The following is a 57,671-nucleotide window of genomic DNA, read 5'->3' as shown; positions in this document are numbered from 1 at the left end:
AGGCCAAGAAACAGGGCGGTAAGCGATGAAGGCGAACCATGCTTTTCAAACCGTAAAGCGGATCAAAATGCGTACCGTCGTTGTCGGAGGGCTTATTACCCTCCTTTTTCTTATTCTGCTGAGCCGGTTGTTCTGGGTCCAGGTCGTGAAAGCGGACTTCTGGCTGGACGAGGCGAAAAAGATCTGGACGGCCCAGGACACGATTCCGGCCGAGCGGGGCACGATCAGCGACCGCAACGGCACGCTGCTGGCGATGAACATCCCGGCCTATTCCGTCGTCGTCGATCCGAAGATGCTGGACAAGGTCGGACTGGCCGCGGAAGCGTCTCAAGGGCTGGCCAAGGTGCTCGGCAAGCCGGAGGCGGAGGTGCTGCAGCAAGCGACCTACCGCAATGACAAGGGCGAGCTCGTGCAGTACCGCATGCTCCGTCCGCAGGGCTATCAGATCGACAAGGCGAAGGCCGACGAGGTGCTGGCGCTGCGCAAGGCGCTCGCCGAGAGCTACAAGAAGCGCACGGGCAAGACGCTGCGCGAGGGCTCGGTCGGCATCGTGCTCGAGGAAAGCTCGAAGCGCTACTACCCGAACAATTTTCTCGCGGCGCATGTGCTCGGCTATATGAACAAGGAAGGCCAGCCGGTCACCGGCCTCGAGGCGGGCTTCAACGACCTGCTCAAGGGCCAGGACGGCAAGATCGTCTACGAGAAGGACGGCAACCGCGTCCAGGTGGCGAGCGGCAGGGCCGAGGTGCAGCCGGCGGTGAACGGCGGCAAGCTGAAGCTGACGCTCGATGCCGAGATCCAGAACTTCCTGCAGGACGCGATCCAGAAAGTGTACGACGAGTACAAGCCGGAGAGCGTCACGGCGATCGCCGCCGATCCGAACACGATGGAGATCCTCGGCATGGGCAGCCTGCCTTCCTACGATCCGAACGACTACTCCAAGTACAAGGTCGGCAATTTCTACAACCATGCGGTCAGCTCGCTGTACGAGCCGGGCTCGACGTTCAAGATCGTGACGCTGGCGAGCGCGGTGCAGGAAGGCGTGTTCAACCCGAACGCCACCTATAAGTCCGGCTCGATCAAAGTGCCGGGCAACACGGTGCGCGACATCCGCCGCGGCGGATGGGGCGAGATCAGCTATCTGGAAGGGCTCAAGCGCTCCTCCAACGTCGCCTTCGTCAAGCTCGGCTACGAGATGCTCGGCAAGGAGAAGCTCGTCGACTACATCGAGAACTTCGGCTTCGGCAAGCGCACCGGCGTCGAGCTCGGCAACGAGTCCAGGGGCGTGCTCAACATCATCTATCCGTCCGACGTCGCCCGCGCGACATTCGGCCAGGGACCGGTGGCGGTGACGCCGATCCAGCAGGTCACGGCCGTCGCGGCCGTCGCCAACGGCGGCAAGCTGATGAAGCCGCATATCGTCAAGTCGGTCGAGGATCCCAAGACCGGCAAGGTGACGGAGACGAAGCCGGAGGTCGTGCGGCAGGTCATTAGCGCCGAGACGTCGCGCAAGGTCGGCGAGTACCTCGAGCAGGTCGTCTCCGACAAGGAGATCGGCAGCGGCAAAAACGCGGCGATCGCCGGCTACCGCATCGCCGGCAAGACCGGCACCGCGCAAAAGGTCGTCGGCAAAGGCTACTCGTCGGATAAATACGTCGTCTCCTTCATCGGCTACGCGCCGGTCGAAAATCCGCGCATCGTCGTCTACGTGCTCGTCGACTCGCCGAACAACCCGATGGTCGGCGGCGGCACCGTCGCGGCGCCGGTGTTCAAGGAAATCGTCGGCAACAGCCTGCGCTACATGGGCGTCAAGCCGTCGGTCGAGACGACGGCCTCCTCCGGGCAGGCGGCGCTGACCGTGCCCGACCTGAAAGGGCTCGGAGCGGCCGAGGCGCAGGCGGAGCTGAAGAAGCGCGGCCTCGAGTCGAAGCTGGTCGGCAAAGGTGCGAAGGTGCTGCAGCAGATGCCGCCGGCCGGAGCGGTGCTGGCGGAAAAGCAGCGCGTCTACCTGCTCACCGAGAAGGAGAGCGAGCTGGCGCTGCCGTCGCTCGCCGGACTGTCGCTGCGGGACGCGCTGCAGCTCTGCTCCTCGGCCGGCAAGCGCTGCGTCACCGAGGGCGAAGGCTATGTCGTCGCTCAGAGCGATGCGCGCCTGAACGGCGAGCCGGTCGTCAAGCTGACGCTGAAGCCTCCGGGCGAGGCGGCGGCCGAGTCCGCCGACGGAAGCGCCGCAGACGCGGCAGCGGACGGCGAGAAGAAGCCGAAGGAAGGCTCTGCGGATACGGAAACAGCCGGCAGCGGGCCGGACCGGTCGCCAGGAGGCTGAGCGGCCGCGGCTCTGCGGCTCGCGAGGTCGGGCCGGGGCCTGGCCTCCGGGCTTGTTCTACAACCTCTCTTCATCGAATAGGGTAACGTGTACGGACAGACTCTGGCTGTCCTCCCAAGTTCGAACGGAGAGGGGAACGAGCGGATGAAGGTGTCCCACGTCACCTTGCGCCGGCGCCTGTTCCTGGCGCTGGTCATCGTCATCATCGGATTCGGCGCGCTCATCGCGCGCCTTGCCTATGTCCAGCTGGCGCGCGGAGGCGAGCTGTCGGCCAAGGCGGAGGACAACTGGCGCCGCGAGGTCGACTTCGCGCCGCGCCGCGGCGATATCCTCGACCGCAGCGGCGAGCAGCTCGCCTACAACGTCAGCTCGCCTACGATCGTGGCCATCCCGGTCCAGATCAAGGACAAGGAGGGCACCGCCCGCAAGCTGGCCCCCGTGCTCGGCATCGACGAGCAGAAGCTGCTCGGCTTGCTCAAGAAGCGGGCGAGCAGCGTGTTCATCAAGCCCGAGGGACGCAAGATCACGCTGGAGAAGGCGATGGAGGTGCGCAAGCTGGAGCTGCCGGGCATCGTCGTGGCGGAGGACAACAAGCGCTACTATCCGTTCGGCGAGCTGGCCGCCAGCGTGCTCGGCATCACCGGCATCGACGGCGGCCTGACCGGCGTCGAGAAGAAATACGATTCCTACCTCAAGGGAGTAAAGGGAAGCGTCTCCTACCTGTCGGACGCGAGCGGCCATCTCATGCCCGGCTCGACCGACAAGCTCGACGAGCCCCAGGACGGGCTGAACCTGCAGCTGACGATCGACCGGCAGATCCAAAGCATCATGGAGCGCGAGCTTGACCAGGCGATGGCCAAGTACAAGCCGAACAGCGCGATTGCGATCGCCATGGATCCGAACAACGGCGAGGTGCTCGGCATGGCCAGCCGTCCGACGTTCGAGCCGGGCAACTACAACGCCTATCCGGCGGAGGTGTACAACCGCATCCTGCCGATCTGGATGACGTACGAGCCGGGCTCGACGTTCAAGATCATCACCTTGTCGGCGGCGCTGGAGGAAGGCAAGGTCAACCTGAAGAACGAGCATTTCTACGACCCCGGAGCGGTCGAGATCGGCGGCGCGAGGCTGCGCTGCTGGAAAAAGGGCGGCCACGGCAGCCAGACGTTCCTCGAGGTCGTGCAGAACTCCTGCAACCCCGGCTTCGTCGCGCTCGGAAACCGGCTTGGCAAAGAGACGCTATTCAAGTATATTAAGGACTTCGGCTTCGGGAAGAAGACCGGCATCGACATCGGCGGCGAGGAGAACGGCATCCTGTTCAAGCCCAGTCAGGTCGGACCGGTGGAGCTGGCGACGACCGCGTTCGGGCAGGGCGTATCGGTGACGCCGATCCAGCAGATCGCGGCGGTGTCCGCGGCGGTCAACGGCGGCACGCTCTACAAGCCTCATCTGGCCAAGGCGTGGATCAAGCCCGAGACGGGCGAGGTGGTCGAGCGGATCGAGCCGGAGGCGGTGCGCAAGGTCATTTCCGAAAAGACCAGCGCGCAAGTGCGCGAGGCGCTCGAGAGCGTCGTCGCGCTCGGCACCGGCGGCAACGCCTTCCTCGACGGCTACCGCGTCGGCGGCAAGACGGGCACCGCGCAGAAGGTCATCAATGGCCGTTATTCGGCCAACGAGCACATCGTCTCGTTCATCGGCATCGCGCCGGCCGACAATCCGCGCATCGTCGTCTACGTCGCCGTCGACAATCCGCAGGGCATCCAGTTCGGCGGCGTCGTCGCCGCGCCGATCGTCAAGGGCATTCTCGAGGACTCGCTGCAGTACATGGGCGTGCCCAAGAGCGCCGATCAGATCGGCAAGAAGTACAAATACGGCGAGACGGCGACGGTCACCGTCCCGAATCTCGTCGGCAAGACCGTTTCGGACATCTACGAGGATATGAACATGAACTTCAATCTCGTCTCCGCCGGCAGCGGCAGCACCGTCATCCGGCAGGCGCCGGAGGCCGGGGCCCGCGTGGACAAAGGCTCGACGATCCGCATCTATCTCGGCAGCGACGCGGATCTGCCGCAGCCGGCCGGGGACGGGCATAGCCATTGACGCATGACAGAGAGGAGAGAGAACGATGCGCTTGGAGCAACTGGCATCGCAGCTTAAGACCGCCCGCCTCGCAGGAGACGGAGCGACGGAGATCACAGGGGTGGAAAGGGACTCCCGGGCCGTAAAGCCCGGGGATCTGTTCCTCTGCCTGCCCGGACATACGGTGGACGGGCATGACTTCGCGCCGCAAGCGGTGTCGGCCGGAGCGGCGGCGCTCGTCGTCGAGCGCCCGCTGCCGCTGGCCGTGCCGCAGCTGATCGTGCGCAGCAGCCGCCACGCGATGGCGGTGCTGGCGGACGCTTTTTACGGCCATCCGAGCCGGGACCTGCGCGTCATCGGCGTGACCGGCACGAACGGCAAGACGACGACGACGTACCTGATCGAGCGCATCCTCGCCGACGCCGGCCGCGCGCCGGGCGTCATCGGCACGATCGAGATGCGCTACGGCGGACGCTCGTTCCCGATGAGCGGAACGACGCCGGAGGCGCTCGACCTGCACCGGGACCTCGCCGCGATGCGCGAGGCCGGCACGACGCATGTGGCGATGGAGGTTTCCTCCCATGCGCTGGAGCAGGGCCGCGTCAAGGGCGTCGAGTACCGCACGGCGGTGTTCACCAACCTGACGCAGGACCATCTGGACTATCATGGCACGATGGACGTGTACCGCGAGGCGAAAGGGCTGCTGTTCGCCCGCCTCGGCAACGGCTACGGCGACGGCGAGACGCGTTATGCCGTGCTCAATGCCGACGATCCGGCGGCGGAGCGGTTCCGCCAGCTGACCGCGGCGGAGGTCGTCACCTACGGCGTCGACGCCGAGGCGGACGTGCGCGCTTCGAACATCCGCATCGACGCAGGCGGCACCTCCTTCCATGTGAGCAGCTTCGCCGGCGAGGCCGATATCACGCTGCGGATGGTCGGCAAGTTCAACGTCTACAACGCGCTGGCGGCGCTGTGCGCCGGGCTGCTCGAGGGCGTCACGCTGGAGCAGGCCAAGGCAAGCCTCGAAGGCGTGCCGGGCGTGCCGGGCCGGGTCGAATCCGTCGACGCGGGCCAGGACTTCGCCGTCATCGTCGACTACGCCCATACGCCGGACGGACTGGAGAACGTGCTGCGGGCGGTCAAGGAATTCGCCGCGAAGCGGATCATCACCGTGTTCGGCTGCGGCGGCGACCGCGACCGCACGAAGCGGCCGATCATGGGCGAGATCGCCTCGCGCTACTCGGACTATACGATCGTCACCTCCGACAATCCGCGCACCGAGAATCCGGAGACGATCCTGCTCGACATCGAGGTCGGACTGCAGAAGGCGGATGTTCCCCAGGACCGCTACGAGCTGCTCGTCGACCGCCGCGAGGCCATTGAAAAAGCGGTTGAAATGGCAAGCCCGGGGGATGTAGTATTGATTGCGGGGAAGGGCCATGAGACCTATCAGATCATCGGAAAAACGTCGCATGACTTCGATGATCGGCTGGCCGCCCAAGACGCGATAAGGGGAATACGCAATTGATCAGACGCAAGCTCAGCACGATCGCTGAAATGAGCTCGGGCCGCCTGGGGCCCGGTTACATAGACGTTCCGGAGGGCGCGGAGCCCTCCAGCCTGGAGCTGCCCGCGGGCGGCTGGATCGACCTGCTCGTCCAGGGCGTGACGACGGATTCCCGCCACATCGGCGAGGGCCAGCTGTTCGTGCCGCTGACGGGCGATTCGTTCGACGGCCACGATTACGTGGAGGCGGCGTTCCGCCAAGGAGCGGCCGCCGCGCTGTGGAGCCTCGACCGCGAGCTGCCGGCGTCGCTGGCCGGCAAGCCGCTCGTGCTCGTCGAGGATCCGCTGGAGGCGCTGCAAAACCTCGCCGCCGCCTACCGCGCCGAGCTGCGCACGCTCATCGTCGGCATCACCGGCAGCAACGGCAAGACGACGACGAAGGACATGACGGCGGCCGCGCTCGGCTCCGTCATGCGCGTGCACAAGACCGCCGGCAACCTCAACAACCACATCGGGCTGCCGCTGACCGTGCTGGAGCTGCCGGAGGACGCGGAGGCGGCCGTGCTCGAGATGGGCATGAGCGGCCTGCGCGAGATCGCGCTGCTCACGAATATCGCCCGTCCGGACATCGCCATCATCACGAACATCGGCGACGCCCATCTGCTCCAGCTCGGCTCGCGCGAGATGATCGCCCGCGCCAAGCTGGAGATCGTCGAGGGGCTGCGTCCGGGCGGACTGCTGCTCGTCAGCGCCGACGAGCCGCTCATCGCCGCCGAGCTGGGGCGGACGACGCTGCCGCGCGGCGCGCAGGTGCGCACGTTCGGCGCCTCGCCGCGCAGCGACTGGCGAGCGGCCGGCATCGAGGTCGGCGCGCAGTCCTGCGCCTTCACGGTCAAGGCCGGTCCGGCCGCCGGCTTCCGGCTGGCCGCGGCGCCCGGTCCGCGCCCCGCTGCGGACGAGACCGCTGCGCCTGCGGAAGAGGCTTGCGAAAGCTGCTTCCCGCAGGTGCGCATCGAAATCCCCGTGCCGGGCGTGCATAACGTGCACAACGCGCTGGCGGCGATCGCCGCGGCGACCGCCGTCGGCGTGCCGGCGGAGGCCGTCGCCTCCGGGCTGCGCGCGATGCAGCTGACCGGCATGCGCATCCAGCCGGTCGCGGCGGCATGCGGCGCGATGATTCTCAACGACGCCTACAATGCCAATCCGACCGCGGTGCGCGCCGCCGTCGACCTCGTCGCCGGCCTGACCGGCTATCGCCGCAAGTGGATCGTGCTGTCGGACATGCGCGAGCTCGGCGAGACGGAGCAGGAGCTGCATCGCGAGACCGGCGCCTACATTACGCCGGACAAGGCGGACGCCGTCCTGACGTGGGGAGAGCTGTCGGCCTACACGTCGGCCGGGGCCGCGGAGGCTTTCGGCGAGCGGGCCGCGGAGGCGGTGCGCCATTTCGACTCCCAGGAGTCTCTCATTCTAGCGATACGCGAGGAGCTCGATCCGCGGGATCTGGTGCTGGTCAAGGGCTCCCGCACGATGCATATGGAAAGGGTCGTCGAAGCGCTTCAGCGCTGAGGCGGCAGGGTGGAAGGCATGGACATGCTCGCGATACTCATGACAATCGGCGTCTCGTTCCTGCTCGCGGTCATTCTCGGACCGCTGTGCATCCCGCTGCTCCGGCGGCTCAAATTCGGGCAGCAGGTGCGCACGGACGGACCGCAGAGCCATCTCAAAAAATCCGGCACTCCGACGATGGGCGGCATCATCATCCTGCTGGCGGTCACTGTCGCGTTCCTCCGCTTCTCGGAGAAGACGACGGAGTTCTGGGTGCTGCTCGTCGGCGCGCTCGGCTTCGGGCTCGTCGGCTTCCTCGACGACTACATCAAGATCGCCCTCAAGCGCTCGCTCGGCCTGACGGCCAAGCAGAAGCTGTTCGGGCAGCTGCTGTTCAGCCTCATCGTCTGCGTCTTGCTCTACCAGATGGGACACAGCACGGTGGTGTCCGTCCCGGGCACGAGCTTCAGCCTGGACTTCGGCTGGTTCTACTATCCGTTCGTCATCATCATCTTTTTCGGCACGACCAACGCGGTCAACTTCACCGACGGCGTGGACGGCCTGCTGTCCGGCACGAGCGCGATCGCCGCGGGGGCGTTCACGATCATCGCCATGCAGGCGACCGAGCATGAGAGCGCGGTGTTCACGGCGGCGCTTGTCGGCGCGGTGCTCGGCTTCCTGATCTTCAACGCGCACCCGGCCAAGGTGTTCATGGGGGATTCCGGCTCGCTCGGCATCGGCGGCGGACTGGCCGCGGCGGCGATCCTCACCAAGACGGAAATTCTGCTCGTCCTGATCGGCGGCGTGTTCGTCGTCGAGATGATCTCCGTCATCCTGCAGGTCGGCTCGTTCAAGCTGCGCGGCAAGCGCATCTTCAAGATGAGTCCGATCCACCACCATTTCGAGCTGTCCGGCTGGTCGGAATGGAAGGTCGTCACGGTGTTCTGGGCGGTCGGCCTCGCGCTGGCGACCGCCGGCCTCGCGCTGTACCGGATCGGCGGAGGCTGATCGGCATATTCCACGCAAACGGCAGCCGTCCGAAGGGACGGCAAGCCGTTTTGCTGCATAAGGAGAGGATTTGGATGGATCATCCATCTGCATACCGCGATCGCAAGGTCGTCGTGCTTGGCCTGGCGCGCAGCGGCGTCGCCGTCGCCAAGCTGTTCCACCGGCTCGGAGCGGACGTCGTCGTGAACGACCGCAAGCCGCGGGAGGACAGTCCGGAGGCGGGAGAGCTCGAGGCGCTCGGCATCCCGGTCGTCTGCGGCAGCCATCCCCAGGAATTGGTTGGTTCAACAACGGCGCTGCTGGTGAAGAATCCGGGGATTCCGTATAGCGCGCCTCCGGTGGCGGCGGCGCTGGAGCTCGGCGTCGAGGTCGTCACCGAGGTCGAGGTCGCCGGGCATCTGTCGGCGGCGCCGATCATCGGCATCACCGGCTCCAACGGCAAGACGACGACGACGACCTGGATCGGCGAGATGCTGAAGGCGGCAGGGCGCAAGCCGGTCGTCGCCGGCAATATCGGCCGCCCGCTCTGCGAGGCGGCGCAGGAGGTATCCGCGGACGACGTGCTCGTCGCCGAGCTGAGCAGCTTCCAGCTCAAGGGCACGACCTCGTTCCGCCCGCGCGTCGCGCTGCTGCTCAATCTGGCCGAGACGCATCTGGACTACCACGGCTCGATGGACGACTACGCCGCCTCCAAGGCGAAGCTGTTCGCCCATCAGACGGAGGAGGACGTCGCGGTGCTGAACGCCGACGATCCGTTCTGCGCCGAGCTCGCTCCGCGCCTGCGCGCGCGGCTGCTGCCGTTCTCGCTGAAGCAGCGGCTGGAGCGGGGCGTCTGCGTCGAGCCGCCGTTCCCGGCTGACGGTCAGGCGGACGAGGCCGCGGCCGAGCCGCAGCGCATGATCGTCTACCGCGACGGCAGCGGGAGAGAGCTGCCGCTGCTGCCGGCAGCGGAAGTCATCCTCCCGGGCCGCCACAACCTGGCCAACGCGCTGGCCGCTGCGGCCGCCTGCATCGCCATCGGCGCCGAGCCGCAGGCGCTGGCGGAGCCGCTGCGCCGCTTCGGCGGCGTCGAGCACCGGCTGGAATTCGTGCGCGAGGCGGACGGCGTCCGCTATTACAACGACTCCAAGGCGACGAACCCGACGGCGACGACGACGGCGGTCGGGTCGCTCGACCGGCCGATCGTGCTGATCGCCGGCGGGCTCGACCGCGGCTCCGACTACATGGAGCTGCTGCCGCTGTTCCGCTCGCGGCTCAAGGGGCTCGTCGTGCTCGGCCAGACGAGAGGCAAGCTGGCCCGCGTCGCGGAGCTGGCGGGTATGCCGGACTCGCGCGTGGCCGATGCTGGGGAGGATGCCGAATCCTCGATCGCCCAGGCGGTGCGGCTCGCCGCCTCGCTGGCGGAGCCGGGCGACGCCGTGCTGCTGTCGCCGGCCTGCGCGAGCTGGGATATGTTCCCTTCGTACGAGGTGCGCGGGGACATGTTTAAGGATTCGGCGCATACCTTGTAAGTAGGGGGCTCGTCCCTACTTTCCCATGCCAGAGGTGTTGCGTCATGCCCAAAGCCCGGTCCGCTCCGGACGCATGGCTGATCGGTTCCATCGCCCTTATCCTCGCCATCGGTCTGATCATGGTCTACAGCGCGAGCGCGGTGCGGGCGTTCCAGGACTTCGGCGACAAGTTCTACTATGTGAAGCGCCAGTCGCTGTTCGCCGCGCTCGGCATCGGCGCGATGGTGTTCACGGCCAATACGGACTACCATGTATGGAAGAAATACGCCAAGCCGCTGCTGCTGGTCTGCTTCGCGCTGCTCGTGCTCGTGCTCGTGCCCGGCATCGGCGCGGTGCGCGGCGGCGCGCGCAGCTGGCTCGGCATCAGCTCGTTCGGCATCCAGCCGTCCGAGTTCATGAAGCTCGGCATGATCCTGTTCCTCGCCAAGATGCTCTCGGACAACCAGCAGCGGGTGACGCTGTTCGCCCGCGGGCTGCTGCCGCCGCTCGGCCTGATGGCCGCGGCGTTCGGCCTCATCATGCTGCAGCCCGACCTCGGGACGGGCTCCGTCATGATGGGCGCCTCGCTGCTCGTGCTGTTCGTCGCCGGAGCGAGGATGAAGCATCTCGGAGGCTTGGCCGCCGTCGGGGCGATCGGCCTCGTCGGCCTCATCCTGGCGGCTCCGTACCGGCTCGCGCGGATCACCTCGTTCATGGACCCGTGGTCCGATCCGCTCGGCGCGGGCTACCAGATCATCCAGTCGCTGTACGCGATCGCGCCCGGCGGACTGGTCGGGCTCGGCCTCGGCATGAGCCGGCAAAAGTACAGCTACCTGCCGGAGCCGCAGACCGACTTCATCTTTTCGATTCTGGCCGAGGAGCTCGGCTTCATCGGCGGCGCGCTGCTGATCCTGCTGTTCCTCATCCTGATCTGGAGAGGGATGCGCGCGGCGATCTACGCGCCGGACACGTTCGGCAGCCTGCTCGGCGCGGGCATCACCGGCATCGTCGCCGTCCAGGTGCTGATCAACATCGGCGTCGTCATCGGGCTCATGCCCGTGACGGGCATCACGCTCCCGCTCGTCAGCTACGGCGGCTCGTCGTTGACGCTGCTGCTCACCGCGCTCGGCATCCTGCTGAGCCTGTCCCGCTATTCAAGATAAGGCGGGCCGGGAATTCCCGGCCGCTGCGGGCGCGGCTGCGTGGCCTGGCGGCTTTCGGGCGGACTCCAATTCGAACACCGCGATCCGCTTCGGCCGAAGCGGATCGATGCGATAGGCAAGGCGGCGCGGCTGCGCCGCATGAATCAGGCCGCGCTCGAGCCCCGGCATGCCGAGGCTCGAGCGCGGCCTCATCGCCGGCGGGCTGCCAAGGCCCGCAGGCAAGCAGCAAGGGATTCGCGGCGCCGGGCGGCTGTCACCACGGCGTCCGGCTGGGCATAGGATACTGCATAATCGTGTCCGTCAGCTTGAGGGCGGCCGGTTACCTTTTCCGCAAGGGAGAGTGGCATTCGTCGGAGCCGGAAAGCGGCTCCGGGCTGCAGCTTGAGGATGGCTTGCCGCGAGCCCCGACACATGAGGAGGAACGACCATGGAGGCATGGATGGCAGAGCTGGAGGATGCCGCGATCGGCGGCATCCAGAAGCATGTGCCGCTTGCCAGGCATACCACCTGGAAAATCGGAGGCCCGGCGGACGTCCTGCTGTCTCCGGCCGGCAAGCCGGAGATGATCCGGGCGATGGCGATCCTGAACCGCCGCGGCGTGCCGTGGACGATCATCGGCAAAGGCTCCAACATGCTGGTGAGCGACAAAGGCATCCGGGGCGTCGTCATCAAGGCGGGAGAAGCGCTGGACTACGCGGAATTCGACGGCACGCTCGTGCGCGCCGGCGCCGCGTATTCGATCATCAAGCTGACAGTGATGGCCGGCAAGCAGGGACTGACCGGACTGGAGTTCGCCGGGGGAATTCCGGGCACGGTCGGAGGCGCCGTCTATATGAATGCGGGTGCCCACGGGTCTGACATGTCGCATATATTCAACTCCGCCGAAATCGTGCTGGAGACAGGGGAATTGGCCGTATGGGGGCCGGAGGAGATGGCGTTCCGCTATCGCCACTCGCGCCTGCAGGATCCGGGCAGCCGGGGCGTCGTGCTGGAAGCGACGCTGCAGCTCGCGCATGGCGACCGCAAGGAGATCGCCGCGGCGCTGGCGACGCACAAGGAGCGCCGCCGGCGCACCCAGCCGCTGCAGCAGCCTAGCTGCGGCAGCGTGTTCCGCAACCCGCCGGGCCATCATGCCGCCAAGCTGATCGAGGAGAGCGGCCTCAAGGGCTTCTCGATCGGCGGCGCGCAAGTATCGCCCATGCACGCCAATTTCATTGTCAACACCGGGCAGGCGACGGCAGAAGACGTCCTCACCCTGATCGCCCATATCCGCAGCACGGTCAAGAACCGCACGGGAATTGAACTGATGCCCGAAGTATTGGTGGTGGGTGAGCGGTAACTTGGAGGTGTAGGTTTGGACAAATTGGTGATTGAAGGCGGGCAACCTCTCTCAGGAACCATTGCTATCCAAGGGGCGAAAAACGCGGCCCTGCCGATTTTGGCAGCCAGCGTGCTCGCCTGCGGCACAGTGACGATCGAATCCGTGCCGCAGCTGCTCGATATCGAAGTCATGCTGCAAATTCTGCGCGAGCTCGGCTGCCGCGCCGAGCATGAGGGAGAAACGGTCACGCTGAATACGGCGACCGCCTATCATGTCCATATTCCGGAGAAGCTGATGAGCCAGATGCGCTCCTCGATCTTCCTGATGGGGCCGCTGCTTGCCCGTTTCGGCGAGGTGCATATCTACCAGCCGGGCGGCTGCGCCATCGGCGAGCGCAAATTCGATCTCCATCTGGAAGGGCTTCGCGCGCTCGGCGCCGAATTTGAAGAGAATGGAGACCGGATCTCCTGCCGGGCCGACAAGCTGATCGGAGCGGACATCCATCTGAGCTTCCCGAGCGTAGGCGCGACGGAGAACATCATGATGGCGGCCGCGCTGGCCGAAGGCCGCACGACGATCGTCGGCGCGGCGCGCGAGCCGGAGATCCAGGACCTGCAGAGCTTCCTGAACGCGATGGGAGCCCGCATCATGGGCGCCGGAACGGACACGATCACGATCGACGGCGTCGAGTCGCTGAGCCCGTGCTCCTACCGCGTCATCCCGGACCGCATCGTCGCGGGCACGCTGCTCGTGGCCGCCGCGGCGACGAAGGGCAAGGTGACGCTGACGAACACGCGTCCGGCGCATCTGTCCTCGCTCGTGCATGTGCTGCGGCGCGCCGGCACGAACGTCGCCATCGACGGCGACGTCATGACCGTCAGCGCCTCGTCTCGTCCGAAGGCGGTGGAGCGCATCGTCACGTCGCCTTATCCCGCTTTTCCGACGGACCTGCAGTCGCCGGTCATGGTGCTGCTCGCGCTGGCCGACGGCGTCAGCATCATGAAGGAGACGATCTTCGAAGGCCGCTTCAAGCATGTCGGCGAGCTGAGCCGGATGGGGGCGGATATCCGCGTCGATCTCGGAGCGGCGATCATCCGGGGCGTGCCGCGCCTGTACGGGGCGACGGTGGAGGCGACGGACCTGCGGGCCGGAGCCGCGCTCGTCATCGCGGGGCTCGCCGCCCAAGGACGGACGATCGTCGAGCAGGTGCATCATATCGACCGCGGCTACGACAGCATCGAATCGATGCTGAGCCGTCTCGGAGCCCGCATCGCGCGCAGCGCGCCGGTGCCGGACAACGGGGCGGTGCCGGGCTGAACCGGCCGCGGCCGGAAGCACCGGCAGGCGATTCATCGACGGTCCATCCGCCGCTTTTGCGGGGATGGGCCGGCTTTACAGCTTGAGGAGGGACAAGCGTGGCCGAACTCATACCGCTTCTGAAGGAGCCGCCGCCGAAAAAACGGGGCAGCCGCAAGCTGATCCTGATCCTGGTGCTTCTTTTCCTTATTCTATTGTCCATTCTTTTCTTTAATTCCGCGATCAGCAAGGTTTCCGCCGTCACCGTCTCGGGCGAGCAGTTCACGCCGGAGGCCGTCATCAAGGAGGCGGCGAGCGTGCGCCCCGGGGATGCATTTTTCGGCACGGTGGCCGGCACGGTGGAGAAGCGCGTCGACGCGCTCGGCTCGATCAAGCGGACGACGGTCGAGAAGAAGTTTCCCGGCGAGGTGCGGATCATCGTGGAGGAGTACCCGCCCGTCGCGTTCGAGATGGACGACGCGGGCAAGCTGAGCGCCATTCTCGCCAGCGGCAAGATTCTGGAGGCCGACGCCGGCAGCGCCGTCGTGGACAAGCCCGTGCTGTCCGGCTGGCGCAAGGACGATCCCGTCAAGAAGAAGCTGTGCGAGGCGCTCGCCGACATCCGCGCCGAGGACCTGGACCATCTGTCGGAGATCAGTCCGAGCCCGACCGAGTCTTATCCGGACCGCATCCGCATCTATACCCGCTCCGGCTTCGAGATCGTCACCGCCGTCTCGCTGCTGAAGGACAAGCTGCCGACGATCAACTCGGTCGTCGAGGAGCGCTCGCCGGGGCGCGCGACGCTGCTGCTCGCCGATACGTACATGCCGTTCGGATCGGCCGAGGAGAGCGCGGACGAAGGGAGCGCGGGCGGCTCCCGCTGACGCTCGCCGAGCAAGCCCGCCCTTTTATTTCGCTTCAAAGAATGGTAGAATTTAAGATAGGCTTTTTTTCAAGTTGGAGAAGGCGCCTTTCATGCAAAATGCCAGCGCTGGGATGAATTTCCTCGTGAAAAAAATGTAGAAAAAAGAGGGAAAATATCAGAAGCGTGGAATATGTACGACAGATATATTCACGACAGGCGATAGAAACTAGCGACCCGGAACGGAGGTGCCGCGCAATTGAGCAGCAACGACATCATCGTCAGTTTGGACATCGGTACATCCAAGGTTCGAGTTATTATTGGCGAAGTGGCCAACGGAGCCATTAATATAATTGGAGTTGGATCCGCCGACTCGGAAGGCATCCGCAAAGGAGCGATCGTCGACATCGACCAGACGGTCAAGTCGATCCGCAGCGCGGTCGAGCATGCCGAGCGCATGGTCGATATCGAGATTTCCGAGATCTACGTAGGCGTGCAGGGCAACCATATCGCCCTCCAGAGCAACCACGGCGTCGTCGCGGTGTCGAACGAGGACCGCGAGATCGGCGACGAGGACATCGAGCGCGTGCTGCAGGCGGCCAAGGTCGTCGCGCTGCCGCCGGAGCGCGAGATCATCAATCTCGTGCCCAAGCAGTTTCTCGTCGACGGGCTAGAAGGCATCTCCGACCCTCGCGGGATGATCGGCGTCCGCCTCGAGGTGGAAGCGACGATCGTGACCGGCGCCAAGACGGCCATACATAATTTGATCCGCTGCGTCGAGAAGGCCGGCCTCCACATCTCGGGCATCATCCTCATGTCCCTCGCCTCCGGCATGATGTCGCTGAGCAAGGACGAGAAGACGATGGGCACCGTGCTGGTGGACATCGGAGCGGGCTCGACGACGCTCGCGATCTTCGAGCAGGGCGGGCTCGTCGCGACGTCGACGCTGCCGGTCGGCGGCGAGTTCGTCACGAACGACATCTCGTACGGCCTGCGGACGCAGACCGACCAGGCGGAGAAGATCAAGCTCAAGTACGGCTGCGCGTCCGTGACCGACTCCGCGGAGGATCAGCGCTTCAAGATCACGCGCCTCGGCTCCAACGTCGAGAAGGAGTTCTCCCAGGTGGATCTCGCCAACATCGTCGAGCCGCGGATGGCGGAGATCTTCTATCTGATCCGGCAGGAAGTGCGCCGCCTCGGATACGGCGCCAAGGTCCAAGGTTATGTGTTGACGGGCGGATCCGTTAACATGCCGGGCACCCTCACGGTCGCCCAGCAGGAGCTGGAGTCCACGGTGCGCATCGCCGTGCCGGACTTCATCGGCGTGCGGGATCCGGCATTCGGCAGCGGTGTCGGCATGATCCAGTACGTCAGCAAGCACATGACGATTCGCAACTCGGGAGCGGTCAAGAAGCAGGCAAGCCGCAAGACGGGAACCGCCGCCCCCGCTAAACCCGGCATGATTGAACGAATCAAGAATATGTTCAGTGAATTCATCTGATCGGGGGAAATAGAATGTTGGAATTCGATATTGACCTGGAACAACTGGCTCAGATCAAAGTCATCGGTGTCGGAGGCGGCGGCAGCAACGCGGTCAACCGGATGATCGACAACGGCGTCAAGGGAGTGGAGTTCATCACCGTGAACACCGACGCCCAGGCGCTCCATCTGGCGAAGTCGGAGCATAAGCTGCAGATCGGCGAGAAGCTGACGCGCGGCCTCGGCGCCGGCGCCAATCCGGAGGTCGGCAAAAAAGCCGCCGAGGAGTCCCGCGACCTCGTCGCCGGCACGCTCAAGGGCTCCGACATGGTGTTCGTCACGGCGGGCATGGGCGGCGGCACCGGCACGGGCGCGGCTCCCGTCATCGCCGAGATCGCCCGCGAATGCGGCGCGCTGACCGTCGGCGTCGTGACGCGTCCGTTCACGTTCGAAGGACGCAAGCGCTCCAACCAGGCCGAGCTCGGCATCGAGGCGCTCAAGGAAAAGGTCGACACGCTGATCATCATCCCGAACGACCGCCTGCTCGAGATCGTCGACAAAAAGACGCCGATGCTCGAGGCGTTCCGCGAGGCCGACAACGTGCTGCGGCAGGCGGTGCAGGGCATCTCCGACCTGATCGCGGAGCCGGCGCTCATCAACCTTGACTTCGCCGACGTGAAGACGATCATGACCGAGCGCGGCTCCGCGCTGATGGGCATCGGCATCGCGACCGGCGAGAACCGCGCCGCCGAAGCGGCGCGCAAGGCGATCCAGAGCCCGCTGCTCGAGACGTCGATCGACGGCGCTCGCGGCGTCATCATGAACATCACCGGCGGCAACAACCTGTCGCTGTACGAGGTCAACGAAGCGGCCGAGATCGTCATCGAGGCATCCGATCCCGAGGTGAACATGATCTTCGGCGCGAGCATCAACGAGGACCTCAAGGACGAGATCAAGGTGACGGTCATCGCCACCGGCTTCGAGCACAAGGCGGCGAGTCCCGCTCCGGTACGCCGTCCCGTCAGCCATGCTCCGGCTCCGGAGGCTGCCGAGCCTCGTCAGACGTCTGCCTCGCCGAAGCCGTTCAACAACGCTTCCAGCGACCAGCTGGAAATTCCGGCCTTCCTGCGCAACCGCCCTCGCGGCGACCGCTAGGGCCATTCGAACCAGGCCGAACAGCCGCCCCTTCCAACCGGAAGGGGCGGTTTTTTGTCGTCGCGGCATCCGCCCGATCCGACAAAACTAGAGCGGCCGAAGCGGCAGGATTAGACAGACATCGAGAGGGGGGCTGGACTATACTGGGTTCATTCGTTCTCCGGGTTCAAGCTACGCCGCGGACCAAGGAAGGTGAGCTTCGCTGGCCGTTTACGTCGACGTCCTTTTTTTGAGAGAGCTGCTCGTAGACGGCTCGATGCTGCTGCTGACCGCCTGGATCCGGGGAGTGAAGGCGAGGCCGGTCCGCGTGCTGACTGCGGCGTCGATCGGCGCGGCCTATGTCGTGCTGATGCTGTTTCCGCCGCTGTCCTTCCTCTATACGATCGCGATCAAGGCCGGCATCTCGCTTGCGATGCTTTACGTCGCCTTCGGGTTCCGCGATACGCGGAGCTTTCTGCGCTTCATCGGCGCGTTCTACGCCGTCAACTTCGTCGCGGCCGGCGCCGTGCTCGGCGCCCACTACATGCTGATGTCCGGATCGGACGAGGTGTGGCGGACGATGCGCTTCCTGCAGGACGGCATGGCGGTCGAGCTGCAGACGAGCCTATGGTTCGTCGTCAGCGTCGCGGCGATCGGCCTGTATCTCATGCGCTCGGTCGTCGCCGGCAGGCGGCAGAAGGAGCTGGTGCTTTCCCATCTGGCCGAGGTGACCGTCCGCATCGGGGAGTCGGAGCATCGCTGCACCGGCCTCGTCGATACGGGCAACCAGCTCTACGATCCGTTGTCGAGAACGCCGGTCATGGTCATGGAGGCGTCGCTCTGGGAGGACGAGATCCCGCCCGGATGGATGAAGGGCATCCGGGACGGCCAGGTCGACCGGCTGGTGGCCGAGCTCGGCGAGGAAGAATTCAAATGGCAGGACCGGATCCGGCTCGTTCCTTATCGCGGCATCAACAAGGGCACCCAGTTCATGCTCGCGCTCAAGCCCGACGGCGTCGTCATCGAACGGGAAGGCAGCCGGAGCGAGTCGAGCAAGGTGCTGATCGGGCTGGACGGAGGCAGGCTGGTCGCGGACGGCTCGTACCGCGCCATCATACATCCCTCCCTGGTCGAGAGCCAGGCGGGCTGAACGACGATCCCAGAATCGAAGGAGATGGAGACCCCATGATGGTGAAGCTGCGCTTGAACCTGCATCTGTACTATTACCGGCTGCTGTTCCTGCTCGGGCTGAAAAGCCAGGAGATCTACTACATCGGAGGCAGCGAGGCGCTGCCTCCCCCGCTCACCCGGGAAGAGGAGGAGTATTTGCTGGAGCGGCTGCCGTCCGGCGACAGCGCGATCCGGGCGATGCTCATCGAGCGCAATCTGCGGCTCGTCGTCTACATCGCGCGCAAATTCGAGAACACCGGCATCCACATCGAGGATCTCGTGTCGATCGGAGCGATCGGACTGATCAAGGCGGTCAATACGTTCGATCCCGAGAAGAAGATCAAGCTCGCGACGTACGCCTCCCGCTGCATCGAGAACGAGATCCTCATGTTCCTGCGGCGCAACAGCAAGACGCGGACGGAAGTCAGCTTCGACGAGCCGCTCAACATCGACTGGGACGGCAACGAGCTGCTGCTGTCGGACGTGCTCGGCACGGAGAACGACACGATCTACCGCAACATCGAGGAGCAGGTCGACCGCAAGCTGCTGCACAAGGCGCTTGACAAGCTCACCGAGCGCGAGCGCATCATCATGGAGCTGCGCTTCGGCCTTGCCGACGGGGAAGAGAAGACGCAGAAGGACGTCGCCGACCAGCTCGGCATCTCGCAGTCGTACATCTCGCGGCTGGAGAAGCGGATCATCAAGCGGCTGCGCAAGGAGTTCAACAAGATGGTCTGAGCCCGGCCCGGCGCCAAGCGGCTCGGGGCGGAGGGCAAACGGAATGAGGACGGCCGGCATCGCTGCAGATGCCGGTTTTTTCGCGGCTTTTTCGGAAAAAACAACTTTAATGAAAAAAAGCTTTGATTTTGAGAACGAGTCTCACTACAATGTTTGTATAGGTTTTCCTTTCATAATTCAACGCAGAAATGAGTGAAGAAATGCTCCGCCGATTCTTCTCGTACTATCGTCCGTACAAAGGACTGTTCATCCTCGACTTCACCTGCGCCGTCATCGCCGGCCTGCTGGAGCTGGCGTTCCCGATCGCCGTCGGCCGCTTCACGGACGACCTGCTGCCTACCGGCAACTGGAGCCTCATCGTCTGGGCGTCGGTCGGCCTGCTGGCCGTCTATGGCGTCACGGCGCTGCTGAACTACATCGTCACCTACTGGGGCCATATGCTCGGCATCAACATCGAGACCGACATGCGGCGCAACCTGTTCGGCCATGTGCAGAAGCTCAGCTTCCGCTTTTTCGACAACAACAAGACCGGGCATCTGATCGGCCGCATGACCAACGACCTCAACGACATCGGCGAGCTCGCGCATCACGGTCCGGAGGATGCGTTCATCGCCGTCATGACGCTCGTCGGGGCGTTCGGCCTGATGGCGTACCTCAACCTGGAGCTGGCGATCATCAGCTTCATCATCGTGCCGGTGCTCGCCTGGATGATCATCTACTTCGGCAAGCGAATGGGGCAGACGTACGGCCGGATGTTCGGCAACGTCGGCAACTTCAACGCCCGCATCGAGGACAACGTCGGCGGCATCCGCGTCGTGCAGTCGTTCGCCAACGAGGAGCATGAGAACAAGCTGTTCGCGGTCGAGAACGCGAACTACCGCCAGACCAAGCTGATCGCCTACAAGACGCTGTCCGCCAGCATGACGCTCAACTACGTGATGATGCGCCTCATCACGGTGCTGATCCTGCTGTTCGGAGCCTGGTTCTATATCGATGGCCGCATCGAGATGGGCGAGTTCCTGGCGTTCCTGCTGCTCTCCAACGTGTTCTTCCGTCCGATCGAGAAGATCAACGCCATCATCGAGAGCTATCCCAAGGGCATCGCCGGCTTCGGCCGCTACTGCGAGATCATGGACACCGATCCGGACATCAAGGACAAGCCGGACGCCGCCGTCCTCGAGCGGGCGAAGGGCGCGATCGAGTTCAAGAACGTAAGCTTCAGCTACGAGCCGGGCCGCCCGATCCTGAAGGGCATCGACCTGACGATCCGGCCGGGCGAGACGGTCGCCTTCGTCGGTCCCTCCGGAGCCGGCAAGACGACGATCTGCAGCCTGCTGCCGCGCTTCTACGAGGTCGACGGCGGCTCGATCACCGTCGACGGCCATGACATCCGCGACGTGACGGTGGAGTCGCTGCGTCGCAACATCGGCATCGTGCAGCAGGACGTGTTCCTGTTCTCGGGCACGATCCGCGAGAACATCGCCTACGGCGACCTGGGCGCGACCGACGAGCAGGTATGGGACGCCGCGCGCCGGGCGTCGCTCGACGAGCTGATCCGCTCGCTGCCGGACGGCATGGACACGGTCATCGGCGAGCGCGGCGTCAAGCTGTCCGGCGGGCAGAAGCAGCGGATGAGCATCGCCCGCATGTTCCTCAAAAACCCGCCGATCCTCATCCTCGACGAGGCGACCTCCGCGCTCGACACCGAGACGGAGGCGGCGATCCAGGCGGCGCTGGCGGAGCTGTCCGTCGGCCGCACGACGCTGGTCATCGCGCATCGCCTCAGCACGGTGCGGAGCGCCGACCGCATCCTCGTCGTCAACAGCAGCGGCATCGCCGAGGAAGGCCGGCATCAGGAACTGGTCGCGGCCGGAGGCATCTACAGCCGCCTGCATGTCGCCCAGATGAGCCAGGCGTAAGACGAATCTCGGCAAGTTCGAAACGCCGCCTTCCCATCGTGGAGGGCGGCTATTTTTTTGCAAGCCATTGACAGTCAGGTGTATGATGCGCATAATACACATAGATCGTGTATGAACCAAGTAGTACACACACTTAGAAGCGAGGTGTGAGATGGGCATCGACGAATGGCCGGAGCTGGCCATGAACAGCCGCGATCCGGTCTACCTGCAGGTCGTCCGGCACTTCAAGGAGCTGATCGCGACCGGCTGGCTGGAGGCGGGACAGCATGTGCCTTCCCGCAGGGAGCTCGCGGCGCGGATGAAGATCAACCCCAATACGGCCCAGAAGGCGTACAAGGAAATGGAGGAACAGCAATTGATCGTCACGGAAGGCAATTCTCCCAGCCGGATCACGAGCGACGCGGCCACGCTGAGAAGCATCCGCTCCGAGCTGCTCGGCGAGGCGGTTCAGGCATTCGTCGAATCGGTGCGCCGTCTGGACGCTCCGGTCGAGGAGCTGGTCGAGCTCGTGCGCGAGAAATACGGGCGGGGCGAAGCAGCGGCTGAGCCGAGCGAGGGAGGGCCGCTGCCATGATCGAGGTCAGCGACATCCGCAAGAAATACCGGCGCAAGCAAGTGCTCGGCGGCGTCTCGTTCCAGGCGCAGAAGGGGCAGATCACCAGCCTGATCGGACTGAACGGCGCCGGCAAGTCGACGGTGCTGAAGGCGATCATGGGGCTGACGCCGATCGACGGCGGGAGCATCCGCATCGGCGGCCAGGCGATCTCGCCCGCGGCATACAATACGATCGCCTTCATCCCCGACCGGCTGACGATGCCGGGCTCGATGCGGCTGCGCGACGGCCTGCAGTTCATGGCCGACTTCTATCCGCGCTGGAATCCGGCGCGAGCCGAGGATCTGATGAGCTTTTTCCGCCTGGAGCGGGGAGAGAAGATCGGCCGCCTGTCCAAGGGCACGGCGATGAAGTTCAACCTCGTGCTCGGCATGGCGCAGGACGTCGACTACGTGCTCATGGACGAGCCCTTCTCCGGCATCGACCTGTTCAGCCGCGAGCTGATCGCCGAGGTGTTCACGAGCCAGCTCGTCGAGGACCGGGGCGTGCTCATCACGACGCATGAGATCGGCGACATCGAGCATCTGATCGACCATGCGGTGCTGCTGGATCAAGGCCGCGTCGTCCGCGACTTCGACTGCGAGCAGATGCGCGAGGAGCACGGCAAGTCGGTCATCGACGTCATGAGGGAGGTGTACCGGGGATGAAGACGAATCTGATTGCGCTGCTCAAGCTGGCGGATCTGGAAATCCGCCGGTTCCGCGGCATTCTCCTCGGCTTGATGGCGCTCGTCGCGCTGATCCAGCTTGGCGGGCTGTCGATGGTGACCCGAACCCGGCTCAGCCAGATCGAGCGGAGCGGCATGACGCTCGCCGAATTCAAGCTCCAAAACAGCGGCCTTTCCCTGCTGGAGCTGCTTGGAGAGCTGGACGGCGTTACGGGCGTCGCGATCGCCTGCTGCATCGTCGTCGTCGCCGCCTACACGCTGATCATCTGGTACCGGGATTGGTTCGGCCGGGCGAGCTTCGCCTACCGGCTGCTCATGCTGCCTCATCCCCGTTTCCTGCTCTATCTGTCCAAGCTGGCGGCGATCCTGACGTTCGTCTTCAGCCTGTTCGCTTGGCAGATCGTCATCGTCGCCGGACAGATGCTGCTGTACCACGTCCAGATTCCGCACCAGCTGCGCATCGAACGAACGTTCATCGATACGATCCGAAGCACGGATCTCGTCATCTTCATTCCGGTGCGGCTGACGGAATTCCTGCTCGTGTACGGCCTCGGCCTCGTCATCGTGCTGCTGCTGTTCACGACGGCGCTGCTCGAGCGCAGCTACCGGCTCAAAGGACTGCTCGGAGGCTTGGCGCTCAGCGCGGCGGCGTTCGTGCTGCTCGTCTGGCTATGGGCAGGGGCGGAGGACAGGGGCAGCTTTCTTTACCCTACCGAGCTGCTGGCGCTCTTCATCGGCGTGCTGCTCGTCAGCGCGGCAGCGGCCCTCTGGCTCGGCTGGCGTCTGCTGCGCGGCAAGGTCTCGGTCTAAGGAGGACTTATGAAAAAATACGGATACAGCATCGGACTGGCGGCGCTCAGCGCGCTCGTCCTGATCGGTTACGTTGCCGCGGCGTCAGCGGATCGCAAGCCTCCTTACCGGCTGACGACGGAGGAGGGGGACGCAGCGGTCATGAACGGCTTCGTCCTGGACGGCCTCGGCTCCCGATTGACGGCTGACGGCGGCAGAGAGCGGACCGGCAGCAGGTTCCTTTCCGCGCCGTTCCATGACTTGATGGAGCCGGACCACTACTACTCGGAGCGGAACGAGCTCATTCTCGCCCATCGCTCGTTCATGAGGGGCCATCGGATGGATGATTCGTACTATCGGGATGACGCTACGGTCATCGGAGCCGATCTGGACGACGAGCGCTCGACGATCGACGTCCGCCTGCTTGACCGGGCGAGCGGCGGCGTCCGCGAGCTCGAGGTTCCGATCGAGCTTCCGGCAGGAACGAAGCAGTCTGATTTTCATTCTTACAACCGCAGCATCGTGGACGTGCAGCTGGAGAACGGACGGATCCATCTTTTGGTCCGCGGCGACTACTCGCCGTTGACGGAGGGGCAGCGTCTGTGGGTTTACGAGGACCACATTGTAGACAGCGCCTCCGGAGAGCGTGTCGGCACGGTCGAGGTTTTCCGTAATGCGCCTGAAACGGAGCTGCCTCGCGAAACGACTGTGGAGCTCATCGAGGAAGTGCGGCAAATGGACGCCTCCGGCATCGTCATGCTGAACGTGAAGCGGCTCAAGCATGATGATGGGACGAACCAGGAACAGCCGTCGCCGCCATTGCTGCAGGAGTGGCGCCTCGTCGGCTACGATTATGCCAGCGGCGAGACCTGGGAGCTGCCCAAGGCGGGCATGGATCGGCTCAAGCAAGGGCTGGAGCCGCGCCTGCACGGCGGAATTCTCTATGCGTTCAACGAACAAATGAAAAAGCCGATCCTCCATTTCCTCGACCCGCGCTCTGGAGAAGCGGCTGCGGAGCCGCTTCCGCTCGAAGAGTCCGACACCGCGCAACGGAGCATCACAATGCAGGGCGGCCGGATTTACGACAACTTTTTGGCCGGCAAAAAACCGACCGTCGTCGTCTACGACGAAGCTTCGCGCCGCGTCCTGTACCGGGGCAGCGTGGAGCAGGCCGATCCGCGCGCGGAGCCGGTCGACTACAAGTATTTCTCCTTGAATTTCTATGGGAAATGAACCGTCTATGCCGGTCCAAGCCGGGGCAATCCTGCCCCGGTTTTTTTTATCTCGCGCTGGCGATGGGGAAACCCTTCCGGCGCCTGCCTGAAGGCGCTTACCCGATGCTCTCGGGGGATGCGGACGGAGCTTCCGGCAGGAATAAAAATGAAGCCCGAGGAGATAATGCTTATTAATGTTTCTCCTTGGGAGGTAGTCACGTTGACCCGAAATAAAGTCGAGATCTGTGGAGTGGATACCGCCAAACTCCCCGTCCTTACCAATGTTGAAATGAGAGAGCTGTTCACCGCTCTTCAGACGAAAAACGAGTGGTCGGCCAGAGAGAAGCTGGTGAATGGAAACCTGCGGCTGGTGCTCAGCGTCATCCAGCGGTTCAACAATCGCGGAGAGTTCGTGGACGATCTGTTCCAGGTCGGCTGCATCGGGCTGATGAAGGCCATCGATAACTTTGATCTCGGTCAGAATGTCAAGTTCTCGACCTACGCCGTGCCGATGATCATCGGCGAGATCCGGCGCTATCTGCGGGACAACAATCCGATCCGCGTCTCCCGCTCCCTGCGCGACATCGCCTACAAGGCGCTGCAGGTGCGCGACGCGCTGACGAACCAGAATTCCCGCGAGCCGACGATTTTCGAGATTTCCGAGGCGCTCGGCGTGCCCAAGGAGGATGTCGTGTTCGCGCTGGACGCGATCCAGGATCCGGTCTCGCTGTTCGAGCCGATCTACCACGACGGCGGCGATCCGATCTACGTCATGGACCAGATCAGCGACGACCGCAACAAGGATGTCGGCTGGATCGAGGAGATCGCGCTGCGCGAGGCGATGCACAAGCTCGCCCAGCGCGAGAAGATGATCCTCTCCATGAGGTTTTTCGAGGGCAAGACGCAGATGGAGGTCGCGGACGAGATCGGCATCAGCCAGGCTCAGGTGTCGCGCCTCGAGAAGTCGGCCATCCAGCAGCTGCAGAAGCATGTGAAGACCTGAATAGCGGATTCAGAACTCAAAGGGCGCCGATCGGCGCCTTTTTTTCCGCGTCCGGAGGGCTGTTCGCCTCGTCCGGAACATATACATGGAAGGGACCGAAACCATCCTAGGACGGGAAGTGCGCCTCATGATCATGAAAATCTCCGACTTTCAGACGAAGGATGTCATCAATATCATCGACGGCAAGCGTCTGGGCCAGATCACCGACATGGAGATCGACCTTCGGCAGGGGCGGATCGAATCGATCGTCGTGCCGCATTACACGAAGTTTTTCGGCATGTTCGGCAACGGCAGCGAGCTCGTCATCCCATGGCGCAACATCGTCAAGATCGGAGCCGACGTCGTGCTCGTGCGCATGGAGAATGCCGGCGCGAAGACGTATCTGGAGGACGACGACATTCAGGTGAAGCCGCTGCAGCGGCGGGAGCCGTAGCGGGGACGGAGCGGCTCGTGCTACACTAGACGACGAGGTGAGGATCGGATGGAGCCGTTCGTTCAGCGACATAGACGGGATGAGGCGAAGGAAGCTTCGCTTTTTTTGTTGGAATCATGGGTAAAGGAAAAGGACGGACTGACGGCCGGCTTCACGGGACGAGGCGGCGGGAATAGCGGGGAGCCGTGGGCGTCGCTCAACCTCGGCCTGCATGTCGGCGACCGCGATGCGGACGTCGTCGACAACCGCCGCCGGCTGACGGAGGCTCTCGGCTGGCCGGCGGAGGCGTTCGTCTGCGGCGAGCAGGTGCACGGCTGCGCGGTGCAGGCGGTCGGTGCGGCGGACGCGGGGCGGGGCTTGTCGAGCCGTGCGACGGCCGTGCCGGACACCGACGCGCTCATGACGGATGAGCCCGGCGTGCTGCTCGTCTCCTTGTATGCCGACTGCGTGCCGCTTTATTTCTGGGACCCCGTCCGAGAGGCGGTCGCGCTGGCCCATGCCGGCTGGAAAGGCACCGTGCTCGAGATCGCCCGCCGCACGGTCGAGGCGATGGCGGAGCGGTACGGCAGCGTGCCGGCGGACATCCGCGCGGCGATCGGTCCGTCCATCGGTCCGTGCTGCTACGAGGTGGATGAGCCGGTGCTCGAGCGCGTCCGGCCGCTGCTCGCGGAGCTGGCGGAGGCGGGCATCGTCCGGCTGGCCGAGACAATCGAGCCGTCGTCGCCAGGGCACGGCCGCCTGAACTTGAAAGAGCTGAACCGACAGATTATGATAAAAGCAGGAATTTTGCCGACCCGTATCGAATGTTCGGAGTGGTGCACCGGCTGCCGCCGCGACCTGTTCTTCTCCCACCGCATGGAGGGAGGGCGTACGGGAAGGATGGCGAGCTGGATCGGCATGAAGGGCAGGTGACGCCGATGTCGCTCTTGGAGCGCAAGGCGCAAGTAGACCGGAGGATCGCGGAGGCGTGCCGCCGTGCGGGACGCGATCCCCGCGAGGTGAGCGTCATCGCGGTCACCAAGTATGTCTCGCTGGAGCGGACGCGCGAGGCGCTGGCGGCGGGCTGCCGCCAGCTCGGCGAGAACCGCTGGCAGGACGCCCGCGCCAAGTGGGAGGCGCTGGCGGAGGAGTACGGAGCGGAGCGGGCCGGCGAAGCGCCCGAGTGGCATTTCATCGGCTCGCTGCAGACCAACAAGGCCAAGGACGTCGTAGGCAAGTTTACATACATCCATTCGCTGGACAGGCTCCCGCTGGCGGAGGCGATACACCGCAAGGCTGCCGCGCTCGGCATCCAGGTGCCCTGCTTCATCCAGGTGAACGTCTCCGGCGAGCTGTCCAAGCACGGCCTGGAGCCGGCGGATCTGGAGGAGCTGGCGAGGGGGCTGCGGGATTATCCGTCCGTCCTCCCGGTCGGGCTGATGACGATGGCTCCGCATGAGGAGGACCCGGAGGCGACTCGGCCGGTATTCCGCCGGCTGCGCGAGCTGCGCGACGAGGCCAACGCCAAGGGCTGGTTCGCGGAGCCGCTGAGAGAGCTGTCGATGGGCATGTCCAACGATTTCGAGATCGCGATTGAGGAAGGCGCCACCCGGGTGAGGCTTGGAACCGTCCTGGTGGGCCATGAGGAGGAGCGTGTGTGAAGGTGATGAACCGGTTCATGAATTTCCTCGGCCTGCAGGACGAGGAGGAGATCATCGAGCGAGAGACCGTACAGGCGCATGACGAGCAGGAAGTTGAAACCTCTCCGGCCGAAACGCGTAAGCAATCCAAAGGCAGCAACATCGTCAGCATCCATTCCCAGAAGAACATGCGGGTCGTGCTGAACGAGCCGCGTTCCTACGACGAGGCTCAGGAAATCGCGGACCATCTGCGCAACCGGCGCTCGGTCATCGTGAACCTGCAGCGCGTCCGCACGGACCTCGCCGTCCGCATCGTCGATTTCCTGAGCGGCACGGTCTATGCGCTGAACGGGCATATTTCCAAGCTCGGTCCAAATATTTTCTTGTGCACGCCGGATTCAGTCGATGTTCAGGGCACCATAACGGAAATGCTGGCAGAAGAAGACTTCAGAAAAAGATGAGGTGACCTAACCGTTGGGATTCGACTACGTCCGTCTCATCGATACGCTTGAGACGATCTACAGCTTCATGATCATCGGCTATATTCTGCTCTCCTGGCTGCCCAACGCGCGCGAGAGCTTTATCGGCGAGTTTCTGGGCAAGCTGGTCGAGCCCTACCTGAGCATTTTCCGCCGCTTCATCCCGCCGATCGGCGGCATGCTCGACATCAGCCCGATCGTCGCCCTGTTCGCGCTTCGCTTCGTCGCGTACGGGCTGATCGGAGTTCTGGATTTTCTGATCGGACGCTAGGATGATGTCGGGGTTTTACGATCATTTCCTTCCGGAAGAGCGGCCCTTCGTGGATCGCGTGCTGGAATGGATCGAGCGGTCCGCGGAGCTCCATGAGCTCAAGCGGACCGATTTTTTAGATCCGCGCCAGCAGAGCATCCTGCTGTCTCTGGCCAACCGCGAGCCGGCGGTGACGGTTCGGCTCGACGGAGGCTACGAGGGCGCGGAGCGCCGGAGAGCGCTCATCGCGCCCGAGTACCGGTACCTCGAAGCGGAGGACATCGCCATCGTCGTGCTCGACATCGAGGCGCCGTCCGGCGGGCGGCTGGAGCTCGATCACGGCGATTATCTGGGCGCGGTGCTCGGCCTCGGCATCAAGCGCGACCGCATCGGCGACATCCACGTCGGCGACGAGGGCGCGCAGCTGCTCGTGGCGTCGGACATCGCCGATTTTCTCAACGTCCATCTGCGTCAAGTCCACCGGGTGAACGTGCTGACCTCCGCCAAGCCGCTGGAGGCGCTGCGCCCCGTCGCTGTGGAGATGGACGAGATGACGTTCACCGTCGCCTCGCTGCGGCTGGACGGCGTCGCCAGCGACGTCTACCGGATTAGCCGGACGAAGATTGTCGATCCGATCCGCGCCGGCCGCTGCCGCGTCAACTGGCGCACCGAGGAGGACCCGTCCAAGCCGCTGCGCGAAGGGGACGTCGTCTCCATCAAGGGGCTGGGGCGATTCAAGCTGCTTGAGGTCGACGGCGTCACCAAAAAAGGCCGCATCCGCGTGCGCGCGGGCAAATACGTCTAGCAAAGCAGGAAGCGTCGCCGGATGGCGCGCTGGATGATCCGCCGCCGCGAATGCAGGGCAGGCCGGGGTCATCCTTTTTTTTTACAGGGCGAAGGCTCTGTTGAAGGGGTCTGTTTTTGCCGATAGTAAAAAGGACGTCTTTTTTTTCGCGGCGTGTGGATTTTGCAGGAAAATGCCTTTACCTGTCGAAATCAATAAGCCACACCATGGACGGCCAAGACATCAGGAATCCAACCAAGCAGGAGGTGCCCCAATGCCGCTGACGCCATTGGACATACATAACAAGGAGTTCGGCCGGAGACTTCGCGGGTATGACGAGGATGAGGTCAACGAGTTCCTCGATCAGGTCATCAAGGATTACGAGGCGCTGATCCGGGAAAACAAGGACCTGCAAAACCAAATCCTCAACCTGCAGGAGAAGCTGAATCATTTCGCCAATATTGAGGAAACGCTCAGCAAGACGATCATCGTGGCGCAGGAGGCGGCCGACGAAGTCAAGGGCAACGCCAAGAAGGAAGCCCAGCTCATCATCAAGGAAGCGGAGAAGAATGCGGACCGCATCGTCAACGATTCGCTGATGAAGTCCCGCAAGGTGAGCCTCGAGGTCGAAGAGCTTAAGAAGCAGGCCTCCATCTACCGCATGCGGTTCCGCACGCTCGTCGAGGCGCAGCTGGAACTGCTGTCCCAAGACGGCTGGGACAAGCTTGAGAGCGCATCGAGCACGCTGTCGATCGAGCATTCGAGCCGTTGAGTTCAACCGCATAGCAATCCGCTACGGGAAGCACCCGTTCGCACGAGCAACACGCGAACGGGTGCTTTTTGCCTTTTTTCTGGGTTTTTATGGAGGTAATCCGTGTCGGGGAAGGTGGGGAATGCCGATAAATAGAGGAGTCATGGAGTGGAAAAGCGAGAATTTCGAATGCTGAATTTATCTTAAAGGAACGAACTTCATAGATGGAGGATGATTGGAATGCAGATGAAAAAAACATGGATGTCTTTAGCGGTAGCTGGATTATTGATGGGTACAGTTAGCGGAGGGGCGCTGATGTCGAAGACTGAAGCCGCTTCTGCAACTGCATTCTCGGATGTGAATTCTTCGGCTTGGTACTACGCCTCGGTGGCCAAATTGGCAGGCAAGGGGCTTGTCAATGGCTGCGGAGACAGCCTGTTCTGCCCCGACCGGTCGATTACTCGCGCCGAGTTCATCAAGATGACCGATTCCGCGCTGGGGCTTCCGGTAGGCGAAGCGGCGGCGGGCCAAGCTTGGCATGTTCCGTACATTCAAGCGGCGGTCAGCGCCGGCGTCCATAAAACGAGCGACTTCAACGGCAGCTGGTCCCAGCCGATCAGCCGTCAGGAGATGGCGCGGCTCGTCGTGCGGGCCGTGGACGAGAAGCTGCGGCAGGCAAAAACGACCGATCCTCAGCTCGTCTATGAAGCGACGAAGCGCGGCATTCTGTCCGGCTTGTCCGGAGGCGAGCTGGGCCTGAAGGAAAGCTCGACGCGCGCACAGGCGACGGTCGTCATCGACCGCATGCTGACGCTGCTGGATGGCGGATCGCTGCCAGTGGACAAGCGAGCCGCGTCTTATGCGGAAGTGGCTTATACCGGCACGAACGTGGAAACGATGTGGGGCGGCAACTTCCGGCAGCTGCCGTTCAAGGCGAAGATTCGCAACTACATCAACGGGGAGTTCAAGCAGATCCTCATCCTCGATATGGATGACAAGAACAGTCCGTATCGGAGCTGGCTGCCGAGAGGTACGTTCGATAAGTACGACTGGAGAGATCCGCGCGGAATTCTCAAGACAACGAGTGCTCCCTGGGAAAATGAATACATGATGGCCTTCCGAATCAAGCTCAGCAACACGCAAACGGTCAAGAATCTGAATTACCAATTTCGAGACATGATTGGCGCTCCTTATTTTGTAGCAGCAATAACTAGAAGCAAATCCCGTGGCGAAGGTCCTTTTGCAACCGAACTGGATTTTTCAATGGACACGATCAACTCCAAGGAAGTTTGGGTGTTCTATGCGATTAAGAAAGAGACAGTCAAAGAAGCACAACAATTCAATGCGAAATATTTTTATTTCGAATCGTTTGGAGACGACAGATATAAACTTTTACTCGGCGATAACGGCAAGTTGTTTGGAGGGAAGAATGAATGAAAGGCAAGCTAAGCGTTCTATTACTGCTTTCGTTTCTGGTCTCCCTGATTGATCCCGGTGTGTGGCTCCTTCCATCCGCCGCTGCTGCAGATCCTAACACGGCAACGTTCACGGGAAATGGCGGGGGGTATCACAAGACTCCGATTGTTGAAGGCTTGCAGACCCAAGTCGTCAAGGCGTCCGGGAAAAAGGTCAAGTCCTGGTCCTTCACCATCAATGGAAACCCTAAAGGGCAGCTGGGCTCATACAACGAGAGCACGGGGAAGATCGAGCTTCCACCTGTAAACGGGAAGGAAGTTCAGCTGTATGGTACGAGAGAGTCCAGAATGTACTATGACATCTGGCGGAATTCCAGCGGGAAGCAATGGACGATGGCTGCAGAGGAAACGGGGCCGTATACCTTTACGGCGGATGCCTCCACTATTGCAAACGGCATCTCTCAATATCCGGGTGAAATCCCAGTTCGGGACAGCTCCGGCGCGATGATTGACGCCAGATTACGCTACTCCGACGGTTCGGCAGCAGCTTGGTCGGATGCTCTAGGCGCTCCTGATGAATTCCTCAGAAAAGATAACAGAGAAGCCGTCTCCTATGCCTTCATCGAACCCAGTTCCGTCACGATTACCGGAGCTATACCGCTCAGCGAGCAGCGAATAACCGACACCGGCAAAGGAAAGCCCGGCTATGGCTATGTCAAAGTGAGCCTGATGCTGGGCAGCGGCAACAACGATCAAGGGACGCATTGGCAACTTCTCCCCGGCAGCTCCGGCAACGTCCAAGGCCGCCGCTACCCGCTCAACTCGACGACGACATGGGAGGCCAAGACATACAGCGTCGATTATACGCTGACCGTCACCTACGAGCCGATCGACGCTTCCAAACCCGATCTTGTCGCGGACAGCATCCGAGCATCCGGGATAATCGAGCTTGGAAAGGCCGCGACGTTCACGGCCGACTATCATAACGAGAACCTCGACATCAACAAGTCGTTTACCGTGAACGTGAAGGATGTTGGAACCGGAACGGTCTTGAAATCCGAATCCGTTCCCTCCATGAAGGTGGGGGCGAGCCGGTCGCTGACGTTCACCAGCACCTTCACCTCCAACGCTGCCAAGACGTTCCGGCTGACGGTAGACTCCGCCAACACGATCGACGAGGCCAGCGAAACCAACAACACAGCAGACGGGACCTTTCGGCCGAACGAACAGCAGCCAACACCGACGCCAATCAAGAATTTCTCTGGTGATTTTGACGTCATAAAGCCTGTCATCGCCTATCGGGACACCTTCTCTTTAAAACCCAAAGATTTTGTCCTGAACCAGTGCACCTATGTTTCTCATACCTGGCAAATCAAGCAGGGGCCGTACACCTATACAAGCCCGGCGTATTACAACTATTCCACGGAGACGTCGTATTCGTTCGAGAGATGGCCTTCTCTTCTAGGCGTCGGCACCTTCCAGGTGTACATGATCCTTAAGACAAACTGCGGTGAAGTAGAAGTTGGCCCCAAGATGTTGACCATTACCGGCCCGTCCAAGAACAGCCCGCCGGTCATCAAAATCGGATGGATCGATCCGTCCGGCGATCCGACGAAACCGGTCTCTTCAACGCCGCAGAATGAGCGCCTGACCTTGAACGTGCTCAGCATTTCGGATCCCGACCCAGGGGACAGCGTGACATTTGAAGGCTATGACTTCGCCGGCAGCTCGAGCGAATGGATTCGGAACTTGCCGAATCGCTTCGGCGGCGAGACGATGATGTGGGAGTATCCAAACGTCACGATGGATCAGAATGGATTTTATTCCATCTGCGCCACCGTCCGGGACCAGTGGGGAGCCACCGGCAGCGGATGCACCAGCATCAATGTCGTGCCGCCCAACCCGATTCCGATCATCAATGGTCCATCTCAAATCCGGGAAGACCGGCCCTACTCCCCTAAATTTGACGGTAACAGCAGCTACAGTCCAATCAAAGGGCGGACCATTGACCATGCTCGCGACGAGTGGTCTGGCATCAGAGAAATCTACGACACGCCGGGCGAGTACAAGATCAAGCTGGATGTCTATGACAGTTTAGGCTTGAAGTCGCTCCAGCCGGCCGAAAAGATGCTTACTGTCCTCGAAGACATGCCGCCGGTTCCCAAGCTGGAGTTTCCGAGTCCAGCGCTACGGAATGCAAGCGTCGCGTTCAAAAACACCAGCTACTCTCCGGACGGAGACACCATCGTAGTGAACCAAGTCTCGTACCGCTACGATGCGAATAATGACGGCAACTACTCCGAACCCGAAGTCACCATCACCATGCGAGCAGACAAGACGTTTGACTTCAAAGGGGCTAAAGTCGGCCGGTATCGATTCAAAGTGTATGTAAAAGAAGACTACGGCAAGGAGGCTACAGGCTACTTTGACTTTGAGGTCATCAACGACGCCCCGCAGGTATCATTCGACGTTACTTCCGAAAGCCTGGAGCCTGAACCGCTTGTGTCGGTACCGATCAGCACGAAAACGATGGCAGAAGATCGCACCAAGTGGGGAAACAGCAACTTTGGAGCCGAGACAAAAATTTCTTCCTGGGTCTACAATCCAGCAAATGGAGCCTTGGCTGCCCCGTGGGCGACGTTCAACCGGGCGGAGCTCTTCATGGTTGGAAGCGACGGATATCCTCGGACCGTACGCAGCAATCCGGTCGATGATCGTTCCTTTACCGGTTTCATGCAGTCAGCCCTTTTATCTGGCGGCGTCACGGCCATCTCCAACTACGATAAAAATACGTACGTCTACACGTACGATTTTTATCGGGATGGAGTGAAAATCGGCAGCCGAACGGGACTAGAAGGCATCGTTGCAGTTGATCTGTACACGGGGATTGTGCACACCCGGCTGTATGGCGATGCCAGCAAAATCAGAAGCTACTACGCCGATTCCTTCCTTAATCCTGCCGGAACCCCGTTTGCCATACGGGGAGAAGTGTATGCCAACGGCAAATGGATCAAAGTCGATTACCCTACGGTATTGGGAACGACGCCGAACCTGAATGCAGGCAGCTTGCCGACAGCTTTTTCCGACCATCTCTACTACTATGCGGAGTACCAGAACAGCAGCAACGGAACTCCACTAAAAACATCGTTCACATGGGACGGAGTGAAGAGTGAAAAGCAATGGTACAACAACACTGAATATGAGCATAACTATATTCTCGGAGCCGAGTCCATTGTCGCCGGCAGCGTCGATAAAGACATGAACTATGTCACCTCGTCGTACCGTACCTTCTCCAGTTCATCGAAAGTCTATTTTAGCCGGAATCTGGAGGATGACACGGACCGGTACCAGAACCTTATTCGTACACCAGACGACCGTATCTTTGTCACGTTTGATGGAAAATGGGTCGTAACCAACACGGGTGTTTATGATCGGAACCATCCCTACTCCTACGTGGATCCAATCTCCAGCTTTGACTATGGGACCCGAGTCATGCACGTGACCGATACGAACTACGCTTTGCTGGACAACTACGAGCGAGGGGCAAAGCTGATTCGAATTCAAGATAACGGAACGATAACGACCATCCGAGAATATCCTCAGCTGCAGTCCATTTATAGAAACATACGGATTGATAATCAGAACAACTTCGTCTTCCAAGACCGGGAGACGCTATACAAGATCAGCACGTCCGACTTCTCGCTCACGCAGCTGGCGGCCGTAGGCAATTTCGCCGTGCCGATCAACAACGGTGCTTTTACGGTGGCAACCAACGACCGGCGAACAGAAGTCTATGCGCCTCGCGAAAGTCGGCCGGAAGGAGCCTATATCTCTTCCCACAACCAACTGCTCGGTCAAGCAAAGATGAAGAATGTCTCGTACAGTTTCAAGATGAAGCTTAACATGTCAGCTCCGTCGTATCTCTATTCGGGCTATTCGTTCCACGCGCAGGATAACCGGAACATGTACCGAGTCGAGGTCAATCATGACTCGGTCAGCCTGGTCCGGGTCGCCGGAGGAACGAGGAAGGTGCTTCAAAGCGCATCCTATCCAATCAATCTGACCCAAAAGTACACGTTTAAGATTCAAGTTCTCGACGGAAAGATCAAGGTCTACGTGGACGGCACGCCTGTCATCGACATCAACGAGACTACGTACACCGAAGGGAAGTTCGGGCCGTTCGCCGAGATTCCCAAAACGGAGTTTTTCCAGGTGAGCTATACGGACCTGACCCCAATCAGTACGTCAACCGTGCTGAACGGCGTCGGCCTCGTCGGAAGACCACTCATTTATACGATCCGGAACACGGACACGGAAAACGATCCGCTAATCAAGGACCTGACCTCATGGAAGTACGTCCAGCTGGCGCAGAAATTCCTCGATGCCCAGGACGGCAAATCAGGCGCGTCTGCCTTGAGCGGGAAGTGGTTCACCTCTCCGGCCGCCGTCATCGACAAGGTAGGCTTGTACCGAATCAGCTACAAGTCCAAGGATGATCCGCATCCTGACTATCTCTATCCGAAGATGGACTTCGACGAATACCGCAAGGAGAGCAACGAGTCGGTACGCGACGTGATCATCCACCGGCCGCCAATTTCGGACTTCGACGTCTCGCTCGCTTCGAACGGGACCGTCTTGTGGACGGACCGCAGCCGGGACCCCGATCGCTACCTGTCGAGCAGCCATTACTCGAACGAAGCGACGGGCATCGACTACTACCGGACCAAAGGCGTGCTCGAGAAAAAGTTCTATTATATCTCTCCATCGGGCAAATTCGTTCGAACCAAGTTGGTTACCCCGGATGAAATCGGAGAATATACTGTTGGCCTGGCGGTGAAGGATGAATACGAAGCCTGGAGCGATTACACGGAGAAGACCGTCTACGTCGGCACGCTGCCGCAGCCGGACGAGCCTCCGCACGCCGGCTTCAACCTGAGCCGCGCGACGACGTATCGAGGCGTGGAGATCAGCATCGATTCGACCGCATGGGACAAAGAGGATGGAGCGCGCCAAAACCTTCCTCACGACTACTTCATCCGGAATCTGGATGGCGGAACCGAAACGATGGCCAGCCAGGCCCGGACGACGTGGACCAAGACGTTCAGCACGATGGGGACTTTCCGAATCCGTCAGGTGGTGGAGGACAAGCTCGGCCAGACCGATACGGTTTTAAAAACGGTCCAAGTCGTCAATCGGATTCCGACCGCGAACATCTTCGTTCCTTCGTCTGCCGATCAAACGAAGCCGGAAAAGCTGACCGAATTCCGTCCGAAGTTCAAATGGAGCTATGGCGATGCCGACAGCGATCCGCAAGCCAAGTACCAGGTGAAGATTTACCGATATGGGGGCGTCATCGTCCACGATTCGGGCATCAAGAACGGGAGCGACGGAACCTACATCCCTACAGCCGATCTTCCGGAATACACGAACCTTTACATCGTGGTCAGAGTTTTGGACGGCTTCGATTGGGGGGAAAGCGCTCCGAAGTTCTTCTACATTGAAACGAACCGCCCGCCCGTAGCGGACTTCGACTGGACGCCGAAGCCGGTCTATGAAGGCGACCCGATCCAGCTGCTGGACCGCTCGTCTGATCAGGACGGAGACGCGCTTACGGCGAAATGGACCGTGCTCGACCCGTCGGGCCGAACGAGCGTGCATGCGGCTCCGCCGCTCCTTGAACGGTCCTTGCCCGGCACCTATCAGGTGACGCTGACGGTCAGCGACGGCAAGGCGGAAGCGACGGCTGCGAAGCCGATCTCGGTCGTGCCGCTTGGACTGAGCGCCGATGTCGGCCATACGGCGGACTGGAAGGAAATCCATGACCGGCTCGGCCACGAGACGGCGCAGCATCCGAAGGAGTTTTATGCCGGGGAGAAGCTGATCGTGCAAGGCTATCCGGTCCCGGCTCCGGTGCTGCAGGTGACGGCGAGCTTGACGGCCGGAGGCGGGCTGGACGCACGCTCCATCCTGAAGCCGGTGACGGCCGACCGCCATTATGCGGGCGAGCTGCATGACGAGCGGTGGGCGCATCTGACGGATGGACTGTCCAAGGGCGACTATACGATCCGCTTCGAGGTGGTGTACCGCAACGGCACGCGCAAGACGGCGGACGTGCCGATCCGCATCATCGGCTCGGCGCTCGGCGCCGCGGGCGTGCACCGCAAGCAATAGCGGCAGCCGCAGACGGACGGTTGACACCTTTTGCCGGTATGAGGTATAACCTAGTATAGAAATGCCAATGATAGACCGACTGTAACCATAGCAACTTCATTGACGAGAACACGCGCCCTGCGGGGAAGATCCCCAGAGAGCCGGCCCAGAGCTGCAAGCCGGCGTTCGGAACCCAGACGTGCATCCTCTCCGAGAAGCGCCGCCGAATCGGCCGCTTCGGCCCCCAGGGCTGGACGGTCCCAGTAAGCGCCGCCGGATGTCCTCCGTTACAGGGAACGCGGATTGCGCAAGTTCGATCCGCTGCCGAGGAGCGCTCGCGCGTGACGGCTGTCGGAATCGACAGGCCGCTGCCGATGCGTTCGAATCAGGGTGGTATCGCGAGTTTACGCTCGTCCCTTTCCAAGGGGCGGGCTTTTTTATTTTCAAGAGCTTATTTTCCAAGAGGAGTGTTGAGCGATGCAAAGAGTGGATGTGAAGGAGAAGGCCCGCGCGCGCGAGCTGCGCGTGCTGGACAAGTGGAAGACGGAGGAGACGTTCAAGGCTTCCATCGACAACCGCGCAGGCAAGCCGAACTTCGTGTTCTACGAGGGACCGCCGACAGCGAACGGCAAGCCGCATATCGGGCATGTGCTCGGCCGCGTCATCAAGGACTTCATCGGCCGCTACAAGACGATGTCCGGCTACCGCGTCGTGCGCAAGGCCGGCTGGGATACGCACGGCCTCCCGGTCGAGCTCGGCGTGGAGAAGGAGCTCGGCATCTCCGGCAAGCAGGAGATCGAAAACTATGGCGTCGAGGCGTTCGTCAAGAAATGCAAGGCGAGCGTGTTCGAATACGAGCGCCAATGGCGCGAGCTGACCGAAGCGATCGGCTACTGGACCGACATGGACGATCCTTACGTCACGCTCAAGAACAGCTATATCGAGAGCGTCTGGCATATCCTCTCGACGATCCATGGCAAAGGGCTGCTGTACCGCGGCCATCGGGTCAGCCCGTACTGCCCGTGCTGCCAGACGACGCTCAGCTCGCATGAGGTCGCCCAAGGCTACGAGGACGTCAAGGATCTCAGCGCCACGGTCAAGTTCCCGCTGGAGAACGGCGAAGGCCATCTGCTCGCCTGGACGACGACGCCATGGACGCTGCCGGCCAATACGGCGATCGCGGTCAACCCGGATCTGACCTACGTCAAGGCGAAAAAAGACGGCGAGGTATACTTCGTCGCCGAGGCGCTCGTGGACAGCGTGTTCAAGGGCGACGACAAGCCGGAAATCGTCGGCAGCGTGAAGGGCGCCGAGCTCGTCGGCCTCGCCTACCGCGCTCCGTTCGACTATGTTCCGGTCGAGAAGGGCCATGTCGTCATCGGCGCGGACTTCGTCAGCGACACGAGCGGCACGGGCATGGTCCACATCGCGCCGGCGCACGGCGACGACGACTACAAGACCGCCCGCAAAAACGGCATCAGCCTGCTGGCCGTCGTCAACAACCAGGGCCGCTATGTCGACGAGGTGACGGATCTGGCCGGACGCTTCGTCAAGGACGGCGAGGTCGACATCGAGATCGTCAAGATGCTGAGCGAAAAAGGGCTGCTCTTCTCCAAAGAGAAATACGAGCATAGCTATCCGTTCTGCTGGCGCTGCAAATCGCCGCTCATCTATTACGCGACCGAGAGCTGGTTCATCGAGACGACCGCCGTCAAGGAGCAGCTGATCGCGAACAACAGCGGCGTCGACTGGTACCCGGGCCATATCCGCGAGGGCCGCTTCGGCAAGTTCCTCGAGGACCTCGTCGACTGGAACATCAGCCGCAACCGCTACTGGGGCACGCCGCTCAACGTCTGGGTGTGCGAGGCGACGGGCAAGGAGTACGCGCCGTCCAGCCTGGCCGACCTGCGCGAGCGCTCCGTGACGGAGCTGCCGGAGGACTTCGAGCTGCACAAGCCGTATGTGGACGAAGTGAAGCTGCGCAGTCCGTTCGCCGAAGGCGCGGTCATGACCCGCACGCCGGAGGTGATCGACGTCTGGTTCGACAGCGGCTCGATGCCGTTCGCGCAGCAGCATTATCCGTTTGAAAACGAAGGCCGCTTCGCCGAGCAGTATCCGGCCGACATCATCTGCGAGGGCATCGACCAGACGCGCGGCTGGTTCTTCAGCCTGCTGGCGGTCTCGACGCTGTACAACGGGCAAGCTCCGTACAAGGCGGTCATCTCGACCGGCCATGTGCTCGACGAGAACGGCCAGAAGATGAGCAAGTCCAAGGGCAATGTCATCGACCCGTGGGAAATCATCGACGAGTACGGCACCGACGCGTTCCGCTGGGCGCTGCTCGCGGACAGCGCGCCGTGGAACAGCAAGAAGTTCTCGCGCGGCATCGTCGGCGAAGCGAAGTCCAAGGTCATCGATACGATCGTCAACACGCATGCGTTCTTCGCGCTGTACGCGAGCATCGACGGCTTCGATCCGTCCGAGCATCAAGGACGCGTCTCCGCGGCCAAGCTGGACCGCTGGATCGTCTCCCGCCTCAACACGCTCGTCCGCACGGTCGTGACCGGCCTGGAAAGCTGGGACTTCCTCAACTCGGCCAAAGCGATCGAGGCGTTCGTCGACGAGCTCAGCAACTGGTACATCCGCCGCTCGCGCGACCGCTTCTGGGGCAGCGGCCTGACCGACGACAAGCTGGACGCGTACGCGACGCTGCGCGACGTGCTGCTGACGCTCTCCCGCCTCATCGCGCCGTATGCGCCGCTGCTGGCGGAGGATGTTTACGGCAACCTCGGCGGCAAAGGCAGCGTCCATCTGGCCGACTATCCGACTGTCGACGAATCGGCGATCGACGCCGAGCTCGAGCGCGACATGGAGACGGCCCGCACGATCGTCGAGCTGGCGCGCAACGTGCGCAACGAGACCGGCATCAAGACGCGTCAGCCGCTGTCCGAGCTCATCGTCTCGCTGAGCGGCGAGTTCGCGCTGACGGACTACGAGGAGATCGTCAAGGACGAGATCAACGTCAAGGCGATCCGGGTCGAGACGAGCGACAGCGGCTTCGTCGACTTCGCCCTCAAGCTGAACCTCAAGGTCGCGGGCAAGAAGTTCGGCAAAAACGTCGGTCCGATCCAAGCCTACCTCAAAGGATTGGACGTCGATGGCGCTCGCGCGATCGTGACGGGCGGCAGCTTCGTCTTCGCCTCGCCGGACGGCGAGGAAGCGACGGTCGCGCTCGAAGAGCTGCTCGTCGAGAAGCAGGCCAAGGCGGGCTTCGCCTCCGCTTCCGGCGGCGGCGTGACCGTGGCGCTCAATACCGACATCACGCCGGAGCTCGAGCGGGAAGGCTGGGTACGCGAGGTCATCCGCGCCGTGCAGGATACCCGCAAAAAGCTCGACCTGCCGATCGAGAAGCGGGTCGAGCTCGTGCTGGACGCCGACGCCGAGCTGACGGCGGCGCTGCAGGAAAACGACGAGCTGCTTCAGAGCAGCGTGCTGCTGAGCAGCGTCAGCTACGGCAGCGAGGCCGGCATGGAGCGCGTGCAGCTTGGCGAGCGCTCGCTCGGCCTGCTGATCCGCGGCTGATTCGAGCCGCGAGGCCAGGCGTCGCGCCAGCGGCAGGATAGACGGATAAAAAGGCTCCTTTCTCCCGGACGGGAGAAGGGGGCCTTTTCCTGTGGAATCCGCCAGCATTTTCCGGGACATACTAGCGGGGAATTCTTGAGCCTGAACATACGGAAGGAGGAGCGGCATGGGCGAAGAGCATCGGAGGAACAAGGCGAGCGAGCAGGAGCGGATCAGCCTGCTCCAGGATCGGCTGGAGAAGATCGCCGCCGATCTGGAGCGGTCCCAGATGGCCGAATACGTCGATCTGCTCAATCGGCCGTGGAAGCTCATCCGCCGGAATCTGGTCGCAGGCGTCTCGCGCGGCGTCGGCTACGCGATCGGCATCGCCTTCTTCACGACCGCGATCCTGTATCTGCTGCAGGCGCTCGGACAGCTCAACCTGCCGATCATCGGCGACTACATCGCCGACCTCGTGCGCATCGTGCAGATCCAGCTGGAGGGCAAGCAGTATTGAACGAGGCGGATCAGTCGGACGGCAGCTCTTCTCCCCGGCCGCTGTCCATGTAGTTCTTGTACTCGCGGTTGCGCACGACGCTCACATGGCGGCCGGTCATGTCTGTCGCAAGGAAGCTTTCGATGTCTTCGACGTAGCCGACATTCTCGTCGGACTCGATGCCGATGCTCTGGTAGCTGTCTCCCGGCATCTCGTCCATGGCCGGAGAGGTCGACGTGCCCCAGTGCTCGACGGTCTGCCACGCATCCTCGCCGTCGAATCCGGGATCGTCCTTGCCGTCGCGGTCGGAGTCGCCGAACGGAGGACGCAGCACCGCCTCCTCGGCCGGACGGCGGCGGGACACATGCTGCCGCGGGGAATGCTGGATGCAATAAAGCGTATCGGGAAGCGCCGACAGCCGCTTTTCCGGAATGTCTTCGCCGCAGACCGCGCAGCGGCCGTAGCTGCCGTCGATCATCGCCGCCAGGGCGGCATCTATGCGCTCGCGATGCAGGTCCATCTGCTCCTGAAGCGCGATATCCTTGCCGCGCTCGAACATTTCCGTCGCTACGTCCGCAGGGTGGTTGTCGATCGTGCTGAGCTCGCCGGTCTCGTCGCGCAGCGACTCCTGCAAGCCGTCGTGATCGGACTCCACGTCGCGGCGGATCAGCTCCTCGCGCTGCCGGAGCAGCCTTTGCTTCAACCGCCCGATGAGAGCTGGGGAATGAGTCATGTCGCACACACCTTTCGGCAGCCGCGCAGGCTGCGAGGGGACTGGAATTGCTGCTGTTAGTGTGGACGACTTGCAGCCGGATTACAGATGGGGTTCTCTGGAAGCGAGGAGCCTCCTGTCGATGGCTCGCAGGCCGGCGCCGCGCCGTCCCGAATCCGTCCTGATCGCCGTCCCGGCACCGGCTCCAACGCTTGCCTCGAAGCTGTCCCGAAGCCTGCTGCCAGGCATGCCTGAGCGCTGGCTCCGCCCGGAACGGTTATGCTACAATGAGACGGACGAGGAGGGAAAAGCTTGAAGGTCAAGGGGTATTCATACGTGGTGGCGCTGGCCGCCATCTTGCTCGACCAGATCACCAAAATCATCATCATGAACCGGCTCGAGCTCTACGAGCAGATCAAAGTCATCGGAGATTTCTTCATCATCACCTCCATCCGCAACACGGGAGCGGCCTTCAGCATGCTGGAGGGGAAACAACTGTTCTTCCTCATCATCACGCCGATCGTCGCGGCGGGCATCGCCTGGTACATCCACCAGCAGCGCCGATCCGGCAACGTCTGGCTGCTGACCGCGCTGGGCCTCGTGCTCGGCGGAGCGCTCGGCAACTTCATCGACCGGCTGCTCTACGGGCATGTCGTCGACTTCCTATCCTTCAATTTCGGCTCCTATTCGTTCGCGGTGTTCAACATCGCCGATTCGGCGATCACGATCGGCGTCATCATGATCATCATCGACACGCTGCGGGAGGACCGCCGCGCGCGGGCGGCGGCCAAGGAAGGCCGCGACCCGGAGCAGCCGAAGGAAATATTGCATACAGAGGACTGACTTCGCCTTATGACATTTCAAAACAACCCGCATGAACATGTCGTCGAGCAAGACGACGAACGGCAGCTCGAATGGACGGTCGCGCCGGAGCAGGCGGGACAGCGCATCGACAAGTTCATTACCGACCAGCTCGCCGATCCCGCCATCTCGCGCACGCAGGTCCAGGACTGGATCGCGTCCGGCGCCGCATCGGTCGGAGGCCGCGCCGTCAAGGCGAACTACAAGCTCTCCGCAGGCGACTCGCTCTCCGTGACGGTGCCGGAGCCGGAGGACGCGGCGATCGTGCCGGAGGACATCCCTCTCGACATCGTGTACGAGGACTCCGACGTTATCGTCATCAACAAGCCGCGGGGCATGGTCGTGCATCCGGCGCCGGGCCACTCCGGCGGCACGGTCGTGAACGCGCTCATGCATCATTGCCGCGACCTGTCGGGCATCAACGGCGTGCTCCGTCCGGGCATCGTGCATCGCATCGACAAGGACACGTCCGGCCTGCTCATGGCGGCCAAAAACGATCTGGCCCATCTGTCGCTCGCCGAGCAGCTCAAGGCGCATAGCGTGACTCGCAAGTATGTCGCGCTCGTGCACGACAACCTGCATCATGACATCGGCACGATCGACGCGCCGATCGGACGGGACGAAAAGGACCGTAAAATGTTCACGGTCACTACCAAAGGCAGCAAGCATGCGGTGACGCATTTCCAGGTGATCGAGCGGATCGGCGACTATACGCTGGTCGAGCTGCAGCTGGAGACGGGCCGGACCCATCAGATCCGCGTCCACCTCAAGTACATCGGCCATCCGCTCGCGGGCGATCCGGTCTATGGGCGCAACAAGACCGTCGCGCTGGGAGGACAAGCGCTCCATGCGGCGGCGCTCGGCTTCACCCATCCGCGCACGGGCGAGCGGCTCGAGTTCGAGGCGCCGATCCCGGACGACATGCAGCATGTGCTGACGAGCTTGCGGAACCGCTAGCGGCAGCTGTGCCGGCCTTGACGCTCCGGGCATTTGCGGACGATGCGAAAAATGCAAATTTTTCGCGCAATGTTCCATTAGCACGGCAAGCGCCTTGCGCTATGCTGAAACAGGCTGCACTCGCGCGCCGCGACCCTCCGGAAGCGGCCGTGCCAGCATGAGACCTCCACGACCCGGGCGCGGCCTTCCGCTCCCGGGTCCATTCATGAAACCGAAAGGGGATCCGATCCCATGACCTCGATCAATTCCAATTATTTGAACCTGCAAGGCAGCTACCTGTTCTCGGAAATCGCCAAGCGGCGCACGAAGTTCATCCAGGACAACCCGCAGGCCGAGATCATCAGCCTCGGCATCGGCGACGTGACGCGCGGCCTGCCGGAAGCCGTCACCAAGGCGATGCACGCCGCCGTCGACGAGCTGGCCGTGCCGGGCAGCTTCCGCGGCTACGGTCCGGAGCAGGGCTACGACTTCCTCATCCAGGCGATCATCGAGAACGACTACAAGGCGCGCGGCGTCGACATCGCCGCCAACGAAGTGTTCGTCAGCGACGGCTCCAAGTGCGACGTCGGCAACATCCAGGAGATCTTCAGCCAGGATGCCGTCGTCGCCGTCCAGGATCCGGTCTATCCGGTCTACGTCGACACCAACGTCATGGCGGGCCGTTCGGGTTCGTTCAACAGCGAGCTCGGCCGCTACGAGAACATCGTCTACCTCGACTGCACGGCGGAGAACGGCTTCAAGCCGTCGCTGCCGGACCGCAAGGTCGACCTCATTTACCTGTGCTACCCGAACAACCCGACCGGCATGACGCTCACGAAGGACGAGCTCAAAGTATGGGTCGACTACGCTCGCGAGAACAACTGCCTCATCCTGTTCGACTCGGCGTACGAGTCGTTCATCACTGAAGCCGACGTGCCGCACAGCATCTATGAAGTCGAGGGAGCGCGCGAGGTCGCGATCGAGTTCCGCAGCTTCTCCAAGACGGCCGGCTTCACCGGCGTCCGCTGCGCGTACACGGTCGTGCCGCGCGAGCTGAAGGGCCTCGACAAGGACGGCAACTCCGTCGTCATCAACGACCTGTGGAACCGCCGCCACACGACCAAGTTCAATGGCGTCTCCTACGTGACCCAGCGCGGCGCGGAAGCGATCTACTCGCCGGAGGGCAAGGAGCAGATCCGCGGCCTCGTCGACTACTACATGACCAATGCCGGCATCATTCGCGACGGCCTTGCGTCGCTTGGGCTGGACGTATTCGGCGGCGTCAACGCGCCGTACATTTGGCTCAAGACGCCGAAGGGCCTCGACTCGTGGGCGTTCTTCGACAAGCTGCTGTCCGAGGCGAACATCGTCGGCACGCCGGGCGTCGGCTTCGGCAGCAGCGGCCAGGGCTACTTCCGCCTGACGGCGTTCGGCAGCCGCGAGAACACCGAAAAAGCCGTGGAGCGCATCCGCGGCCTCAGCCTGTAAGCCGATTCGACAGCCGGTCCGCCAAGCGGACCGGCTTTTTCTTTGCCCGGCCATTGCCCTTTCCGGGATAAGGTGTTATTATTATTCAGCCAATTGAATAATAATGCAACACAACCAAGGAACAGGGTCGGGGTTGACTTCATCGGCCTCGCATGGGATAATCGTAACCGATAACGGCAGTACCTTTAACTCAGTCCAGAGAGGCTGGCAAGGTAGCGTGATATGTGCCGTCGTCGATGAAGCTTGTCAGCCAGCTCGGAGTCCTTGCCTCCGCGCGGCCGGCTCGGCGCGTCCTTGCGCCTGCCCGCCGCCGGAGAGGGATCCGCCCGCTTGCTCTTCTTCAAGACGGCACATGCTTCTTTCCCTCTCCTTGCTGAGCGTTCAGCAGGGAGTTTTTTTTTGCCCTGCCGAGGGAGGATAAAGCCGTACACTACCCATGCGCAGCGGCTGCGGCCGGACGCTGAAGGAGCTCGATCACCCATGTCAGAAGGCGAGAAGCGCGCCATCATGGACGATACCGCCATACGGAGAGGCCTGACCCGGATCGCCCATGAGATCGTCGAAAAGAACAAAGGCATCGAAGGCTGCGTGCTGGTCGGCATCCGGACGCGCGGCGTCTACCTGGCCCGCCGCCTCGCCGAGCAGATCCGCGAGATCGAGGGAACGCCTGTCGCTTGCGGCGAGCTGGACATCACCGGCTACCGCGACGACCGCTCGCCGGACGGCCAGCGGGGAGCCATCGCGGTGCCCGATGCCGGCGGCCAGCCGATCCCGGTCCACGACAAGCGCGTCATCCTGGTCGACGACGTGCTCTACACGGGCCGGACGATCCGCGCGGCGATGGACGCCTTGATGGATCAGGGACGTCCGCAGTCGATCCAGCTGGCCGTGCTGCTCGACCGCGGCCACCGAGAGCTGCCGATCCGGCCGGATTATGTGGGCAAGAACGTGCCGACCTCCAAGCAGGAGAGCATCCGCGTCTCCCTTCAGGAAGTGGATGGAGAAGACAACGTCACCATCACGGAAAGACAGGGAGGATGATCAGGATGACGGCATTGCAGCTGCGGCAAAAAAGCCTGCTTGGCTTGAAAGGAATGGGGCGCGAGGAGCTGGAGTCGATCCTCTCGCGCGCGGCCCACTGGGAGCGGCAAGAGCAGAAGGTGCAGCCCGTGCTCGCGGGAAGCTTCGTCGCCAACATGTTCTTCGAGAACAGCACGCGCACGCGGTTCAGCTTCGAGGTGGCGGAAAAGCGGCTCGGAGCCGAGGTGCTGAACTTCTCGGCGGCGGAATCGAGCGTGCAGAAGGGCGAGTCGATCTACGACACGGTGCGCACGCTGGAGTCGATGGGCATCGACGCCGGCATCATCCGGCTCAAGCCGGCCGGAGTGCTCGAGGAGCTCGCGGAGCGCATCCAGGTGCCGCTCATCAACGCAGGAGACGGCAACAACGAGCATCCGACGCAGGCGCTGCTCGACCTGTACACGATGCGGCAGCAGTTCGGACCGCTTTCGGGGCTGCGCGTCTCGATCATCGGCGACATCAAGCACAGCCGGGTGGCCCGCTCCAACTACTGGGGGCTGAAGCAGTTCGGAGCGCAGGTGCGCTTCTGCGCGCCGGAAAACATGCGCGAGAACGAGCTGGATGTGGCCTACGTGAGCATGGAAGAAGCGCTCGAAGCCGACGTCGTCATGATGCTGCGCGTGCAGCTCGAGCGGCATGAGGGCGGCATGCTCCGCTCCGCGGAAGAGTACCGCGAGCAGTACGGTCTGACGGCGGAACGGGCGGCGCGCCTCGCGCCGCATGCGATCATCATGCATCCGGCGCCGGTCAACCGCGACGTCGAGATCGACGGCGATCTGGTCGAGCATCCGCAGTCGAGAATTTTCCCGCAGATGCAGAACGGCGTGCCGGTGCGCATGGCCGTCATCGAACGGGCGCTGAGAGGATAGAGGCGGCGAGCGCCGCCAGGAAGCAAGGACGACGGAAGCAGGCAGGCAAGGCGGCATTCGCTGCGAAAGGGGACGGATCAAGCAATGGCAGCTGTGGAATGGATCGTGAACGGACGGATCTGGAACGAGGAGAGCGGCGAGCTGGAGACGAGGCATATCCGCATCGAGGACGGCCGGATCGCCGAGATCAAGGCCGGCGACGCGCCGGCGGCGGCAGGCGAGGGCGTGCTGGACGCGCGAGGAAGGCTGGTCTCGGCGGGCTTCATCGACATGCACGTGCATCTGCGCGACCCGGGCTTCGAGCACAAGGAGGATATCGTCACCGGCACCGCCTCGGCGGCGGCGGGCGGCTTCACCACGATCGCCTGCATGCCGAACACGCGGCCTTCGATCGACACGCCGGAGACGGTGCGCTATGTGATCGACAAAGCCCGCGAGCAAGGAAACGGCGTGAAGGTGCTGCCCTACGCGGCCATCTCCAAAAACCAGCTCGGCCGCGAGCTGACCGACTTCGCGGCGCTGAAGGCGGCCGGCGCGATCGGCTTCACCGACGACGGCGTCGGCGTGCAGCGCGCGCAGACGATGAAGGACGCGATGGGGCTGGCGCAGTCGCTCGACATGCCGATCATCGCTCACTGCGAGGATGACAGCCTCGTCGAAGGGCTGTACGTCTCCGAGGGCAAGTTCGCCCGCGACAACGGCATCAAGGGCATCCCGAACGAGTCCGAGGCGATCCATGTCGGCCGCGACGCGCTGCTGGCGGAATCGACCGGCGTCCATTACCACGTCTGCCACGTGAGCACCGAGCAGTCGGTGCGCCTGATCCGGCTCGCCAAGTCGGTCGGAGTCCGCATCACCGCCGAGGTGTGCCCGCATCATCTGGTGCTGAGCGACGAGGACATCCCCGGCATGGATTCCAACTGGAAGATGAACCCGCCGCTGCGCACGCCGCGCGATGTCGAGGCGGTCATCCAAGGCCTCGAGGACGGCACGATCGACATGATCGTCACCGACCACGCCCCGCACAGCGCCGAGGAAAAAGCCCGCGGCATGCAGCTCGCGCCGTTCGGCATCGTCGGCTTCGAGACGGCGTTCCCGCTGCTGTACACCGCCTTCGTCCGCACGGGCAAATGGTCGCTCGGCTTCCTGCTGAACCGCATGACCCGAATTCCCGCTTCCGTCTTCCGCCTCGACTCGGGGCGGCTGGAAGTCGGAGCTCCGGCGGATCTTACCGTCGTCGAGCTGGAGGAGAAGCGCGAGGTCGATCCCTCTGCCTTCCTTTCCAAAAGCAGCAACACGCCTTTCGGCGGCTGGAAGCTCTACGGATGGCCCGAAGCCACCGTCGTCGCCGGCAGCGTCGTCTGGTCCCACCAAAGCGCATAAGGAGTGATACGGATGCAAGCGAGACTGATTCTTGAGGATGGAACCGTATTTGCGGGCCAGTCGTTCGGCGCCGAGACGTTCAAGCCCGGCGAGGTCGTATTCAACACCGGCATTACCGGCTACCAGGAGGTGCTCTCCGATCCGTCGTACTGCGGACAGATCGTCACCATGACGTATCCGCTGATCGGGAACTACGGCATCACCCGCGACGATTTCGAGACGGTGGCGCCGTTCATCCACGGCTTCGCCGTACGCCGCCACGAGCCGATCCCGAGCAACTGGCGCGCCCAGGTGTCGCTGGACTGGCTGCTCAAGGAGCACGGCATCCCGGCGATCAGCGAGATCGACACGCGCATGCTGACCCGCAAGCTGCGCCACTTCGGCACGATGCGCGGCGTCATCACGACCGGCAGCGAGCGCGTCGAGGCGATCGTCGAGCAGCTGACCGGCACGCCGCTGCTGCGCGACCAGGTCGCCCGCACGTCGACGAAGCAGGTGTTCACGAGCCCGGGCTTCGGCGAGCGCATCGTGCTGATCGACTACGGCGCCAAGACCGGCATCCTGCGCGAGCTGACCAAGCGCGGCTGCGACGTCGTCGTCGTGCCGCATGACACGTCCGCGGAGACGATCCGCCGCCTCAATCCGGACGGCATCCAGCTGTCCAACGGCCCTGGCGACCCGCAGGACGTGCCGCATGCGGTCGCGACGATCCGCGAGCTGCTCGGCGAATACCCGATCTTCGGCATCTGCCTCGGCCACCAGCTGTTCGCGCTCGCTTGCGGCGCGGATACGGAGAAGCTCAAGTTCGGCCATCGCGGCGGCAACCACCCGGTCAAGGAGCTTTCCACGGGACGCTGCTACATTACGAGCCAGAACCACGGCTACACCGTGCCGGAGTCCAGCATCGCCGGCACCGAGCTGACCGTGACCCATATCAACAACAACGACAAGACGGTCGAAGGGCTGAAGCATAACCAGCATCCGGCCTTCTCGGTCCAATACCATCCGGAGGCGGCCCCGGGGCCGTTCGATTCCAGCTACCTGTTCGACGAATTCCTGGAGCTGATCCGCACCCATCGCCGCACTAACCCTTCCAAGCCGCGTCAAGCCCAGCTGTCGGAAGCGTCCAAAGGAGAGCTGCTGTATGCCCAGAAATAACCTGCTCAAGAAGATCCTCGTCATCGGCTCCGGCCCGATCGTCATCGGCCAGGCCGCCGAGTTCGACTATGCCGGCACGCAGGCTTGCCAGGCGCTGAAGGAAGAGGGCTACGAGGTCGTCCTCATCAACAGCAACCCGGCGACGATCATGACCGATACGAACATGGCCGACAAAGTGTACATCGAGCCGATCACGCTCGACTTCGTCTCCCAGATCATCCGCCAGGAGCGTCCGGACGGCCTGCTGCCGACGCTCGGAGGCCAGACCGGCCTCAACATGGCGGTCGAGCTGGCGCGCGCCGGCGTGCTCGAGCGCGAGAACGTGCAGCTGCTCGGCACGCAGCTGACGGCGATCGAGAAAGCCGAGGACCGCGATCTGTTCCGCGAGCTCATGCGCGAGCTGGAGCAGCCGGTGCCGGAGAGCGTCATCGTCACGACGGTCGAGGAAGCGGTCGATTTTGCCAATGAGATCGGCTACCCGATCATCGTTCGCCCGGCGTATACGCTCGGCGGCACGGGCGGCGGCATCTGCGCGACCGAGGCCGAGCTGCTGGAGACGGTCGCCTCCGGCATCCGCTACAGCCCGATCGGCCAGTGCCTGATCGAGAAGTCGATCGCCGGCATGAAGGAAGTCGAGTACGAGGTCATGCGCGACGCGAACGACAACTGCATCGTCGTCTGCAACATGGAGAACTTCGATCCGGTCGGCGTGCACACCGGCGACTCGATCGTCGTGGCGCCGAGCCAGACGCTGTCGGACCGCGAGTACCAGATGCTGCGCTCCGCGTCGCTCAAGATCATCCGCGCCCTGAACATCGAGGGCGGCTGCAACGTGCAGTTCGCGCTGGATCCGTTCAGCTTCCAATACTATGTCATCGAGGTCAACCCGCGCGTCAGCCGCTCCTCGGCGCTCGCCTCCAAGGCGACGGGCTACCCGATCGCCAAGATGGCCGCGAAGATCGCCGTCGGCTACACGCTCGACGAGATCGTCAACCCGGTCACGGGCCAGACGTACGCCTGCTTCGAGCCGACGCTCGACTACATCGTGTCCAAAATTCCGCGCTGGCCGTTCGACAAGTTCACGGGCGCCAACCGCAAGCTCGGCACGCAGATGAAGGCGACCGGCGAAGTGATGGCGATCGGCCGCACGTTCGAGGAGTCGATGCACAAGGCGATCCGCTCGCTGGAGATCGGCACGCATCGCTTCCATCTCAAGGACGCGCATGAGCTGGGCGACGAGACGCTCCGCACCCGCCTGGCCAAGCCGGACGACGAGCGCATGTTCCTGATCGCCGAGGCGTTCCGCCGCGGCTGGACGCTCGCCGACATCCAGGACCTGACCAAGGTCGACTGGTGGTTCCTCGACAAGATCGAGAGCATCGTCGCCTTCGAGGACGAGCTGCGCCGCGCGCCCGGCCTGACCAAGGAGCTGCTCTACGCGGCCAAGCGCCGCGGCTTCTCCGACCGCTCCATCGCCGAGCTGCGCCGCGAGGGCAGCCAGCAGACGCTGACGGACGAGCATGCGGTGCGCACGTTCCGACTGGAGCAGGGGCTGCGTCCGGTCTACAAGATGGTCGACACCTGCGCCGCCGAGTTCGAGGCGAGCACGCCGTACTACTACTCCACCTACGAGGTGGAGAACGAAGTGACCGAGACGGACAAGCAGAAGGTGCTCGTGCTCGGCTCCGGCCCGATCCGCATCGGCCAAGGCATCGAGTTCGACTACTCGACCGTGCATGCCGTCTGGGCGATCCAGAACGCCGGCTACGAAGCCGTCATCATCAACAACAACCCGGAGACGGTATCGACCGACTTCAGCACTTCCGACCGGCTCTACTTCGAGCCGCTGTTCCTGGAGGACGTGCTGAACGTCATCGAGCAGGAGCAGCCGATCGGCGTCATCGTGCAGTTCGGCGGCCAGACGGCGATCAACCTCGCGGCTCCGCTGGCGAAGGCGGGCGTGCGCATCCTCGGCTCCAGCCTCGAGAGCATCGACACCGCCGAGGACCGCAAGAAGTTCGAGGCGCTGCTGCGCGGCCTCGACATCGCGCAGCCGGAAGGAAGCACGGTGACGAACCTCGAGGAGGCGATCGTCACGGCAAACCGCCTCAGCTACCCGGTGCTCGTGCGTCCGTCGTACGTCCTCGGCGGCCGCGCGATGGAGATCGTCTACTCCGACGAGGAGCTGGTCGGTTACATGGCCGAGGCGGTCAAGATCAATCCGGAGCATCCGGTGCTGATCGACCGCTACATGCTCGGCAGGGAAGCCGAGGTCGACGCGATCTGCGACGGCGAGACGGTCGTCATCCCGGGCATCATGGAGCATGTCGAGCGCGCAGGCGTGCACTCCGGCGACTCCATCGCGGTGTACCCGCCGCAGTCACTGTCCGCGGACATCAAGGAGCAGATCATCGACATCACGATCAAGATCGCCAAGGCGCTGAAGGTGGTCGGCCTCGTCAACATCCAGTTCGTCATCCATAACGACAAGGCGTACGTCATCGAGGTCAACCCGCGCTCCTCGCGCACGGTGCCGTTCCTCAGCAAGGTGACGGGCCTGCCGATGGCGAACCTGGCGACGCGCGCCATCCTCGGCACGAAGCTGGCCGAGCTCGGCCATGTCGACGGCCTCTGGCCGGAGGACAAGTTCGTCAGCGTCAAGGTGCCGGTGTTCAGCTTCGCCAAGCTGCGCCGCGTCGATCCGACGCTGACGCCGGAGATGAAGTCGACGGGCGAGGTCATGGGCCGCGACGAGCAGTACGCCAAGGCGCTGTACAAGGGCTTGATCGGCGCCGGCATGAAGATTCCGCTGCAAGGCGCCATCGTGGCCACCGTGTCCGACAAGGACAAGGGAGAGGCGCTTGAGCTGCTGAAGGGCTTCTATGCGATCGGCTACAAGATCATCGCGACAGGCGGCACGGCCGCCGCGCTCGAGGCCGAGGGCATCGTCGTGCAGCGCGTCAACAAGCTGAGCGAAGGCTCGCCGAACATCCTCGACCTGATCCGCAGCGGCCAGGCGCAGTTCGTCTTCAACACGCTGACCAAGGGCAAGACGCCGGAGCGCGACGGCTTCCGCATCCGCCGCGAGGCGGTCGAGAACGGCGTCGTCTGCATGACGTCGCTCGATACGGTGCGGGCGCTGCTGAACATGCTGCAGACGATCAACTTCAGCTCGAACCCGATGCCGGTCCTGCAATAATCCGATGAAGCACGGCCAGCGCCGATGAGCGCGCCGTCTCCAGCACCGCCTTCCTAGGCGCTGCCGGCGGCGCGCTTCTGGCGGATGGCCTTTCTCTATGCCCAGTCGACCGAACAGATCGATCCCAAGGAGGAGCAAGCGATGAGCACAACGGCCCTTAGCCGCGAGCAGGCGGCAGCCAAGGTGATGGTGGCGCTGGATTATCCGGACGCCGCCTCCGCCGAGCAGCTGCTGGAGCAGCTCCAAGGCATTCCCTGCTACATGAAGGTCGGCATGCAGCTCTTCTACGCCGCCGGACCGGACTTCGTCCGCCGGCTCAAGGAGTGCGGCTACCGCGTGTTCCTCGACGTGAAGATGCATGATATTCCCAACACCGTCAAAGGCGGCGCGAGCAGCATCGCGAGGCTCGGCGTCGACATGTTCAACGTGCATGCCGCCGGCGGCCGCGACATGATGGAGGCGGCGATGGACGGCGTCGAGGAGGCGCTCGCCGCCGATCCTTCGCTGCCGCGCCCGACGGTCATCGCCGTCACGCAGCTGACGAGCACGAGCGAGGAGGTGCTCAACGATGAGATCGGCATCCCCGGCACGGTCGAGGAGGCGGTCGCCCGCTACGCGCTGCTCGCGATCGCGTCCGGCCTCGACGGCGTCGTCGCCTCGCCGCATGAGGTGCAGCTCGTCAAGGACACCTGCGGGCCGACGTTCCAGACGGTCACGCCGGGCATCCGTCCGGCCGGCGCCGATGTCGGCGACCAGACGCGCATCATGACGCCGCAGGACGCGCTTCGCGCCGGCACCGACTACATGGTGATCGGACGGCCGATCACCCGGGCGGCCGATCCGCGCGCCGCCATTGAATCCATGATCGAGGAGCTGATCCAAGCATGAGCATGCTTCAAGTCGAAAGCCTTCCGCGCGAGATCGCGGCCAAGCTGCTGGACATCGGAGCGGTCGCGCTGCGGCCGGAGGAGCCGTTCACCTGGACGAGCGGGCTGAAGTCGCCGATCTACTGCGACAACCGGCTGACGATGTCCTACCCGGATATCCGCGACCTTGTGGCGGAGGGCTTTGCCGCGGTCATTCGCGAGAGCTATCCGGACGCCGACGTCATCGCCGGCACGGCGACGGCGGGCATCCCGCATGCCGCCTGGGTCGCGCAGAAGCTGAACCTGCCGATGGCCTACATCCGCGACAAGGCCAAGGGCCACGGCAAGCAGAACCAGATCGAAGGCCGCATCGCCGCGGGGCAGAAGGTCGTCGTCATCGAGGATCTGATCTCGACCGGCGGCAGCTCGATCAAGGCGGCGCAGGCGGTCGCCGAGGCGGGCGGCGAGGTGCTGGCGGTCGTCGCCATCTTCTCGTATCAGTTCGCGAGCGCCGAGAAGGCTTTCGCGGAGGCGGGCGTGCCGCTGCGCACGCTGTCGGGCTACTCGGCGCTGATCGACGTGGCGGCCGAGCGCGGCATCGTGCAGAGCGGGCAGCTCGCGTCGCTGCAGGCGTGGCGAGAGGACCCGGCCAGCTACGGCAAGTAGGCGGCGAGATCGGCCTCGCGCCGAGGCAGAGCGATAGAGGGCGGGACGGCGCATGAGGCCGACCGTCCTTTTCGCTGTTTGGGCAGGAGGGCCGCTGCGCGGGCTGAGCCTTTCTCCGGTGAAGCCGGAGAACCAGACCCGGAGAAGCAGCCCCGGTAGGGCAAGAAGCCCGCTGCGCGAGCCGAGCCTTTCTCCGATTCCACTGGAAGCCGGATGCCCTGATTTCCCGACCTCCTATTCGGAGGCCATCCGTCTTCCAAGAGGACCGCTGCCGCTTCTCCGAAAGGCATCGTCTCGCTCCGCTCTGCCTCGCCCCGCAAGCTTGCTCCCTCCCCCTTCTTATTAGGGGGGAGGGCCGTCTCCCGAATGCGGGGAGACGGCAGCGCTTCGCACGGCCGCAACAAACTGGCCTTAAAACAGACCAAGCCAGCAAGCAGTCAAAGCTGCCTGCACAAACCATCCCAGCCCTGCTCGACCAATTACATAGGCGAGCTGCGCGGAAAAACCGAGTAACTCGGGCGTCCAGGGGGAGAAACGGAACGAGTTGCACGGAAAAACCGAGTAACTCGGGCGTCCAGGGGGAGAAACGGAACGAGTTGCACGGAAAAACCGAGCAACTCGGGTGCCCGGGGGAGAAACGGGGCGAGTTGCGCGGAAAAACCGAGTAACTCGGGTGTCCGTGGGGAGAAACGGAGCGAGTTGCGCGGAAAAACCGAGTAACTCAGGTGTCCGTGGGGAGAAACGGAGCGAGCTGCGCGGAAAAATCGAGCAACTCGGTGCGGCTGTGGAGCTGGAAGTTCAGGGGCGGTTGGTGGAGCGGTCTGGTTGCGCATCTGAATGCAGAGGTAAGATGCTGCTCTTGTTGCAACAGGCGCGGAACCGTGCAACATACGCGAAGCGAGAGCAATATGCCAGGACCAGGAGCGAAGCGGACGGGAGACTCGCGAAGAAGCGGCCGCGGGTCCCTTGGAGGCCGGGTTCCACCCCTGCTGGAGAATGGAATCAGAGGAATCTGGGCTCTAGGAAGATCGGAACGAGTCCCCGCTCCGCGAAGCGGATCGGTCCCGGTGTCCGCGCTCCGACAAGCGAAGATAGGACTCGAGCGGTCATTACAAAGCGCCGTCGAATCGTGCTATACTAGAGGGAGTGATTGTGGATCCGAGTCGATCCGGCTTTAAAAAATTCATGGGTAAGGACCGATAACATTGAGCAATCGACAACCTGCAACTGACGTGATCTTGATCGGCGCCGGCATCATGAGCGCCACCCTTGGCGCCTTGCTGAAGGAGCTTGCGCCGGACTGGAGCATCAAAGTGTTCGAAAAGCTCGCCTCGGCAGGCGAGGAAAGCTCGAACGAATGGAACAATGCCGGTACGGGCCACTCCTCCCTGTGCGAGCTCAACTACACGACCGAGAAGGCCGACGGCTCGATCGACATCAGCAAGGCGGTCAAGGTCAACGAGGAATTCCAGGTATCCAAGCAGTTCTGGGCGCATCTGGCGGCAAGCGGACTTATCCAGCATCCTCAGGAGTTCATCAAGGCGCTGCCGCATATGAGCCTCGTGTTCGGGCAGAACAACGTCAACTTCCTCCGCAAGCGCCACGAAGCGCTCAAGGACAACCCGCTGTTCCGGGGCATGGAGTATTCCGACCGTCCCGACCAGCTCAAGCAGTGGATTCCGCTCATCATGGACGGACGCAAGGTCGACGAGCCGATTGCGGCGACGAAGATCGACTCCGGAACGGACGTCAACTTTGGCGCTTTAACGCGCATGCTGTTCGCCCATCTGCAAAGGCAAGGCGTCGATGTCCGCTACAACCATCAGGTCGACGACGTGAAGCGTGCCGGCGACGGCAGCTGGGAGATCAAGGTGCGCGACGGCCGAGGAGCGGTCGAACGCCATAACGCCAAGTTCGTCTTCCTCGGCGGCGGCGGCGGCAGCCTGCATCTGCTGCAGAAGTCCGGCATTCCAGAAGGACGTGCCATCGGCGGCTTCCCGATCAGCGGCATCTTCATGGTATGCCAAAATCCGGAGGTCGTCTCCCGGCATCACGCCAAGGTGTACGGCAAGGCCGCCGTCGGCGCGCCGCCGATGTCCGTGCCTCATCTTGACAAGCGTTATATCGAGGGCAAGGAAATGCTGTTCTTCGGACCTTTCGCCGGCTTCTCGCCGAAGTTTCTCAAGAACGGCTCGATGCTCGATCTGATCACGTCCGTCAAGCCGAACAACCTGGTGACGATGCTCGCTTCCGGCGCCAAGAACGTGCCGCTCGTGAAGTACCTGCTCAAGGAGCTGTCGCTGTCCAAGGAGCAGCGGATGAACGCGCTGCGCGAGTTCGTTCCGGAAGCCAAGAGCGAGGACTGGGAGCTCGTCGTAGCCGGCCAGCGCGTGCAGGTCATCAAGGATACGCCGGCGGGCAAAGGCATCCTGCAATTCGGTACGGAAGTCGTAAGCGCGGCCGACGGCTCGATCGCGGCGCTGCTTGGCGCCTCGCCGGGAGCATCGACTGCGGTTTCCGTCATGCTGGAGGTCATTGAAAAATGCTTCCCGCAGCAGCTCAAGGCATGGGAGCCGAAGATCAAGCAAATGATCCCTTCCTACGGCCTCAAGCTTCTCCAGCACCCGCAGCTGATCGCGCAGATCGAGGCCTCTACGGCCAAGGCGCTCCAGCTCAAGGAACTGCATCCAGCCAAATAAGCTGTCTTCCCTCCCCGGTGCCGACCGAACGGTTCCGGGGATTTTTTGCATTCTTTCCCAAAATACTCCTGGATTATGCTATGATAGGCAGGTTGAAGGAGGAGACGCGCAATGCTAGGCTGGATCAAGCGCCGTCCGTGGACGGCGGCAGCGGCGGCGGTCGTGCTGATCGCGGCGAGCTGGACCGGGAATCTGCTCTATCGCGGCACGCAGCTGTTGGAAGAGCCTTATTTTTTCACGCAGGATCAGCTCGTCCATCCCGGCACCAATCAGCTCTACATCCCTTACTTGGAAAATCGCCGAGAGCGGAATTCCGTCCTATTCGTGCAATGGAACGAGCGGCCCGATGCTGCCATCGTGCTGCAAGAGACGATGGGCTTCCGCTACCAGCGCCAGCTGACGGCCTATGCCAGTTGGGAAGTGGATCAAGAGGCCTATGAACAGCTCAAGGAGCCGCAGCCGATAACGTTGACCGTACATTACCGCAATGG

General features: G+C 62.9%; 45 protein-coding genes (2 of these 45 only partly in view). 44 read left to right on the top strand and 1 reads right to left on the bottom strand.

What is annotated here, in order from left to right; all coding sequences use genetic code 11:
- From NYE40_RS14905 to NYE40_RS14750, 32 genes are all read left to right on the top strand, one after another.
- Positions 1–22, top strand: the 3' portion of a protein-coding gene (locus tag NYE40_RS14905; protein WP_194843377.1) for a septum formation initiator family protein. Its footprint begins 356 nt before the window's first position; 22 of the gene's 378 nt are visible here — the last part of the coding sequence; the start codon falls outside the window, past its left edge; it ends in the stop codon at positions 20–22.
- A 45-nt stretch (positions 23–67) separates the two neighbouring features.
- A complete protein-coding gene (locus tag NYE40_RS14900; protein WP_240478897.1) occupies positions 68–2,326 on the top strand; it encodes a penicillin-binding transpeptidase domain-containing protein in 2,259 nt (752 codons plus the stop codon).
- Between the two features lie 144 nt (positions 2,327–2,470).
- Positions 2,471–4,426 (top strand): stage V sporulation protein D, encoded by a 1,956-nt coding sequence (locus NYE40_RS14895; RefSeq protein WP_153783824.1) that lies wholly within the window; start codon positions 2,471–2,473, stop codon positions 4,424–4,426.
- Positions 4,427–4,451: 25 nt separating this feature from the next.
- Positions 4,452–5,933: a UDP-N-acetylmuramoyl-L-alanyl-D-glutamate--2,6-diaminopimelate ligase gene (locus tag NYE40_RS14890; RefSeq protein WP_339278612.1), complete on the top strand. Its 1,482-nt coding sequence runs from the start codon at positions 4,452–4,454 to the stop codon at positions 5,931–5,933.
- The gene (gene murF / locus NYE40_RS14885; RefSeq protein WP_339278611.1) at positions 5,930–7,480 is read left to right on the top strand and encodes a UDP-N-acetylmuramoyl-tripeptide--D-alanyl-D-alanine ligase; all 1,551 of its coding nucleotides are present in this window, start codon (positions 5,930–5,932) and stop codon (positions 7,478–7,480) included. Before NYE40_RS14890 ends, murF begins: the two co-directional genes overlap by 4 nt.
- Before the next feature lie 18 nt (positions 7,481–7,498).
- On the top strand, positions 7,499–8,467 hold the full coding sequence (gene mraY / locus NYE40_RS14880) for a phospho-N-acetylmuramoyl-pentapeptide-transferase (protein WP_153783822.1): 969 nt from the start codon (positions 7,499–7,501) through the stop codon (positions 8,465–8,467).
- Positions 8,468–8,541: 74 nt separating this feature from the next.
- A complete protein-coding gene (gene murD, locus NYE40_RS14875; protein ID WP_101809354.1) occupies positions 8,542–9,978 on the top strand; it encodes a UDP-N-acetylmuramoyl-L-alanine--D-glutamate ligase in 1,437 nt (478 codons plus the stop codon).
- Between the two features lie 44 nt (positions 9,979–10,022).
- Positions 10,023–11,120, top strand: a complete 1,098-nt coding sequence (spoVE, locus tag NYE40_RS14870) for a stage V sporulation protein E (protein ID WP_101809353.1) — start codon at positions 10,023–10,025, stop codon at positions 11,118–11,120.
- Between the two features lie 427 nt (positions 11,121–11,547).
- A complete protein-coding gene (gene murB, locus NYE40_RS14865; RefSeq protein WP_180968518.1) occupies positions 11,548–12,459 on the top strand; it encodes a UDP-N-acetylmuramate dehydrogenase in 912 nt (303 codons plus the stop codon).
- Positions 12,460–12,474: 15 nt separating this feature from the next.
- Complete coding sequence (gene murA / locus NYE40_RS14860) at positions 12,475–13,758, top strand: UDP-N-acetylglucosamine 1-carboxyvinyltransferase (protein WP_180968517.1); 1,284 nt, start codon at positions 12,475–12,477, stop codon at positions 13,756–13,758.
- 98 nt (positions 13,759–13,856) lie between these two features.
- Positions 13,857–14,621 carry an FtsQ-type POTRA domain-containing protein gene (locus NYE40_RS14855; RefSeq protein ID WP_028597013.1) on the top strand — a complete coding sequence of 255 codons (765 nt, stop codon included), beginning with the start codon at positions 13,857–13,859 and terminating at the stop codon, positions 14,619–14,621.
- A 237-nt stretch (positions 14,622–14,858) separates the two neighbouring features.
- Positions 14,859–16,100, top strand: coding sequence for a cell division protein FtsA (gene ftsA, locus NYE40_RS14850; RefSeq protein WP_028597012.1), 1,242 nt, complete (start codon positions 14,859–14,861; stop codon positions 16,098–16,100).
- Between the two features lie 14 nt (positions 16,101–16,114).
- The gene (gene ftsZ, locus NYE40_RS14845) at positions 16,115–17,233 is read left to right on the top strand and encodes a cell division protein FtsZ (protein ID WP_028597011.1); all 1,119 of its coding nucleotides are present in this window, start codon (positions 16,115–16,117) and stop codon (positions 17,231–17,233) included.
- Between the two features lie 202 nt (positions 17,234–17,435).
- Positions 17,436–18,362 carry a sigma-E processing peptidase SpoIIGA gene (gene spoIIGA / locus NYE40_RS14840; RefSeq protein ID WP_339280060.1) on the top strand — a complete coding sequence of 309 codons (927 nt, stop codon included), beginning with the start codon at positions 17,436–17,438 and terminating at the stop codon, positions 18,360–18,362.
- A gap of 35 nt (positions 18,363–18,397) precedes the next feature.
- Positions 18,398–19,120 (top strand): RNA polymerase sporulation sigma factor SigE, encoded by a 723-nt coding sequence (gene sigE / locus NYE40_RS14835; protein ID WP_028597009.1) that lies wholly within the window; start codon positions 18,398–18,400, stop codon positions 19,118–19,120.
- A 200-nt stretch (positions 19,121–19,320) separates the two neighbouring features.
- Complete coding sequence (locus NYE40_RS14830) at positions 19,321–21,039, top strand: ABC transporter ATP-binding protein (protein WP_028597008.1); 1,719 nt, start codon at positions 19,321–19,323, stop codon at positions 21,037–21,039.
- 151 nt (positions 21,040–21,190) lie between these two features.
- Complete coding sequence (locus NYE40_RS14825; protein ID WP_028597007.1) at positions 21,191–21,613, top strand: GntR family transcriptional regulator; 423 nt, start codon at positions 21,191–21,193, stop codon at positions 21,611–21,613.
- Positions 21,610–22,299 carry an ABC transporter ATP-binding protein gene (locus NYE40_RS14820; RefSeq protein ID WP_028597006.1) on the top strand — a complete coding sequence of 230 codons (690 nt, stop codon included), beginning with the start codon at positions 21,610–21,612 and terminating at the stop codon, positions 22,297–22,299. Before NYE40_RS14825 ends, NYE40_RS14820 begins: the two co-directional genes overlap by 4 nt.
- Positions 22,296–23,129 (top strand): hypothetical protein, encoded by an 834-nt coding sequence (locus tag NYE40_RS14815; RefSeq protein ID WP_339278609.1) that lies wholly within the window; start codon positions 22,296–22,298, stop codon positions 23,127–23,129. Before NYE40_RS14820 ends, NYE40_RS14815 begins: the two co-directional genes overlap by 4 nt.
- 9 nt (positions 23,130–23,138) lie before the next feature.
- Positions 23,139–24,341, top strand: a complete 1,203-nt coding sequence (locus tag NYE40_RS14810; protein ID WP_339278608.1) for a hypothetical protein — start codon at positions 23,139–23,141, stop codon at positions 24,339–24,341.
- A gap of 201 nt (positions 24,342–24,542) precedes the next feature.
- On the top strand, positions 24,543–25,325 hold the full coding sequence (gene sigG, locus NYE40_RS14805) for an RNA polymerase sporulation sigma factor SigG (protein ID WP_028597003.1): 783 nt from the start codon (positions 24,543–24,545) through the stop codon (positions 25,323–25,325).
- A 133-nt stretch (positions 25,326–25,458) separates the two neighbouring features.
- On the top strand, positions 25,459–25,758 hold the full coding sequence (locus NYE40_RS14800) for a YlmC/YmxH family sporulation protein (protein ID WP_028597002.1): 300 nt from the start codon (positions 25,459–25,461) through the stop codon (positions 25,756–25,758).
- A gap of 48 nt (positions 25,759–25,806) precedes the next feature.
- Positions 25,807–26,670, top strand: coding sequence for a peptidoglycan editing factor PgeF (gene pgeF, locus NYE40_RS14795; protein WP_339278607.1), 864 nt, complete (start codon positions 25,807–25,809; stop codon positions 26,668–26,670).
- A 5-nt stretch (positions 26,671–26,675) separates the two neighbouring features.
- Positions 26,676–27,398: a YggS family pyridoxal phosphate-dependent enzyme gene (locus NYE40_RS14790; protein WP_101809493.1), complete on the top strand. Its 723-nt coding sequence runs from the start codon at positions 26,676–26,678 to the stop codon at positions 27,396–27,398.
- Complete coding sequence (locus NYE40_RS14785) at positions 27,395–27,838, top strand: cell division protein SepF (protein ID WP_028596999.1); 444 nt, start codon at positions 27,395–27,397, stop codon at positions 27,836–27,838. The genes NYE40_RS14790 and NYE40_RS14785 overlap by 4 nt, the downstream gene beginning before the upstream one ends.
- Positions 27,839–27,851: 13 nt before the next feature.
- The gene (locus NYE40_RS14780) at positions 27,852–28,127 is read left to right on the top strand and encodes a YggT family protein (protein ID WP_101809334.1); all 276 of its coding nucleotides are present in this window, start codon (positions 27,852–27,854) and stop codon (positions 28,125–28,127) included.
- A 1-nt stretch (position 28,128) separates the two neighbouring features.
- On the top strand, positions 28,129–28,911 hold the full coding sequence (locus NYE40_RS14775) for a YlmH/Sll1252 family protein (RefSeq protein ID WP_339278606.1): 783 nt from the start codon (positions 28,129–28,131) through the stop codon (positions 28,909–28,911).
- Between the two features lie 253 nt (positions 28,912–29,164).
- Positions 29,165–29,662, top strand: coding sequence for a DivIVA domain-containing protein (locus tag NYE40_RS14770; protein ID WP_339278605.1), 498 nt, complete (start codon positions 29,165–29,167; stop codon positions 29,660–29,662).
- Positions 29,663–29,881: 219 nt separating this feature from the next.
- The gene (locus NYE40_RS14765) at positions 29,882–31,078 is read left to right on the top strand and encodes an S-layer homology domain-containing protein (protein WP_339278604.1); all 1,197 of its coding nucleotides are present in this window, start codon (positions 29,882–29,884) and stop codon (positions 31,076–31,078) included.
- Positions 31,075–37,227 carry a CARDB domain-containing protein gene (locus tag NYE40_RS14760; protein ID WP_339278603.1) on the top strand — a complete coding sequence of 2,051 codons (6,153 nt, stop codon included), beginning with the start codon at positions 31,075–31,077 and terminating at the stop codon, positions 37,225–37,227. Before NYE40_RS14765 ends, NYE40_RS14760 begins: the two co-directional genes overlap by 4 nt.
- A gap of 456 nt (positions 37,228–37,683) precedes the next feature.
- A complete protein-coding gene (gene ileS, locus NYE40_RS14755) occupies positions 37,684–40,788 on the top strand; it encodes an isoleucine--tRNA ligase (RefSeq protein ID WP_339278602.1) in 3,105 nt (1,034 codons plus the stop codon).
- Positions 40,789–40,954: 166 nt separating this feature from the next.
- A complete protein-coding gene (locus tag NYE40_RS14750) occupies positions 40,955–41,284 on the top strand; it encodes a DUF5665 domain-containing protein (protein ID WP_028596992.1) in 330 nt (109 codons plus the stop codon).
- Positions 41,285–41,294: 10 nt separating this feature from the next.
- Here the strand turns inward: NYE40_RS14750 and NYE40_RS14745 are convergent, their stop codons facing one another.
- A complete protein-coding gene (locus tag NYE40_RS14745; protein WP_339278601.1) occupies positions 41,295–41,996 on the bottom strand; it encodes a TraR/DksA C4-type zinc finger protein in 702 nt (233 codons plus the stop codon).
- 291 nt (positions 41,997–42,287) lie between these two features.
- Between NYE40_RS14745 and lspA the strand changes: the two genes are divergently transcribed.
- From lspA to NYE40_RS14685, 12 genes are all read left to right on the top strand, one after another.
- The gene (lspA, locus tag NYE40_RS14740) at positions 42,288–42,818 is read left to right on the top strand and encodes a signal peptidase II (protein WP_028596991.1); all 531 of its coding nucleotides are present in this window, start codon (positions 42,288–42,290) and stop codon (positions 42,816–42,818) included.
- 9 nt (positions 42,819–42,827) lie between these two features.
- Positions 42,828–43,793, top strand: coding sequence for an RluA family pseudouridine synthase (locus tag NYE40_RS14735; protein ID WP_339278600.1), 966 nt, complete (start codon positions 42,828–42,830; stop codon positions 43,791–43,793).
- Positions 43,794–44,024: 231 nt separating this feature from the next.
- Positions 44,025–45,260 (top strand): LL-diaminopimelate aminotransferase, encoded by a 1,236-nt coding sequence (locus NYE40_RS14730; protein WP_339278599.1) that lies wholly within the window; start codon positions 44,025–44,027, stop codon positions 45,258–45,260.
- Positions 45,261–45,740: 480 nt separating this feature from the next.
- Positions 45,741–46,301: a bifunctional pyr operon transcriptional regulator/uracil phosphoribosyltransferase PyrR gene (pyrR, locus tag NYE40_RS14725; RefSeq protein ID WP_028596988.1), complete on the top strand. Its 561-nt coding sequence runs from the start codon at positions 45,741–45,743 to the stop codon at positions 46,299–46,301.
- The gene (locus tag NYE40_RS14720; RefSeq protein WP_101809492.1) at positions 46,301–47,209 is read left to right on the top strand and encodes an aspartate carbamoyltransferase catalytic subunit; all 909 of its coding nucleotides are present in this window, start codon (positions 46,301–46,303) and stop codon (positions 47,207–47,209) included. Before pyrR ends, NYE40_RS14720 begins: the two co-directional genes overlap by 1 nt.
- 84 nt (positions 47,210–47,293) lie before the next feature.
- A complete protein-coding gene (locus NYE40_RS14715; RefSeq protein ID WP_101809326.1) occupies positions 47,294–48,592 on the top strand; it encodes a dihydroorotase in 1,299 nt (432 codons plus the stop codon).
- A gap of 12 nt (positions 48,593–48,604) precedes the next feature.
- Positions 48,605–49,750, top strand: a complete 1,146-nt coding sequence (locus NYE40_RS14710; protein WP_028596985.1) for a carbamoyl phosphate synthase small subunit — start codon at positions 48,605–48,607, stop codon at positions 49,748–49,750.
- Positions 49,737–52,949 (top strand): carbamoyl-phosphate synthase large subunit, encoded by a 3,213-nt coding sequence (gene carB, locus NYE40_RS14705; RefSeq protein ID WP_339278598.1) that lies wholly within the window; start codon positions 49,737–49,739, stop codon positions 52,947–52,949. Before NYE40_RS14710 ends, carB begins: the two co-directional genes overlap by 14 nt.
- A gap of 141 nt (positions 52,950–53,090) precedes the next feature.
- On the top strand, positions 53,091–53,837 hold the full coding sequence (pyrF, locus tag NYE40_RS14700) for an orotidine-5'-phosphate decarboxylase (RefSeq protein WP_339278597.1): 747 nt from the start codon (positions 53,091–53,093) through the stop codon (positions 53,835–53,837).
- Between the two features lie 2 nt (positions 53,838–53,839).
- Positions 53,840–54,481: an orotate phosphoribosyltransferase gene (gene pyrE, locus NYE40_RS14695; protein WP_028596982.1), complete on the top strand. Its 642-nt coding sequence runs from the start codon at positions 53,840–53,842 to the stop codon at positions 54,479–54,481.
- A gap of 1,205 nt (positions 54,482–55,686) precedes the next feature.
- Positions 55,687–57,180, top strand: a complete 1,494-nt coding sequence (locus NYE40_RS14690; protein ID WP_101809323.1) for a malate:quinone oxidoreductase — start codon at positions 55,687–55,689, stop codon at positions 57,178–57,180.
- 111 nt (positions 57,181–57,291) lie between these two features.
- Positions 57,292–57,671, top strand: the start of a protein-coding gene (locus NYE40_RS14685) for a hypothetical protein (protein ID WP_028596980.1). It continues 475 nt past the right edge of the window; 380 of the gene's 855 nt are visible here — the first part of the coding sequence; it begins with the start codon at positions 57,292–57,294; the stop codon falls past the right edge of the window.

Origin of the sequence: Paenibacillus sp. FSL W8-1187 (assembly GCF_037965485.1) — a bacterium.
Taxonomy (GTDB): Bacteria; Bacillota; Bacilli; order Paenibacillales; family Paenibacillaceae; genus Paenibacillus_O; species Paenibacillus_O pasadenensis.
Note: the sequence above shows the minus strand (reverse complement) of the source record. Positions and strands in the feature narration are given on the sequence as shown.

Bases quoted from the DNA above. Each gene is read 5' to 3' on its own strand.
- murD (WP_101809354.1), top strand. From the start codon at position 8,542: ATGGATCATCCATCTGCATACCGCGATCGCAAGGTCGTCGTGCTTGGC.
- NYE40_RS14735 (WP_339278600.1), top strand. From the start codon at position 42,828: ATGACATTTCAAAACAACCCGCATGAACATGTCGTCGAGCAAGACGAC.
- NYE40_RS14745 (WP_339278601.1), bottom strand. From the start codon at position 41,996: ATGACTCATTCCCCAGCTCTCATCGGGCGGTTGAAGCAAAGGCTGCTC.
- NYE40_RS14815 (WP_339278609.1), top strand. From the start codon at position 22,296: ATGAAGACGAATCTGATTGCGCTGCTCAAGCTGGCGGATCTGGAAATC.
- NYE40_RS14810 (WP_339278608.1), top strand. From the start codon at position 23,139: ATGAAAAAATACGGATACAGCATCGGACTGGCGGCGCTCAGCGCGCTC.
- pyrE (WP_028596982.1), top strand. From the start codon at position 53,840: ATGCTTCAAGTCGAAAGCCTTCCGCGCGAGATCGCGGCCAAGCTGCTG.
- NYE40_RS14770 (WP_339278605.1), top strand. From the start codon at position 29,165: ATGCCGCTGACGCCATTGGACATACATAACAAGGAGTTCGGCCGGAGA.
- NYE40_RS14730 (WP_339278599.1), top strand. From the start codon at position 44,025: ATGACCTCGATCAATTCCAATTATTTGAACCTGCAAGGCAGCTACCTG.
- NYE40_RS14825 (WP_028597007.1), top strand. From the start codon at position 21,191: ATGGGCATCGACGAATGGCCGGAGCTGGCCATGAACAGCCGCGATCCG.
- pyrF (WP_339278597.1), top strand. From the start codon at position 53,091: ATGAGCACAACGGCCCTTAGCCGCGAGCAGGCGGCAGCCAAGGTGATG.
- NYE40_RS14760 (WP_339278603.1), top strand. From the start codon at position 31,075: ATGAAAGGCAAGCTAAGCGTTCTATTACTGCTTTCGTTTCTGGTCTCC.
- sigE (WP_028597009.1), top strand. From the start codon at position 18,398: ATGATGGTGAAGCTGCGCTTGAACCTGCATCTGTACTATTACCGGCTG.
- NYE40_RS14775 (WP_339278606.1), top strand. From the start codon at position 28,129: ATGATGTCGGGGTTTTACGATCATTTCCTTCCGGAAGAGCGGCCCTTC.
- NYE40_RS14750 (WP_028596992.1), top strand. From the start codon at position 40,955: ATGGGCGAAGAGCATCGGAGGAACAAGGCGAGCGAGCAGGAGCGGATC.
- NYE40_RS14710 (WP_028596985.1), top strand. From the start codon at position 48,605: ATGCAAGCGAGACTGATTCTTGAGGATGGAACCGTATTTGCGGGCCAG.
- NYE40_RS14890 (WP_339278612.1), top strand. From the start codon at position 4,452: ATGCGCTTGGAGCAACTGGCATCGCAGCTTAAGACCGCCCGCCTCGCA.
- spoVE (WP_101809353.1), top strand. From the start codon at position 10,023: ATGCCCAAAGCCCGGTCCGCTCCGGACGCATGGCTGATCGGTTCCATC.
- NYE40_RS14830 (WP_028597008.1), top strand. From the start codon at position 19,321: ATGCTCCGCCGATTCTTCTCGTACTATCGTCCGTACAAAGGACTGTTC.
- ftsZ (WP_028597011.1), top strand. From the start codon at position 16,115: ATGTTGGAATTCGATATTGACCTGGAACAACTGGCTCAGATCAAAGTC.
- NYE40_RS14715 (WP_101809326.1), top strand. From the start codon at position 47,294: ATGGCAGCTGTGGAATGGATCGTGAACGGACGGATCTGGAACGAGGAG.
- NYE40_RS14800 (WP_028597002.1), top strand. From the start codon at position 25,459: ATGAAAATCTCCGACTTTCAGACGAAGGATGTCATCAATATCATCGAC.
- NYE40_RS14895 (WP_153783824.1), top strand. From the start codon at position 2,471: ATGAAGGTGTCCCACGTCACCTTGCGCCGGCGCCTGTTCCTGGCGCTG.
- mraY (WP_153783822.1), top strand. From the start codon at position 7,499: ATGGACATGCTCGCGATACTCATGACAATCGGCGTCTCGTTCCTGCTC.
- carB (WP_339278598.1), top strand. From the start codon at position 49,737: ATGCCCAGAAATAACCTGCTCAAGAAGATCCTCGTCATCGGCTCCGGC.
- NYE40_RS14820 (WP_028597006.1), top strand. From the start codon at position 21,610: ATGATCGAGGTCAGCGACATCCGCAAGAAATACCGGCGCAAGCAAGTG.
- NYE40_RS14790 (WP_101809493.1), top strand. From the start codon at position 26,676: ATGTCGCTCTTGGAGCGCAAGGCGCAAGTAGACCGGAGGATCGCGGAG.
- murB (WP_180968518.1), top strand. From the start codon at position 11,548: ATGGAGGCATGGATGGCAGAGCTGGAGGATGCCGCGATCGGCGGCATC.
- NYE40_RS14765 (WP_339278604.1), top strand. From the start codon at position 29,882: ATGCAGATGAAAAAAACATGGATGTCTTTAGCGGTAGCTGGATTATTG.
- pyrR (WP_028596988.1), top strand. From the start codon at position 45,741: ATGTCAGAAGGCGAGAAGCGCGCCATCATGGACGATACCGCCATACGG.
- pgeF (WP_339278607.1), top strand. From the start codon at position 25,807: ATGGAGCCGTTCGTTCAGCGACATAGACGGGATGAGGCGAAGGAAGCT.
- NYE40_RS14900 (WP_240478897.1), top strand. From the start codon at position 68: ATGCGTACCGTCGTTGTCGGAGGGCTTATTACCCTCCTTTTTCTTATT.
- ileS (WP_339278602.1), top strand. From the start codon at position 37,684: ATGCAAAGAGTGGATGTGAAGGAGAAGGCCCGCGCGCGCGAGCTGCGC.